Origin of the sequence: Porphyromonas sp. COT-290 OH3588 (assembly GCF_000769075.1) — a bacterium.
GTDB lineage: Bacteria > Bacteroidota > Bacteroidia > Bacteroidales > Porphyromonadaceae > Porphyromonas.
This window is the reverse complement of the sequence record NZ_JRFC01000003.1, coordinates 57,672-115,342: the sequence shown is the minus strand read 5'-3', so window position 1 is coordinate 115,342 and position 57,671 is coordinate 57,672. Positions and strand designations below refer to the sequence as shown.

Genomic DNA, 57,671 nt, shown 5'->3' with positions numbered 1-57,671 from the left:
AAAAACGACATCTAGTGCTCGGGCGTGATCCTCGACGTATAGCCAGTCGCGGACATTCTCGCCACGTCCGTAGACTGGTAGGGGCTTGCCTTGGCGAATGTTGTTGATGAATAGCGGAATAAGCTTCTCGGGGAACTGATACGAGCCATAGTTGTTGGAGCAGTTGGTCACCACAACTGGCAGACCGTACGTATCTCCAAAGGCACGGACGAAGTGGTCGCTACTCGCCTTGCTCGCGGAGTATGGGCTATGCGGGTCGTATCTGGTAGCCTCGGTGAAGAAGCCACCGCCTAGCTCTAGAGAGCCATAGACCTCATCTGTCGAGACGTGGTGGAAACGCTTGCCCTCGTAGCCCGAGGGTAGAGAGGACCAATAGGCCTTGGCTGCTTGTAGCAGTGTGAGCGTACCCATGACGTTCGTTCGTGCAAAGGCTAGCGGATCCTTGATGCTCCTGTCTACATGACTCTCGGCGGCTAGATGAATGATACCATCGATGCAATGCTCCTCTAGGAGATGAGCCACACGCTCTAGGTCGCAGATATCTCCGAACTCGAAGCGATAGTTTGTAGCAGCCTCTACATCTTTGAGATTGGCGAGGTTGCCTGCATAGGTTAGCTTGTCGAGGTTGACGATTAGGTAGTCGGGATATTTATTGACCAGTAGGCGGACAAGGTGCGAGCCAATGAAGCCTGCCCCTCCCGTTACCAATATGTGACGCTTATAATCCATACGGTGTTCTTGTCTTGTGCTCTAGTTTTGTGGCCTAAGGCTATTATTTGCTCTGCCTAGGAGCTTCGGCATCGGCTATCTTGGTCAGGTATTGCCCATACTGGTTTTTGGCCATGGGCTCCGCTAGCTTGAGGAGTTGCTCCCGATCTATCCAGCCTCTGCGGTAGGCAATCTCTTCGAGGCAGGCTACCTTGAGCCCTTGTCGCTTCTCGATAGCCTCGATGAAGGTTGTAGCCTCCATCAGCGAGTCGTGCGTCCCAGTATCGAGCCAAGCAAAGCCACGGCCTAGGGTCTGCACTTGTAGTTCATTGTCTTGGAGAAAGGTTTGATTGACTGATGTAATCTCTAGCTCACCTCGTGCCGAGGGTTTGACGTCCTTGGCTACCTCTAGCACCTTGTTGGGGTAGAAGTATAGCCCCACGACTGCGTAGTTGGATTTCGGTTGCTGGGGTTTTTCCTCAATGGAGAGGCAGCGTCCCTGCTCATCAAACTCCGCCACACCATATCTCTCGGGGTCATTGACCCAGTAACCAAATACCGTAGCCATTTGCTCCTGCTCGGCTTGGCGTACAGACTCCTTGAGCATAGCCGAGAAGCCCGTGCCGTAGAAGATGTTATCTCCCAGCACGAGGCAGACACTGTCGTCGCCAACGAAGTCGCTCCCGATCAAGAAGGCCTGTGCTAGCCCATCTGGCGAAGGCTGCTCCCTATACTCGAAGTGTACGCCTAGAGCTGATCCGTCACCCAGTAACTGTCGGAAACAAGGTAAGTCGTGAGGGGTAGATATGATGAGAATCTCTCTGATGCCTGCGAGCATCAGTACCGAGATGGGGTAGTAAATCATCGGTTTGTCGTAAACAGGTAGTAGCTGCTTACTGATCCCTTTAGTAATAGGGTATAGGCGTGTCCCCGATCCGCCGGCCAATACGATTCCTTTCATTAGAATGTATGTGATATAACAAAGTCTACGAAGCAAAAGTAATAAAAGGGGCTAATACAAAAAAGACGGGTATTCCTCGTACAGAAATACCCGCTTCTCTTCGTAGTTTGGCGCTTTCTCTTGGGCTCGAACCAAGGACCCTCTGATTAACAGTCAGATGCTCTAACCGACTGAGCTAAGAAAGCGTGTTGAATTGCTCAAAACCGCTCGCAAAGGTAAGTGTTTTTTGAAAATACACAAGAGTCTAGTGCCTCACAGCTACCCACCAAGTAAAAAGAATCTGCTAGTATGGTGCATACGCTACATGGGTGGTGCTACGTTAGTAAGTAGACAGGATATTATCTTTTGTGTTAAGAAATGCAAATGGATTAATGGTGATTTGAGAGAGGTCGCCTCGTATAGGTCGATAGATTGCTGGGAAGATTTTCTTGGACTGTAGGACTAAGCTAGAGCGATGTGTCCACCGATTCGCCAAGATTGATGGGACGAAACTCCCGATGAATAGGGCGTATAGGGGCCTTCGTTTTATGAGATCTGGATTAAGGTGTTGTTGTCTAGTGCTTTGTGAGGACTCTCTTGGTTGAGCGATCTCTTTGCCGATGGAGTCTGTCAGCCTAAATCTATCAGCGCCTCGTGTAGCGCCTCCTAGGGGGTAAATATGCAGTTTGCTCTCTGAGTCTAGGAGAGCTTGAGGTTGTCCCATCAACAATCTGAAAAGTGAGTGAAAATATAAATCTCGCCCTACAAGTGAGCCAGTGATGAACCGTCGCAGCGAGCTGTGGCTATGGGACGCTATGCTTGCTTTGGTGCGCAAGTGGTAGATTTTTCGTAACTTTGCACCCTAATTGTAGGTTTGGCTATCTCTGCTCGTGCGTATCGCTTGGGCGGTCACAGAGGGGAGAAGCAGGATAAGAAAAGAACAAAGTATAATGAAGTCTAAACGAGTATTGTATATATCGCAGGAGATTTTTCCATATCTACCCGAGACAGAGATCTCGAAGCTGTCGAGAAATCTGCCGCAGTTCATTCAGGAGCGGAAAAATGAGGTAAGGCTCTTCATGCCTCGATATGGATTGATCAACGAGCGCCGTAATCAGCTCCACGAGGTGATCCGCCTCTCGGGGATCAATATGATCATTAATAACAATGATCACCCTCTGATCATCAAGGTGGCCTCTATCCCCTCTGCACGTATGCAGGTGTACTTCATCGACAATGATGACTTCTTCAAGCGCAAATCTCTCTATGGACCCGACAATAAGGGAGCCAATGACAACGATGAGCGCTCCATATTCTTCGTGCGTGGAGCACTCGAGACAGTCAAGAAGCTGCGTTGGATCCCAGACCTCATTCACTGCCACGGCTGGTTTACTGCCCTCGCTATGATCTACCTCAAGAAGGTCTACCACGATGATCCATGCCTGAAGAAGGCCAAGTTCATCTTCACTATTTACAATGACGAGGAGCAGTGTGTTATGCCTGAGGAGCTGTTTGAGAAGCTGAAGTTCGACAACATCAAAACCCCATCGGTGGCGATGATGGAGGGTAAGACTGACTATAAGGCTCTCATGCGCCTAGCTATTCATCATGCTCATGGTGTCGTACAGGGTAGTGAGCATATTGATCCTGAGCTGATGGCCTATATTGAGAAGACCAATACACCCTTCCTCCCCTATCAAGGCACAGAGGACTATGCTGATGCCTACAATGAATTTTATGACAAGATCGTATGAAGTCGCTCGTAAGCCAACTAGGAGCCCTCTTGCTGGGGTGCCTAGTTTTGGGGGCATGTGACCAAGAGGATAAGCTCTCTCGCATAGGAGAGTCTATCCAGTCGCCCAGAGATAAAGTAGATAGTGAGCTACATAGGCTCCAGTTCGAGGCTAGCAGCGTTAAGGCGGAGTCGGTCTACTCCTCCGGTAGTACCACTAGTCTTCTTGGAGAGATCTCCGACCCTCTGTACGGGGACTTCCATGGAGAGTTTGTCGCCCGCCTGCGTACGGCGCCGAGGTTTAAGTTCGCCCGTGAGCCACTAGGAGGTAAGATTGACTCGGTTAAGTTGATGCTCGGCTACGAACGATCTATCGGGGACGTTAATTCGGAGATGAAGCTCTCGATCTACGAGGTCAAAGGGCTGGGTACTATGGCCTACTCTACCACCCCAGAGGCGCTAGAGCAGTATCGCAAGCCAGAGAACCTAATCGGGGAGAAGCACCTCAACATCAGTAGCAATAGCTTCTGGCGCCACTACTCGGCCCGTGACTCTGTGCTGACCATAGCCCTCCCTATTGATACTAAGGTTGGGCAGCGCATCTATGACCTATCCAAGGAGAAGCCTTATCTATTCGACACTCAAGAGAGCTTCGACAAAGATGTGCTAGGTTCTCTGCTGGTCACCCCAACTACGGGGCGTGGCAATGTGCTGCAGGTGGAGAGCACGGCCTTGGTGATTTACTACACCTACACTCCCGACAAGGCAGAGAGTGAGAAAGCTAAGGGGGATAAAGCGAAAAAACCAGTCGCTACTGAGGCTTTTATTAGTACCAAGCTGACGGGGCATATCAATGCTTTGAGCAATCCGTACTCCGATGTGCTTCTAGTCCCTAGCGATGAATACTTCTATATCAAGCAGCCTGCTGGGGTGATTGGAGCCATAGAGCTCAAAAAAGAGCAGATGGCTCGTTTACTCAAAGGCAAAGCCAAGATCAACATCGGCTCCGATTGGTCTTTGGCCGATGCCCAGATGCAGATTGATGTAAAGAACCCCAAAGATCTTCTGCTCAATCCGCCTTCCTATATGCTGCTCATACCTAAGGATTCGGTAACCTCCTTTTTTGCCAAAGGGTTGACCGAGCGCAGTAGAGCAGCCACGAGCTATCTATCCTCTCGGTATAGCGTTTCTGCACGTTTCTATAACTTCTCCAACATAGCTCGTCTTGTGACAGAGCACCTCAAGCACCATGCACGCTATAGCAGGGAGGCTGGTTGGAGTGTCGATCGAGATTTGGAGTTGCGCCTTGTGCCAGTGGATAGAGAGATAACACGCAATGGGGAATATGTGCAGACCATAGGACTCAATGAGTTCTTGTTCCCTAGCTTTGTGCGCATGGACAAGCGACCAGAGAAGCTCCAACTAGAGGTTGTATCCTCTCAGTTTAGTCAGTAGATCATCATTTGTGTCTAAGGCTATCAACAGAGTTTGCTTATACTCTGTCGATAGCCTTAGTTTCATTGTAGAACTATATTATTGATATCATAGACAAATGCAAAAAGCTAACTTGAAACTAAGATTGACGGTGATGAACTTCTTGCAGTTCGCCGTCTGGGGGAGTTACCTAATTTCTTTGGGAGGATATATGATGGGGACGCTCGGCTACTCGGGCCTGCAGGTAGGAGCCATCTATGGTACTATGGGGGTTGCTTCCTTGTTTATGCCGGGGGTAATCGGGATTATAGCCGATAAGTATGTCAATGCCGAGCGGCTGCTAGCTATCTGCCATCTGCTTAGTGCTGCGTTCCTGATCGGGGTGTCGCAGAACGCAGACTATGCACTGGCCTATCCGCTCTTCTTGCTAGTCAATATCTTCTATATGCCTACGATTGCTCTGACCAATACCATATCCTACAGCTTGATGTCGCGCAATAATATGGATATTGCGGCGACCTTCCCCTCCATTCGTGTTTGGGGGACGGTCGGTTTCATCGCAGCGATGTGGCTCGTGGGGCTCTGTGGCTGGGCTCAGTCTGCCATGCAGCTGTATGTATCTGCTGCGCTAGGGGTTACGTTGGCTGTGTTTGCTCTTACGCTGCCTCCATCTCCGCCAAACAAGCAGGTAGGGCCAGAGAGGAGTTTAGCCTCGGTTCTTGGGCTAGATGCACTAGTGCTCTTCAAGAACTACAATATGTCTGTGTTCTTCATTTTCTCGATGCTTCTAGGGGCAGCGTTGCAGGTTACCAATACATTTGGTACACCGTTTCTAGATAGTTTCAAGCCGGACTATGCCGATAGTATTGCCGTCAAATACCCCACTATCCTGCTTTCGCTCTCTCAGATCTCAGAGACTCTGTTTATTCTCTCTATTCCTTTCTTCCTTCGCCGCTTCGGCATCAAGTCGGTTATGCTTATGAGTATGCTCGCTTGGGTGCTTCGCTTTGGGCTGTTTGGTATTGGCAATCCCGGAGATGGATTTGTTTTCCTTATCCTCTCTATGATTGTTTATGGTATGGCGTTCGATTTTTTCAACGTTTCGGGCTCTATGTTTGTTGATAAGGAGGTAGATCCTAGCATGCGAGGCTCTGCTCAGGGACTATTTATGATGATGACCAATGGCGTAGGGGCTATTCTGGGAGGATTTGGCAGTGGATATATCGTAGATCTATACAAGAATGCCGAAACGCAAGCCGTAGACTGGTCGCCCGTCTGGTTTATCTTCGCAGGTTATGCTCTAGTTATTGCAATTCTTTTTGCAATTCTTTTCCGCTATAGAGGTGACGTTGCTACTAAGCAGTTGTAAGGCGTTCCTTGGGGGTATCCTTTGTTTGTGTCTGTTTTGTGTTGATGATCAGGTTGTATTAGCCCGGAGAAACCTAATTATTGTATAAATATGTTTACATTTTTGCTTCATAAGCAAAAAAAAAGTAACTTTGCACAATAATACATAGTCTAGTATCTTCTTTTGTTGGGGAAATGTAAGACATTAGGGTGTGTGTGAAAGAAGAATATTTGGATAAAATATATTGAAGAAGAAATGTTTAAGAAAAGTGTGTTTGTGCTTGCAGCTCTCGCTGCGACACAGTTTGCAAATGCTCAAGGAGAGTCGTTTGCCAAGATGTCAGCTGACTCAGTGACCATCACTGAGGTGAGAAATGCAGACAAGTTTAAGGTTGAAACCAATCGCTTCTGGTCTAATTGGTTCATCGGAGCTGGCGTTGGTGGTCAGATGCTATTCTCAGACCATAATAAGCAGATGAAGTTTGTAGACCGTGTTACTCCAAACTTCGAGGTTTACGTAGGTAAGTGGTTTACTCCCGGTCTTGGCGTTCGCGTAGGTATCAATGGCTACGAGAGTCAAGGTGTAGCTGGCTGGACGGGTCACAAAGCTGGCTCACAGTCTGCGCTAGACTACTACAGAGGCTTCCTGACCAAGGAGGTTTATGGCAAGGAGCCCGGAGGTGGCTACGATCTATATAAGACGAAGATCGAATACCTCCATGGTCATCTAGACGTGATGCTCAACCTCTCTCAGATGCTTTTCGGGTATAACCAGAATCGCTTCTACTCTTTTATTCCTTATGTAGGGGTGGGGTGGATCAGCACACTCAACAAGGCTTCGAACCCTGCTGAGTATGTTCATGGATACCGTAACGATGGTTACTCCAATGAGGTAACTGCCAATGTAGGTCTTAACAACCGCTTCCGTCTAAGCTCTGCGCTCGACTTGAACCTCGATATCCGTGGTGCTTACATCAACGACCGCTTCGACCAGCAGGTTGGCGGACGCTGGGGCGAAGGTCTGCTAACGGCTACTCTCGGTCTGTCTTACAACCTAGGTAAGAAAGGTTGGGATCGCAGCACGACTACCATCACACGTGTCAATGAAAATGTCCTAGCAGATCTTAGAAATCGTGTAGGTCAGCTACAGCTTACCAACGATGATCTACGCCGTCAGCTGGAGCAAGCACTCAACAGAGAGGTTACTCCTCAGAACGTGTGTGGTATGCCTCTGCTTGTTACCTTCCCTATCGACCGTTGGACAATCAGCAACAGAGATCGTGTGAACCTAGGTTTCCTAGCTGCTGAGCTGAAGGCTAACCCCAATATGACTTATGTCGTTACAGGCTACGCAGACGAAGGTACTGGTAGCAAGAAACGCAATGTGTTCCTTGCGCAGAAGCGTGCAGAAGTTATCTATGACTGCCTAGTGAAGGAGTTTGGAGTATCTGAGAACCAGCTTCGTAAGGACAGCAAGGGTGGTGTAGCTAATATGTACTACAATGACCCACGTTGTAGCCGCGCCGTTCTTCTCAAGATTGCTGAGTAAGTATACTCGCAGGAGTATTCTGACTACACGACAGTCTTACTGAAAATATAAACTGAGACTAATCTACAGGGCAACTTGTAGATTAGTCTCTTTTGCCATTCGATAAGTTTATGCTACCACGTATCCCTATTATCGTTGCCTTCACGCCCAACTATTTATTGCCTGCTGCTGTGACGCTCGCCTCTATCCTAGAGGCATCTCAAGCAGAGGCCAGATATGAGGTTATCTGTTTGATTAGTGAACCCCTTAGTCCCGAGGATATGATGAGGTTAGAGGCTATTGATGGGGGGAGTGGTAGGCTGAGCTTTAGGACCCTAGAGCTTACCGAACAGCTCTCGGGCGTGTATGTAGATCCTAAGTACACTGCTGCGGCAAACTATCGGCTAGTTGTGGCGGATCTTCTCCCCGAGTATGATCGAGCCATTTATTTGGACTGTGATATCATGGTGCGCCAAGACTTGGCCGAACTCTATCAGACCCTAGACCTAGGCGAGAATTATCTAGCTGGTATTGCAGAGGCTTCTACTCCTTGGCAAATATCTAGAATGCCCCAAGGCTGCGAGGCTGGCCAGTATATCAATTCAGGTTTTTTGGTCATGAACTTGGAGTTGTTTCGCCGAGATCGTATTGCCGATAGGCTTGTAGAGGCATTGAGGGTTCCTTACTTGGAGTTCCCTGATCAAGATGCCCTAAATATCGTTTGCAAAGGGAGGATCCACTATCTTGCCCCTCGGTACAATGGCATTCGTACGTTTGTACTGCCTACGTATAAAGAAATCTTCTTGCGCTACTACACAGAGCACGACTGGGCAGAAGTTGCTAGGAGAGGTACGATACACTATACCGGAGAGAAACCGTGGAGGGCCTATACTCTCTTTTTTGAGCTATGGTGGCAGCAGTATTGGAGATTGCCAGAGCAGGTGAAAAGAGGGATAGAAGTTAATCGCCGCCTTGAGCGTATGGCAAGGCTCTTTTCCCTCCCTCTAGTACGTCCGATAGCCAATACGATACTGAACTTTAAAAGAGTTTTGAAGCGATGAAGCATGCTTACCTGATCTTAGCCCACCATGAATTTGAGCTACTACAACTGTTGGTTAGTTCTCTAGATGACGAGCGCAATGATATTTATGTGCATTTCGATCGTAAGGTCACCTCTCCCCCCAAGCTAGAGGTTGAGAACGCAACGCTGACAATTCTAGAGTGTCGCATTGATGTGCGTTGGGGTGACCTCTCTGTCGTCGAGGCAGAGTTTGCTCTTTTTGAGGCAGCAGTATCTTCTAGCCAAACGTATAGCTATTGTCATCTTCTCTCGGGGGTTGATTTGCCACTCAAGAGTCAAGACTACATTCATGCTTTCTTTGATCAGCATGTAGGCAAAGAGTTTGTTGGCTACTATCATGGAGCCGACGGAGAGGCTTCGATAGACCGTAAGGTACGTCGTTGGCACTATTTCCCGAGGTCTTTCAAAGGATCAGGCCTGCTATATCAAATCAAAAGGGTACTGCGCTTCATAGCCCTGAGGTTTCAGATAGCCCTAGGTATTAGGAAGCACCATGATATGGAATTTAAAAAAGGCACTCAGTGGGTAAGTATTACACTCCCTTTTGCGCAATACCTTGTAGAGCGTAGAGAGGAAATCCTGAGCCTATACCGATATAGCTTCTGCGCTGACGAAATCTTTGTACAGACGGCTTTGTGGCATTCTCCCTATCGACAAAATATTTATGATCAGCAGGACGAGGCAAGAGGCTGTATGCGCTATATTGGCTGGGAGGCCAACGTGCTACGAGATTTTAGTCCTAGGGATTTACCACGCCTACAAGCTTCGGACGCCCTTTGGGCTCGCAAGTTCAATGGGCAGAATATGGAGTTTCTTCGGCAAGTGATAGTATTTAATAGGTGCTAGGCTATGGATAATTTACAGGAGATTGAATCAAGGCTTTTTACGGCTATACGTTTCCCTTTGATTGTATTGGTCGTTTTCATACATGTGCTACCATTCTCTGTGGCCCCTATGGACTCAGCACTGTCGTTGGACGAGAATATCTATAGAGGTGTCTCGGAGGCTATATCTCATGCTTGGGGTAATGTTGCTGTGCCTTGCTTCTTCTTGCTCTCTGGGTATTACTTTTTTCAGGGAGTCAAGAGCTGGTCTTCGCAAGTCTATTATGGTCTTCTAGGTAAGAGGTTGAGAACTCTTCTTATCCCATATTTATTATGGAATCTGCTTTTGGTGTTTTTGATGGCTATCAAGGGCTATGGTTCTCAGCTACTGGATCTCTCTTTTGGCATAGCGGAGCTAGAAGCCTTCAAGAGGAATACTATCTCGGACTTTATGCTTATGCCTATAGACTTTCCTCTTTGGTACATGAGAGACTTGATGTATGTTAGTTTACTCAGCCCAGTACTTTACTACCTTATCAAAAGGCTCCCTTTTTTAGGTCTTTGTATATTCATCCTATCTCAGATTATAGTTCCTAATCTTTGGGCTTATCTTATGCCTACGACAGCTTTCTCGTATTTTGGTTTGGGTGCATGGTTTGCACTGAATGAGCAGAGTTTGTTGGCTTTAATCAGAAACTTCCGTTGGATTTTTATTGCCTCGTACTCCATACTTCCTGTCCTCCTTTGGATTGGAGAGCCGGTAGCCCCTATCTTGGGAATAGCCTTCTATCCCATATCTGGAGGGTTAGTTATGTTTGGCACGTTTGGCATTATTGCATTGCTTGACTGGATCTTCTTGTATGCTCCTAGGTTGATGACTTATTGCACGAGAATGTCGTCCGCCGTCTTCTTTATTTATGCATCTCATCTCGTATATTTAGAAAACTGGATTAAGGGGGCGTTCTCGAAAAGTTTATTCTATGACAATGCATATGGTAAGCTTGTTGCTTACTTCTTGATACCGCTTCTGACGATAATTGCATGTTTGTTGGTCTATCGATTGATGAAGTGCTACACCCCTCGTACTTTGAATATTCTTACAGGAAGTAGAAGCTAATAATAAATAGATGTTTAAGATATGGATAGACCATTAGTTTCTATTATAACACCGATGTATAAGGTAGAGCAGGTACTACCCAGTTGTTTGGATTGCATGCTCTCCCAGACATATTCTCCTTTGGAGGTCATTTTCGTCGATGACTGTAGTCCAGACCATTCCTTATCGCTTGTTGAAGAGTACGCACACAGGTTAGAGGAGAGAGGCCATTTGATCAAGCTGATTAAGCACCAAGTTAATCAAGGTGTTGCATCGGCTCGGAATACGGGGCTAGAACAAGCTACGGGAGAGTATATTTACTACTTTGATGCAGACGATTATTTGGAATCCAATGGTATTGAGCTAATGGTTGCCCGAGCCATGAGCTCGGATGCTGCTATCGTAGGGTGTAACTGGCAGCTCAGTTACGAAGGGACGAAGCGAAAGATGTTTCAGCCCAAGGTACTAACCGGAGCAGAGGCTTTTACGAAGATGTGTGAAGGAGTTCTTAAATGGAACCTGTGGCTTTTCCTTGTTAGACGCTCCTTGTACGAGCAGGGGGAGATGTTAAGATTTGCTCCTCAGGAAAATATGGGAGAAGATATGATGATCATGGGGAAGCTATTCTTACGTGCGGAGAGGGTAGAAATGATAGATGAACATCTATATCACTACACCAAAACCAATTCGGGGTCGCTTACAGCTAACTATACGGATGCCCATTGGGCTCAGGTAGATGCTAATCTTAGGTCATTGTCGAGATGTGTAGATGGTTGCGGAACCGAAAGTCAGAAGAAAGAAATTGAGTATTTGAAACTCAATCTCAAGTTGCCCCTGCTCATCTCCCCTCGTAGGGCGGACTACCAACGATGGGCAGACTGGTTCCCGGAAGCCAATACATATATTATGCAGAATAGGACGCTACCGTTGCGTACGCGGCTCGTACAATTGGCCGCCAAGCATAAGCTTTGGGGGCTAGTGTGGCTTTATTATCATTTGATTATGCGATTTCTTTACAGCTTATTGTACAAGTAAAAGTAGATTTTATGCTGAAAGTATTACAGACATTATTGGTCGGTATTATAGTAGATCTTTACTGGTTCCCAGTTGCTCCTACCTTTGCGCCATCTGTCAATTCAAAAATGATAATGGCCATTGTGGGAGTATTGATTTTGTCTTTACAGGTTTTACGCAAACGTAATTATAGTACCCAGAAGTCTTTATTTGGGGCTACCTTCTTTGCTCTAGCTTATTCAGCGTGTAACCTCGTGGCGGTAGAACTTAACGATACTTTTGACTTTAGTTACGCTAGCTATATCACTACGTTTTTTGTTTGGTTATTTGCAGCTTATACTGCTATTGAAGCCATTCGTTGGAGGCATCAAAAGGTAACTATATCGCTACTCACGCTATACTTATCAGTGGTTTGCTCCCTCCAATGTATCATTGCTATTATTATAGATAAGTTCGAGGCTGCTAAGGCTGCTGTTAATTCGATTTTTTACATATCAGAGGAGTTTTTTGAGGAGATTGACAGACTTTATGGTATTGGTGCGGCTCTTGACCCTGCAGGGACGCGCTTTGCAATTGTCCTGATAATGATTGCTTTTGTCCTGAGCCTTGATGAGAAGGTTAAGAAAGAAGCAAGGACCACCCTCGTGTTATTGATATCTTTTATTATCATATCCGCTATTGGCAATATGATTTCTCGTACTACTTCTTCGGGAATGATCCTGGGGTTACTCGTGATGCTGTTCAACACAGGCTTGTATCGAATGACTATTAGTGCAGATAGTTTGCGAATGTTTAAGATCTTTGCCCCTATTATGATTTTGGGCATAGCAGCGACTGCTATTCTATACAATACGGATAGCTATACTCGATCGCTGCTTCGATACGGATTTGAGGGCTTTTTCAATTGGGTAGAAACGGGAGTTTGGACTACTGGATCTACAGAGACCCTCGCCACGATGTGGAGATGGCCGGAGACTACAAAAGGTTGGATTATAGGCATGGGAAGATACGGGTTGTTTGATTTTGGTACCGACATTGGGTATTGCCGTCTTATTCTGTATTCCGGACTTGTGGGCTTCTCTGTTTTTGCACTTTTGTTTGTCTATAATGCCTACGTGTTTATCACGAAATACCGTCGATATAGGTACATGTTCCTGGTATTACTAGCGATGTCCTTTATCATTTGGTACAAAGTTTCAACAGATTTATTCATGATTTATGCTCTTCTCTATTGTTTCGATGATGAAGAAGAGATGGGATATACACCTAAATTTTCACTTTGATGAAGATCGTTTATTGTATTCCTGCGATGGCCAATTCTGGAGGAATGGAGCGTGTGCTCTCTTGTAAGGCTAATTATTTAGTTAGCCTAGGGCATGAGGTGCATATCATAACCTCCGATCAAATGGGTAGATCTGTGTTTTTCCCGCTGGATCCTCGGATCCAGTTGCACGATTTAGGGATAAATCACGAGGTAACTAATGGTTCCCTATGGCGGAAGATCTTACAGTTTCCACTGAAGCGCTGGCGGCATGAGAAGGCCCTCAGAGCTTTATTGTTCAAGTTACGGGCTGATGTGGTCATCTCTATGTTCGGATTGGAATCCTCCTTCCTGCCACGGATTGAAGATGGCAGCCGCAAGATACTAGAGTATCATTTCTCCAAGCTGAAGCGCCTGCAGTACAATCGTAAAGGTCTCTGGCGTAAGCTTGATCTCTGGTATACTAAGCAGGATGAGCAGATTGTCCAGCTCTACGACGATTTCGTCGTCTTGACAGAGGAGGATAGACAGCTTTGGGGCGATCTGCCCAATATCCATGTGATACCTAACCCTCTACCTTTTGAGAGCGACGAAGTATCTATTTGTGAAGCTAAGCGTATTATTGCTGCGGGACGATACAACTACCAGAAGAACTTCGAAGAGTTGATCGAAATATGGGCTCAGATTGCTCCTCAGCATCCAGACTGGCGGCTAGATATCTATGGCGACGGAGAAGAACGTACGAACCTGCAGCGCCAAATAGACCAAGGGACAGTTCCTAACATCTGCCTGCAGCGACCAACCAAAGATATGCCTCAAGTTTATCTACAAAGTTCGCTCTATGTGATGACTTCCCACTACGAAGGTTTGCCGATGGTTCTTTTGGAGGCACAGACGATGGGGCTGCCCATAGTCGCCTATGCCTGCCAATGTGGCCCTCGTGATATTATCACTCATGGCGAGGACGGATATATCATAGAGCCGCATGATAAGGATTCTTTTTGCCAAGCGCTCCTGCGACTTATGAAAGACGAAGAACTGCGTAAGCGTATGGGAGTAAAGGCCAAAGTCGCTTCGAAACGATATACACTAGAGTCTGTGATGGAACAGTGGATCAAGTTGCTTACGAAGTAAGATCAATATGTTATACTACTGCAATGAATAAATCCTTACTGACTTTTGTCCTTCTAGGCTGCACGACAGCCGCACTTGCCGGGAGTGTAGATAAATTGACAGAGCAAGACGGCAAGCTCAATATATCAGGCTACATACAGGCTCAAGCTCAATGGGGTGAGCCTAAGGCCAAGCTTCGTGTGGGAGAGGCTAATAGTGGGAATGACGCCTATAATCGCTGGGGTATTAGGCGTGGCCATCTAAAGATTGAGTACAAACTGGGGCTTACTAAGTCAGTTTTTCAGCTTGATATGACGGAGAAGAAGCTAGGAATAAAGGATGCTTACTTTCAGATCGGTAGCCCTTGGAAGAAGATGAACAAGAGCTCTCTGAAGTTTGGACTCTTTAATCGTCCTTTCGGGCACGAAATCGCTTATTCATCATCCCAACGAGAATCCCCAGAGCGTTCGTTCATTTTCCCTGCTCTCTTCCCCCATGAGAGAGATTTAGGTGCTATGCTGACACTACAGGCTTCTGACCAATTATTTCTGAGTATGTTTAAGCTAGAGGCCGGTTTATTTGCTGGGAATGGGATTAATCCTGAGCGGGATAGTCGGCGTGATTTCATCGGGCACCTCACGGCGAGCGATCGTATCGGCGATTTGCTAGATTGGTCGATAGGTGCCTCCTACTACCATGGCTGTGTCCTGCAAACCACCGAACATGTTTATCGTATGCAAGGGCATGGGTTCGTCCACTACGAGTCTGAGGCTTACAGAGGAGCTTTCGCCATACGCAGGTATTGGGGGCTGGACGGCCGGTTTGCTCTGAGTACACCTCTAGGCAAGACCCAGCTCAGAGCCGAGTATCTATGGGGAGATCAGCCTAGCACGCAGAAGAGCCACAAGAGCCCAGACACGTCCAAGGTCGAACAGGCTAATATGTTTATCCGTCCTATTGCCGGTGGCTATGCTATGCTTGTGCAGGAATTGGGTACTTTACCTCTATCGCTTGTGGCTAAATACGATTGGTTTGATCCCAATACCTCTGTCGCAGATGAGCAGATAGGTAATGGAGAGACGACTAGTGCAGATATCTCTCAGAGGACAGTTGGGGTGGGACTTCTGTGGCACATCAATAATTCGTTGTTGATGCAGGCTTATGCTGACTTCAATTTTAATGAAGTGTCTTCCGCCGTCAAGGGCTACGAAGCCGATCGTCGAGATGATGTGCTGACGCTTCGCTTGCAGTATAAGTTCTAACGTCTAAGGATGACGACCAATATTAAACGGGTATCAGCAATTCAGAAGGAGTGCTGATACCCGTTTAACGTTGAGAGTATAAGGTGCTATCCCTTCGGCACGGCTCTAAGAATCGTGATTGGGTTATGTTCATCTAGGGCAATACGTACTTCGTGGTCGATTGTCCAGCCGACCGCTTTTGTGGCAGATCGGAATAGATCAAGGGTGTCGGACGATACGGAATTGAATACGATGCGTCCTTGTTCCTGCATCTTCTCTGTAAGGCGTTGCATGAAGCCAAGTAGCTCTCCCCCATGCCCGCCGATAAAGACGGCATCTGGTGCCTCCAATGTGCTAATATCAGCTTGCATAAAGTCACCAATGTAGTGCTCAATGCCGGGTGTGCCGAACCGGCGTGCATTATCTCTGATCAGCAGATCTCCGTCGGGCCGGATCTCGAAACTCGTTATTTTGAGATGAGGGAACTGTAGCTTAGCCTCCACCGATACCGATCCCGTACAGAAGCCTACGTCCCATAGCCGCTGGCAGTGGTGCAAGTCTAGCGCACTCAAGCTAAGTAGTCTGATTGGCATTTTGGTAATCATCTTGGCTCGTCCGTTGAGTAGATGAAAGTCCCCCTCCGACAAACCTAATGGAGCACAGTATTCAAGTGGTTCTGTGGCCTCTATAATCAGGCAGTTTGGCTGCTCAAAGGAGAGCTTTGCGGCTTCGTCGAGGCTGAGTGTATAGAGTTCTTGGCGTGCTCCGCCTAGGCGAACCCCTATGTGCATTCGATACTTGGTATATCCAAACTCGAGCATTCTCTGCGCAATGAGCTCGGGCGTATTTTTACGGTCAGTAAGTACGCCTAGCTTACTGGTCCGCTCGATCAGTGCACGATCGAACTCATGCCAGGGCCTCCCCGTGAGCGAGCACACTCGCATATCATGATAGGGAAGCGTTAAGGCGTGGGCTAGTAGCTGGAGCGAATTGAAGTATGGGAAAGTCCGTTTTACTAAGTTGGGGAACTCTCGCATCAGTGTCGTTGTGTAACCAAAGAAGAGCGGATCTCCCGAGGCAAAGACGAAGATTGGTTCGTTTACTGCTCTGTATTGCTCGAAGACTTCCGCTAGTGGCACTGTTACATCAATCCACTTGGCTTGCTCGGGTAGTAAGTGTCCTACCAGCTCTCGGTGACGTTTCCCCCCACTAAATACACGATGTTCCTTGATTGTTTGCATCACTTCGTCGGCAAAGCGGGAGCCAACCTCGTCGCTCATGCCAACCACCGTGAAGCTCAGCCCCTGTCTAGACATCACGCCCGGGTCTTAGTTGCTCGGCATCGTCGAGCGTTAGTATAGAGTTCACCAGTGTAGCCGCAAGATTGCTACCGCCCTTGCGTCCACGAACGACAATCTTAGGGGTATGGCGGAAGCTCATCGCCATGTGTTTGGACTCGCATACATTGACGAATCCCACGGGTGAGGCAATGATTCCACTTGGCTTAGCCTTGCCTTTGCGTATCAGGTCACAGAGCTCTATGAGCGCTGTAGGGGCGTTCCCAAAGGCGAATAGCGCATCGGGGTGCTCCTCCACAGCTAGACGAATACCTGCTTGAGTGCGAGTGATACCATACCTCTGGGCTAACTCTGGCACACGAGGGTCGTGTAAGTAGCACTTAGCCTCTACGCCTAACCTCTCCAGAGCCCCTTTGCGAATACCCGATACTACCATTGTTACATCTGTGATTACGGTCTTGAGTTTACCTGACACAACCGCCTCGTGTAGCCTCCGTACCGCATCTTGGTCTGTATAGAGTATATCCTCCATCTCGAAATCAGCGGTGGTGTGGATCGCATGCAGGAGTGCCCATTTGTGGTCGAGAGGGATATTGGGGCATTTGAGCTCGCCTGCGATCGTGCGGAAACTCTCGATCATGATGCTTTGGCCTAGTTTCACGTTCTCAGTTTCTTCTTCACGGTAATAACCTCTGGGGGTAATGAAGTGATTTTCCCAAGTGTAGCTCTGTGAGTTGCCGATAAGAATTACGGTAAACATGTCGATTTTCTCTGGGTCGAACTCGGTGAGCGTGGTGAGGGTTACTTGTTCCTCGGCTCGTCCTGCCTGACGCACATAACCAATAGGTGTTTCAGGTGAACGGTATTGCCCGAAGATTTCGAGCAGACGGTAGAGTTGCCAGTAGCGACCATGGCTCTTGGGGTTGTAGATAGCTGTGACGAAATCGGCGGAGGCTGCGGCAGTGATGCGCTGTTCGATGCGAGCCCAAGGGGTCATCAGATCTGAGAGGCTGATGATGCAGAGGTCGTGGCCGATAGGGCAGCCGAGCAGAGAAGCGGCCTTCTGGAAGGCGCTAATGCCTGGCAGTACCTCGATTTCGATATGCTCTGCGCCTTTATCACGCTTCATCTCATAGATGAGTGGTGCCATGCCGTAGATGCCTGCATCTCCCGAGCTAATCACACAGACATCTTTCCCCTCTAGAGCGTAGCGGAAGGCTTCCTCGGCACGCTGTCGCTCTTTCTTCATACCGCTATCTATGCAGATCGTTTCGGGGCGAAGATAGGCCTCGATGAATTGGAAATAATACTTGTAGCCTACTACTACATCGGCTGTACGCACAGCCTCGAGTACAGCAGGAGTAATGTCTTCTGCCCCACCGGGGCCGAGGCCTGCTACGACAATCTTATGCTTATCCATTGATTGATGCTTGACTATATATAGGTATAATGGTTATTGAATGCCTTTTGTTGCTGGTTTGGCCATATCTTTCTTAGGGCATGGCTTCAGTGGAGAAGCCCTTGTCTAGATAGATGTCAGACGAATGGCTAGAGCTGAATATTCAATTCATAGCGACGAGCTAGGCTTAGGAGGAATGCGAAATAGAGTACTTGCTCCACGAAAACTAGGCTGTAATAGTAAGGAATGAATGTCCCGAAGTCCCAAAGCCAGAAGCCTGACACGATAACAACGAGCTCAAATAGGAGCATCAATACTTGGGCGTATAGATTGGATTTCTGACGCCCTAAAATGTCGGGAAGAACGTTGAATATCGAGTTGGCGAAGGTAAAGATAAGGCTTGGTAGCATCCACAAAATAACCTCGGCAGAGGCAAGCCAGCGATCCCCAACGAATAATACTACAAGTGGTTCGATACAGAAGGCTAGGCTTATGGCTATGACTAGACCAATGGTTAGGATCAGACCAATAGGCCTGCGAATTAACCCCCATAGCGATGCTCGCATGGATACTGTGCGGCTCATGCGCTCGAAGTAGACTTGCCCGATACTCTCCGACAGTACGAGTAGAGGTCGGCGTGCGAGCATCGTACTCATCGTTAAGATCCCCACTTCGCTGATTGAGTAGGCGAAAGGGATAAGTAGAATGAGTAGACTGGCCAGAGCTGTATTAATCAGCGTCTGAGGAGTGCTATAGCGCAGGAAGTTGATATGTCGCTTCAGGGCGATTAGTCGGGCCTTACGGGGGGGGGCTTCGTGCCAGATGCGTTTCGCAAAGCGGATAATAGGTATTAGTCCCAGTAGCGAAGCCAAGGCGGAGGAGAGTAGAAGCATCGCTGCCGATGGGTCACGCAGGCCAAAGAGCACTTTCAGTAGGTTGTTGCTCACTGTGCGTACCCCCTGTGAGATGGCTAGATGCCCGTAGCGTTTTAGGCGTAGTGTAAGCATGCTGCTTGCACTGAAGATTGCCAAGAGTAGTACGTACAGAGGCATCCACCAAGTGTACCCGCCAAGAGGGATGTAGGCAGCGAATTTGTTAGCGAGGTAGATGAAGATAAATAGGTTTACTGTGCCGACTATCGCTAGCTCAATGGAGCTGCGAAATAGCCCCCAAGCCTCCCTATCGTTTGGGACGACGACGATTGCCTGTTCATAGCGCCCCATGATGCCTATGGCGAATAGCCCACTCCATGCGAGGAAGGAGCCGAGTATCCCCATAGCCTCCTCACTGTACTGGCGTCCGATGAAGACGAGTAAGAGCAGAGCGACAATCTGCCCTAGAGCTCCTGAGGAGAATAACTTGAGGCTATCTCGGAGGATATTCTGTTTGGGTTGTGCTACCAATCTCTAAGTCCTGATATGATTTGTTGTAGGCAAAGTTAAGGACAAAAACGGCAGTGACAACTCTAGTATGATCGACACATTAACTTCGCCTCTCGCAGTCTACTGGGCTATGAGCCGTCCCACTAGCCTGCGTCCCCAATAGGCAGAGAGGAGGGAACGTACCGCCAAGTAGAGGACGAAAGCGAGCCAGAGAGCATCTACTCCTAGTGTAGAGTGTAGTAGCCAATACGTGACGAAGAATGCGATCCATGCGATTAGCACGGCTTGGCTCATAGGCTTGCTCGTCGTAGCCCCAACGAAGATGCCGTCCCAGAGGAAAGCTCCAAATGAGGCAATAGGTACTAGTACTGCCCACAGACGGTGCTCTAGTGCATAGGCTAAGACGTCTGCCTTATCACTAAGTAGATATAGCAGAGGTTCGGCGAAGAAATAGAATACTAGTGACATCAGCGGAGCGATCCCCCAACCGATAGCGAAGAGCGCACGCAGCATTCCCTTTAGATCCCCCCAGCGTTTGGCACCGATATACTTGCCTGTGAGAGCCTCGCCAGCGTAGGCAAAGCCGTCCATGAAATAGGCAAATATGGTGAAGAACTGCATCAGCAGGGTATTCCCTCCTAGGGGTACAGAGCCATAGGAGCTACCTGCGTGTATGAAGTAGAGCGAGATCGACCCGAGCATGATGGTGCGTAGTAGCAAATACTTAGCGATATGCAGATAGGAGGTTAATTCGCCCAGAGAGTAGAAATCCCTCAGTTCTAGATGTAGGAAGTAGTGGCGATAGCGTAGCGCAGCGATACCGACCATTATCGCTACCGCTGTGTACTGAGCGATAACCGTTCCCCAAGCGATGCCCTCGACGCCTAACCCCCAGTATCTGACCAAGGCAAATGAGAAAGCGATGTTGAGGACGTTGCTGATGATCGTCGTGATCATCGGTACAATGGTATTCTGTATCCCCACAAACCAGCCGTTCAGGACGTATAAGAGCAGGGCTGCGGGTGCACCTAGATAAGCGACTTGCAGATAGGCGAGTATCTCGTCATTGAGGCTTGTGGAGCCATCGTTGAGCGCAAGGCCGAGCTGGCAGAGTAGAGGGCTAATGAGCATGATAAGCACGCCTCCCAATAGAGCTATTGAGCTCCCTACGCAGATCTGCCGACAGATCCGCCGCTCGTCCCCCCTACCGTAGGCCTGCGCTGTGAAGCCGGTGGTGGCCATACGCAAGAAGCCCCATAGCCAAAAAGAGAAGGTGGCGACCATGGTGGCTAGAGCTACAGCTCCGATTGACTCAAGTGTGGGCATACGCCCAGCGATGGCCGTATCGGCTAGTGACAGTAGCGGAACGCTGATGTTGGAGATGATATTGGGTATAGCGAGCGATAGGATGCCTGCATACATCGATCGCCTAGTACCACTCGACTTTGTTGCTGACATTAGCTTTTGAGTAGCGTGTTTACAAGCTGATATTTACCAAATCGTTTGGTAACGATGCCCTCATCGATTAGCTCCGATAGGACACGCCCGAGCGACGGACGAGCCACACCCAGTAGCATCGCCATCTCCTCTTGGGTGCCGATCTGCCCGTGTGCACGCAGGTGTCCGATCAGCCGCTCCCTGAGGTTCTGTAGACTCAATAAGCTGATCTTCTGGCTTAGAAAGGCACTCCGATCGGAAATCTCACGCATAAAGGCACGCATTACACTCGGGTAGCGCTTCATTACATCGAGGAAGTACTCTCTATCGAGGAATAAGATCTCGCTCTCTGTCATCGTTTCGACCCCAACGGGGAAGGTGTTCTGGGTGCTGTATATGAAGGCTGGAGCAAGGAGTTGGGGTGCTTCGAGTAGGTCTATCGTAAGGCGCTTCTGATCTTCTCCGATCATTTGCGCACGCACACGCCCCTGCGTGAGGATCATCAGAGCACGTACACGCTCTCCTTGGCGTGCTACGATCTCACCCATGCGATAAGACGATACACGACTTGGCGACTCTTGAATAAGCGATCTAATTTCCTCCAGCTCCAACCCCTTGAATAGGGGCAATTCTTTGAGTTTCGATATATCCATTGTTTTGTCCTGATTGTGGCAATGCTCCGATAGTAGCGACACAACTCTCTCGGCGCCGCTTCCCGATCGTGCAGAGTAGTACTTAACCGGTATTTACTATAGCCTGCTTTGCATACTTACTACCCCTAGAACCTGTCCTAAGCAAAGCATCTCTGCACAGCCATTCATTGGCCCTGCAAAGGTAGAAAAAGGACTAATAGGGAGCAAAAAGCCCAGCTTCATAGCCGATATGATAGATGCGTCGAGAGGAGGCGTAGAGGATTGTGTCCCGACTGGTGTACAGCTCTGAGCCCGATTGCCCAGCGCCCAGAGAATTTGAGCTGAGCACCCAAAGAGAGTCTTGCTCCTCGCCCAGAGAGCATCAAGAGTCCGTATTCGTAGTTTAGGCGTGGCTCTGCCAAGTAGAGCCGAGCTGCCCAATGGTCTGTGTCGAAAAAAGCCAAAGAAGCCCAGAGAGATACAGGTGGTTGGGGGCTGTAGCGTACACGGCTATAGCCCATACGTCCGTAGCTCTGCCCTACACGACTGAGCGATATACCCACTTGCGTCTGCAAGTTCCTATACGCATAGGCCGTATGTAGGGCTAGGCGAAACCGCCCCTTGTGGTTCTGCTCGCTCTTGTGTGCTAGAGCCAGCCTAAGCCCGAGCTGCCCGAGTTGCTTCTCTACTGCGACGCTTAGTATGCGCCCATATCTTGCCTCTCTTGCTCTGCTTGTCTGCAAATCTCGGTACCAGTCTGCCGCTAGCTCGAGCTGAGCATAAGGAAGTAGCTCTCGGGTGCGGTAGTTAAGGCTTAGTCCTGCTTCTCCATTAGGGCGCAGCTTGTGTGTATGGCTCTGACCTTGGTATGTCCAGTAGGTTGGGCTGATGTACCTAGCTCCAGTTTGTATCTCTCCCCAGCGAGCGGAGTGATACTGTAGCATCTGTACCCATGCCCAGCCTTTCCTATCTGCACGGGCGACTTCTCCCCGGAGGCGTAGCCGTGCCGATTGTGTCTGCCAGTGGTAGCTTAGGCTGGCGGTGCGATGTAGGCCTATCCCCTCGAGTGCCTCCATGTGCGTTGCTCCCGTTGCTCTAGCTAGACGATAGCCCCCGAAGGAAGTCGCGACAGTTTGCAGGGCTATGTGCCATCTCCGCTCTACATAGCCTATCCTTGCTCCCCAAGTGAATAGGGAGATTTGTCTTCGTCGCTCCCATTCCTGCTGTGTGCGGTGTAGTCCCTGCTCGCTGAGCCCATGGATCAGCCCCTCGTCATCGATGCGTCCGTCTAATCTCCGCTTGGAGTAGATGAGAGAGAGTTGTAGTCGCTCGGATCCTAGCTCTACGGCGAGGCCTCTGCTCTTGTTGCTCTCGGTTAGAGAGCTTACGGGGCGAATTACCGATCGCCGATTTCCCTGCCAGTATGGTGCCCTAAGGCGGAAGCCCTGACCTATGACTAGCCCCTCACCCCAATGTACCCGATAGTCCCCTAGTATGGCACGGCGTACTAAACCCCACTGACCTAGATATAGATGCCCGGCATAGCTGTCGAAGCCTTGATGCTGCCCGTAGCGCCATGGCTCGTAGGTGTCTTGCTCTGCTCCTGCGAAGGCAGAGAATTGCTGTCCTTGGCGGTAGCTCCAACGTAGTGCTACGGCAGAGCCAGAGCCTAGATAGTCCTTCGGGATTTGTGCATCTAGACGATGTTGGGTGTTCAGTGCTAGTGTAGTATGCCCCTCTCTGGTTTGCACTGCTCGATGTGCCGAGCTGACATCATCGCACCGAAGCAATGGAGCTAGCAGATGCAGCGTGGCCTCGTCCCAGCCATCGAGAGTTTTGAGGTCATAGAGTGAGGCAATTTGCCCGCCCTGATCGGTTCGGTAGCGTATTAGCTGATAGATTTGATAGGGGGAGAGCAGGTAGAGGTCGGCCAGGTCCTCGGCAGAGGCCTGGTTAATGTTCAGAGGCTGCAACAGCAGTGCGTCAATGTGTTCTAGAGCTATAGATAAGGCAACCTCATCGATGAGTCCGTCTTGCAGTCGCCCTTGGAGCAGTTGTTCCAGATAGCTACGGGTACGCTCTTGGCTACTCGTTTGGGCTAATGTAGGGGATATGTAGAGGAGCGTACAGAGGAGCAATAGCTTTAGTCTGTGGCGACTCGTGTGTATCATGGGCGAGCGATCGGGATAATGCGTTGGATCATCTGTTCTCTAATCTGGCCGGAGGTATCGCTTAGCCGTGCCACAAGTATGAGCTGACCTTGGAGCCTAGTGGGGAGGTCGTGCAAATGTCCTAGATTGTGAGCAAGTCGCCTCACCCACTGCTGAGCAGTGGAGCCACTTACTCCCCACAGCTCGGCTCCCGTAGGCGTGTAGAGGTGTAGGCTGAGTAGCCACTTGGGTTGCTCCTCGGCAAGTCGGAGCAGATCTTCTATGTTCTTGTGCTTATCTGCTTGTCTCTTGTCGTCGAGCTCGTTGTCTGCTTCTAGAGAGTTGGGAGCAGCTGGTGTCGCATAGCCAGCCCTAGCACGGGCAGACCGCCAGCGAGGCTCTGTGCTGGAGCCCCCTAGCTCCCGCTCTAGGGCAATACCTCTCTTGCTTTTGAGGCCACGCTCTAGTAGATCTGGCGTGTAGAGTAGCTCATCTACCAGCTCCTCGCCTCGGTAGAGCGCAATCAGACAACCCGTATTGCTTAGTCGTGGTAGTGCGATGCCCTTAACTCTTTCTGGCGGGGCATCGGGGTGTAGTGGCGGCAGAGATCTTCTGGGGCTACACTCAGAGCTGTGTAGGATTTGGCAGGTAACTCGTCGAGATCGCCTAGGCTGACTAGCTTGAGCTGCCCTCTGCTCTTACCTACTCCTAGCCGATAGTTCTCGAGAGAGGTTGACGACTCGTTGGGGTTGTACAGCTCTATATACTCAGGCGCTCCTGCTCTCGGATTGGCCATGACTTCACTAAGCATCAGTGCCTGCTCTGGTGTGCCAGAGGGTGTAGCTTCCTCTCTCGTATCCTCCTCTTGAGAGGGCAATGTGTCGTCAAGGCGTAGGCCTGAGAAGTGCATACCCCTATGACGAGTAGCAGTATAGACACAGATGATGCCTAGGCTATTGCTCTTCGGCGGTGTCATGTGCCACTCGGTCTGCTCGGCATAGAGCTTTCTGCCGGTTTGGTCGCGCAGAAGCCTAAGGGCTAGCACGCCCTCGGGACTGTAGCGGACATCGTATCGAAGCCCTTGAGTAAGCGCTTCGGGGAGCTCGCTGGTGTCTAGTAGTGGCTGTTCGTTGATCAGCTTGAGCCGTTGATCGCCTTGTAGGTGGGAGCGCCAGTGAATGCGAAGGCTTACTAGAGCTACGCTGCGGCGTTCGCCACCGCCTATACTCAGAGCGAGGTAGTCGTACTGTTGGGTTGATGTGTCCTGCTCGTAGCAGCAGAGCAGTATGTAGGCATGGTTGTGGGCTGAGGTTGGCTGATCTAGGCGCACGATGCCCTGCCAGCGCATGCGTTTGCCGAGGGTGATGTTGGTCGTGATGATTTTGCGCCCTCTAGCACGTGGGGCATCGAGTGATAGCCAGCCCTTGGCTATCTCGAAATCTTCGGTGTCGTGTCGCCAAGTCAGGGTAGAGGGTTGGCCATTGTTGGATAGGTCAGCTTGCCAATTCTGGGCGGATAGGGGTATGCCTAGTAATAGGTATAGGCCAATGGCGATGTATAGTATTATAGTATATCGAGTACTCTCTCTCATAAAGTCTTTCTCGGTATATGTGGTTTCGTATCAAATCCTCCAAATGTACACAACTATTTCCGAGAAACAAAATATAGTCTTGATCGATTGTCTGCTTTTTTTGTTAAGATGTGTGAATGGATGATGCTCAAATTTGACCCAATTGAGGGGGCGTTCGTCAAGACCATCGGAGAGCTTGGAGAGAATTGAAGGACTAATCTCAGGCAATTGGTGGGTTAATCCTCCGAGATGTGTCCACTAATCCAAGAGGATTGATGGGAAGAAAAACCAAAAAGAAAGCTGTATGGATACCAAATTTCTTGATCAGATTTCCTATATTGCTTTGATTTAACGGGTTGCACCTTGGCGTTTTTAGGCGCTTATTCCCTCGTGTCTAGGGTCAAGTGCCAAAATTGTCTAGAACGCAATCTAGGGCCTGCTAGAGGGCAAATACGAGGTTTCGCATTTGTCCGATCAGCAAACAAAAAGCACGTCATTGATATACTTAAATGTAAAAGAATGTGTGCTTCTCCGAGGTGTACTTCATGGGTAGAGGACGATAGTGGATTACTGCACTTGGTGCTTAGGCTACCATGCCAGAGTTATCTCTACGGCTGGGAACTAACATACAGACGATAAACTTGTAGATACAAGGTTTTTAGGCTATTTTTGGGGGAATTTTGATCAATTAAGACGTTATCGTGGAGCAAAAAATATCATCTCTCTGGCAGAGCAGACTGCGCACTGCCCTGCCGACCATTGTAATCGTTGCACTCTTTGCACTGATCTCGCTCGTCTACTTCTCCCCTGCGGTTTTTGAGGGACGAGAGCTCTTCCAGCAAGATGTCGCTGGGGCTAGCGGTACGGCCCAAGATGTGCGTGACCACTACGATGCTACTGGCGAGACCTCATACTGGACCAATAGCCTGTTTGGTGGTATGCCTATGTACCAGATCTCGCCGAGCTATCCCTCACTCTCCACGCTCAAGCATGCCCAAGATCTCTATACACTGCAGTGGCCTCTGTCGCTATTGCCGAGCTATAGTTGGCTGCTTTTTGCGATGCTGGTGGGCTTCTTCGTCTTTATGCGTTCGCTCTCTCTGGGGCGTTGGACGGCGATGCTCGGGGCGGTCATGTGGGCTTTCTCTAGCTATTTCATCATACTCATTGATGCTGGGCATATCTGGAAGCTCACTGTGCTGGCTTTCATTCCCCCAACGATTGCGGGGATTGTCTGGACTTACCGTGGTCGCTACTTGCTCGGCGGCGTAGTGACGGCATTCTTCGCCACGCTACAGCTGATGTCCAACCACATTCAGATGAGCTATTACTTCGCCTTCTTGATCGTTTTTATCCTTATCGCCTTCCTCGTCGAGGCACTACGAGAGAAGCAGGTCAAGCGATTCCTCATCGCTACGGCCGTTACAGCAGCCGCAGGTCTTATCTCGATCGGAGCTAATAGCTCCAACCTCTACCATACCTACGAGTACACGCAAGAGACGATGCGTGGCGGCTCGGCGCTTAATGCAAGTGCTAGCGGAGTCGCCAATAAGAGTGTCGGAGGTCTAGACAAGGCCTATATCACCCAGTGGAGCTATGGCAAGGCCGAGACACTGACGCTCCTTATCCCTAATACCTATGGTGGGGCTACGGGTTACATCGGGAGCAACCCCGAGCTCATGCAAGATGTGCCACTACCTCTTAGGCAGTATGTAGGGCAGATGAACCAGTATTGGGGCGATCAGCCCTTCACCTCTGGGCCTGTCTATGTCGGTGCTTTTGTGATGTTCCTCTTCATTCTGGGGCTCTTTATCGTTCGTACTCCTCTTAAGTGGGCACTCGTGGCGGGAACTGCCCTCTCCGTCGCCCTCTCGTGGGGGCACAATATGATGTGGCTGACGGATCTATTTATCGACTACTTCCCCCTGTACAATAAGTTCCGCACGGTGTCTTCGATCCTCGTGGTAGCAGAGTTTACGATCCCCACTCTGGCCGTGCTAGCGCTTGTTGAGTTTATACGTCGCCCGAAGGCCGTACTGGCCGAGCGTGTTGCCCTGATTACTTCGCTTAGCCTAACCGCTGGAATCTGCCTTGTCGTAGCTCTAGCTCCGAGTGCCTTCTTCGGTTTCTTGAGCGCTCAAGAGAATGAGATGTTTCGTGCAGCCCTGCTCGACAACCCAGCTGTGTCGGAGGTCCTCACCCAGCTCAAGTATGTACGTGCGAGCATTGCCTCCGCCGATGCTTGGCGCAGCCTGCTAGTCATAGTGCTCAGCCTTGGTGTCTGCTACATATATAGTATAGGTAAGTTGAGTAAGGCTGCAACGCTTGGGCTAATCATCGGGATTACGTTTGTGGATCTGTGGTTGGTAGACAAGCGTTATCTCAATGACGGCAAGTTCATCGACTTCAAACAAGTGGAGCTACAAGCCCGGCCCGTAACCGATGTAGATAGAGCCATTGCGCAGGATACAGATCCGCACTACCGAGTGCTCAATACGAGTGTCGGTACATTCCAAGACGCTACGACGAGCTATATGCACCGCAGTGTCGGGGGGTATCATGCTGCCAAGCTCAGTCGCTACCAAGACCTCATCGAGCATCAGATCAGCCAAGGCAATCGTGCTGTGCTCAATATGCTAGACGTACGCTACATCATCTCTGCCGATCAGAAGGCAGGGCTCTTCTATACACGCAACCACGAGGCACTTGGTGCGGCTTGGTTCGTAGACTCGCTACGTATCGTCGAGAGTGCTAGTGCAGAGATGTCTACCCTTGATGACTTCGATCCTGCCACGACAGCTATTCTAGAGCAAGAACAGGCTAAGGCCCTCGGGCTGAGCTCTGGGCAAGCAGGGCAGAGCTCCGTGCGTCTACTCAGCTATCAGCCCAATAAGGCGAGCTATGAGGTAAGCACAGACCGTGAGCGTTTGTTGGTTTTCTCCGAGATTTACTATCCGCATGGCTGGTCGCTAACTATCGACGGGGAGCCTGCCGAGATCGTTAGGGCCAACTATGCCCTTAGAGCTGCGAAAGTGCCAGCTGGTGCACATCGCCTAGAGATGACTTTCGACCCCAAGTCGATACACATCACCGAGTGGATCTCGATCACGGCGCAGCTCCTCCTACTCCTAGGAGCTATCCTCGCCATTGGCTTGCCTCTATGGCGTAGAAGTCGGGCTACAACAGAGCAATAATTATCAGTAACATAAACTCAAATTAGAAATGACGAAACAATCGATTCTTCGTTCGCTTGCCCTCGTTGGTGCGGCAGCGTTCGTCCTATCAAGCTGTGGCGCTAAGTTTCGCCCGCTGACGTCCAAGCACGTTACGGCAGAGCCCCAACCACTAGAGGTGCGTGGTGGCGAGGTGCCAGCTAAGGTGCATATTACTTTCCCAGCCAAGAGCTTCCCCAAGAAGGCCACACTCAAGATCACGCCCGTACTGCGCTACAAGGGTGGTGAGAAGTGGGGGCAGACGCACGCCTATCAGGGAGAGAAGGTCTATGGCAACGATGTCGTCGTGTCCTACAAGGAGGGCGGTAACGTAGTGCTACACTTCAGCGTTCCCTACAAGAGCGAGATGGCCAAGAGTGAATTGTATCTGACCTTCCACGGCAAGATCGGTAGCAAGAGTGTCAAGCTCCCCGACCTGAAGATCGGTAGTGGCATCATCGCTACTGAGGCATTAGCTACACTGCGTGGCGTACACCCTGCTATCGCTCCCGATGGCTTCCAGCGTATCATCAAGGAGAGTTACGATGCCAACATCATGTTCCAGATTCAGCAGTCCAACGTGCGTTCAAGTGAGATCAACAAGCAGGACGTAGAGGAGTGGGCATACATCGTGCAGAACGCCAAGGAGGCTCCAGATCAAGAGGTATCTGTAGAGGTACAGGCCTACGCATCGCCCGACGGCGGTGCTAAGCTCAACGAACGCCTTAGTGAGGCACGTGAGCGCAACACGACGGCTTCGCTCAAGCAGCAGTTCCGCAAGCAGAAGCTCTCAGGTGTAGCCATTGACGCTCATTACACAGCTCAAGACTGGGAGGGCTTCAAGACACTTGTCGAGCAGAGCGACCTGCAGGATAAGGAGCTTGTGCTACGTGTGCTCTCTATGTATCCAGACCCAGAGCAGCGTGAGCGTGAGATCCGCAATATCTCGGCTGTCTTCAGTCAGCTTGCCGATGACGTGCTACCTAAGCTACGTCGCTCTCGTCTGCTCGCCAACGTTAAGATCATTGGTAAGAGTGATGCCGAGATCCAAGACTGGGTAGCCAAGGCTCCGGGTCACCTGACCATCGAGGAGCTACTCTATGCTGCTACACTCGCCAAGACTCCCGAGGAGAAGATGAGTATCTATCAAGTCGTCAATAAGATTTTCCCCAAGGACTACAAGGCTTACAACAACATCGGTGCTCTGCTATTTGCTCAGGGTAAGCTCGATCAGGCAGAGCTTTGGTTCAACCAAGCCGCCAAGAGAGCCGATAACTCTGTGACGAAGATGAACCAAGGCCTTATCTCTCTAGCCAAGGGTGAGTCGGACAAGGCTACGACCCTCATCGCTTCTGCTACAGATGTGCCAGAGCTCGGTCAGGCACTCGGCTATCTCTACCTCAAGCAAGGTGAGTATGCCAAGGCAGAGACTGCTTTCGGCGAAACGCTTAGCAACAATGCTGCCGTAGCACAGCTGCTCAACGGCAACTATGCCAAGGCACTCAAGACCCTCTCTGCTGTCGCTACTCCCGATGCTACGACACACCTGATCAAGGCTATCGTAGGTGCACGCTCTGGCGATGTGAAGCTCGCCACCGAAGCTCTGGAGATGGTTGCTAAGCTAGACCCATCTATGCTCTCTGGCGTAGCCGACAACATTGAGTTTGCCAAGTATCTGAGCAACCCCGATATGGCACGTGTGCTAGCACTTGCCCCAAACATGCTCAAGTAAGCGAGAGCAAACTCCACATAGCAATAGAGGGCATGCGTCGAGGCGAGAGCTTCGGCGCATGCCCTCTATTCGTTAGTAACTTGCGGTTTGGTAAGGTGTTTGTATATTTGTTCGAGGCTGATTTGCGTTAGTATAAGGTAGGATCTAGCTAACTCTATTGGCGGCTTAGGCCCAGCGCTAGGCTCGGCTTACAGAAATAAATATGCTACTTAGACAATGAATGCTTATAGACGACTAAATATTCTATTCATCTTGCTGGCGCTTTTGCCCACACTCTGGGGTAAGGCTTGGTCACAGAGCCCTATGCAGACGGGGCAGTGGAGCAAGATTGCCGTGCAGCAGAGTGGGCTTTATGTACTAACCTCGTCGGATATCGCTGCCCTTGGGTTCAAGGAGCTAGACAAAGTGCGTGTGTGGGGCTATGGGGGGGCTCTATTGCCAGAGCAAGTCGTCGGGCTGGCTGGTCGAGATTTGCAAGAGGTACCCACACTGTTCGTAGATGGTAAGCTGTATTTCTATGCCGTGGGTACAGTGTCGTGGCTCTACGATCAGCATAGAACTTTCTTCTATCATCAAATCAATCACTATACTCGCCAAGGCTATTACCTCATTAGTGAAGGTGGCATTCCTATGCGTATGGGGCAGACGGAGGCCACCGAAGTGAGTGAGGCAACTGAAGCCAGTAGGCTTTATACCGATGTCTTGCACCATGAGCAGGAGCTGTATTCGCCCTCCCAGTCGGGGCGTAAGCTCTATGGAGAGAGTATGCTCGCCTCGCAGCGCCTGAGCTTCTCGCACAAGCTGCCGGGAGCCAAGAGCATGCGTATGCGCTTCTCCTACATGGCCTATCCGAATAAATCGGATGCTCGTCTGAGTGCACAGATCGGCGGAGCTCCCTATGCAGAGGAGAATATCACGCTCGAGGAGATGAATCGCCTTGTTTCCTCCAGTGGTTACAAAGTCTATGGAATAGATCGTACCCATATCGAGGCAAAGAGCACTCCACTCTCTGGCGAAGATCTGCGCATCGACTTTACCCTCTCGGCACAGGGGATCTCGTCGCATCTAGACTACTACGAGCTCAATGTCGAGCGAACACTCAGCTATCGTGGTGGGCAGATGAGCTTCAGCAGGGCACTTCACAAAGAAGATAAGGCTGCGACTTCCACATATACGATGGATCAGGTGTCGGGTCTAACACTACTGCGTGTGGACGACTCAGGTTCAGCTAGTCTAGTGCGCCAACAGATTGCTAGCTCCACTTTGAGCCTTGCTCTACCTGCACGATCGGCCAGTGGTGCTCCTAGCCGATACTTATTGCTGCGCTTGGGCGATGCCTATAAGCCCAGTCTAGTGGGGCGGATTGGTAATCAGAATTTGATTGGTACATCCTCCGCACCAGATCTACTTATCATCACGACCGATGCGCTCAGAGCCGAATCCGTCCGTTTGGCGAGCTACTACGAGAGCAAAGGTCAGAAAGTGCTCGTCGTGACGCAGACGGAGATTTTCAATGAGTTCAATGGAGGCACGCCCGATGCTACAGCCTACAGACTCTTTGCCCGTAAGCTGTACGATCTCTACAAGGCGGAGCACGCCAAAGAAGACTGTCCGATGCAGATCTTACTTATCGGGGACGGCGCACAGGACAACCGAAAGCTAACGACCGTCTGGCAGATCCCAGAGATGCAGCACACCGAGTTTCTGCTAACTTATCAGTCGGTGGCATCGCTCGATCTGGAGAGCTATACTTCCGATGACTACTTCGGAGTGCTTGCAGACGAAGAGCTCAAGAAGGATTACTACTCCGATGTTCTTCGCTATCCACTACTACACGAGCTGGAGATGGACGTCGGTGTGGGCCGATTGCCCGTGCGTTCGCCTGCTCAAGCAAGGACGGTTATAGACAAAATCATCGGCTACGACAGAGGAGGTGACTACGGATCGTGGAAGATGCGTGCCGCCTTCGTCGCCGATAATGGTGACGGCAACAGCCATACACGCCAGAGTATCGAGATTAGCGATGGGCTTGAGAGCCAGATGCCCGAGCTACAGCTGCGCAAGATCTACATGGCTGCCTATCCTCGTGTCAATGTAGGTGGACGAACCACCGTACCGGGAGCACATAAAGCTCTGATGGATGCTTTGCAGGAAGGCGTGCTGATCGCCAACTACAACGGACACGGCAATCCGCAGTCTTGGGCAGACGAGCGTGTACTCTCGATGAGTGATATTCAAAACTTCTCCTATCCGCACTTGCCGCTCTGGATCACGGCGACCTGCGACTTCGCCAATTTCGACGCCTTCTCGACCTCGGCTGGCGAAGAGATCCTACTACACCCTACGAGCGGTGGGGTAGCCCTGCTCTCTACTACTAGAGTCGTGTGGGATATCCCCAACCAAATGCTCAATACTGCCATTCTCAAGGAGCTATTCACCCCTGATGCTCAGGGCAAACCTCGGCCCTTGGGTTTGGTTATTCGCGACGCCAAAAATAGTCTTCGTCTACGTTCCACTCCGGAGAATAGGCTCAACTTCGTACTTCTGGGCTCTCCGCTGACCTACATTGCCGTGCCTCCAGCACATCTAAAGGTCAATCGCCTCGCCTCGCAAGACCTCGAGGAGGATAAGCTCGTTGATCTACACGCTCTAGAGCGGGTGCGTATCGAGGGATATGTGCAGACACCTAGTGGAGATGTCGATGGCGACTTCTCGGGCAAGCTAGAAGTCTGGGTGTACGATGGCGAAGAAGAGCTCGAAACGATAGACAACTTCAATCGCCGCAATACCGAAACAAGTCCTACTCGCTACCGTGACTACCGAAACATCATCTACACTGGAGGGACGAAGATAGAGGACGGACGCTATACATTGGAGTTTAGTGTCCCCAAAGATGTCGCTTACTCTGGGCGTAAGGGGCGTATCAGCCTATATGCTCGTGACGATAAGCGAGGAGTGGAGAGCGTAGGCCTGTCACGAAGCTTCGTCATCAAGACCGGTAGAGCTCAGCAGACACTCGACGATACCGATAGCCCAGAGCTCCTCTCGATCCGTCTGTCGGGGCAAGATGTGCTGGGTTCTAAGACACCACTGGTGGCATCGTCTGCTTTGCTTGAGGTGGCTCTGCGTGATGGCAGCGCAATCAATCTCTCGACCTCTGGGCTAGGGCATCGCCCAATGCTCACGATAGATGGTAAGGCAGACCAGAGCTACGATCTCTCTCGTTACTATACGGCTTCGCTTCAGCAGGAAGGGCTTGGCGAGGTTAAGTTTGTACTTGAGGGATTATCGGCTGGAGATCATACGGCGCAGCTGGAGGTCTGGGACGTGTACAACAATGCTACACGAGTACAATTCGCCTTTAGGGTTGAGCCTGCTCTGGCTCCTCGCATCGAGGCGCTCGAGCTAATTGCCAAGAGTGAGGGAGGGCAGACGCCTAGTCTACGGCTCAGACACAGCTTGGCAGGCATGAATCTGCAGGCTCGTATCGGCATCTATGATATGCTTGGGCAGATGATCTGGAGCTACGACAAGATACAGCTCGTAGCCTCGTCCACCAACGGTGCAGACTATCGCATCGATCTCTCTGCGCTCGATGCAGGTCGCCTAACTTCTCTCCCCAGCGGTGCCTACCTGATTAGGCTGTGGATTGGCTCTGATGGTGGGGCTGAGGCTTCGGCCAGTACCAAATGGCTACTTAGGCACTAGGCCTAGATGCTCGCTCTATTCGGACAATAATGGCTTATCGCCATAGGCGTTAGTATGTTTATGTAACATCGGGCGAGCAGAGTCGCAGCAGTAGCCTCGGGTAATGGGTGTGTGATATAGATTTGTTTTACAGATTATTATTGGGTCTGGCTTGTACTACAGAGTTAGTGCAAGCCAGATTTCTTATATATAATGGCCTCAAATTAGCCCATTGAGAGGCTAATTTTGTGAAATAAATCAAAATATAGAATGGTAAAAATATACAAGTTTATCTTTTCTGTCGCACTGATGCTCCAGAGTCTAGGTGTATACGCTAGCGAGCCGCTCCCTACAGATACCGTAGAGCTACATGATGTGCTCATTGAGGCATCGAAAGCAGGGTTTAAGTTCAAGCGTCTGCCTGCCTCGGTGAGTGTGCTCACCAGTGAGGAGATCCTGCGTACTGGGCTACAGTCTGTCCCTAGCTTGAGCCTCGTGATGCCCAACCTCTTCATGGGCGACTATGGTAGCAAGCTGACTTCGCCGGTCTATGTGCGAGGCATTGGCTCTCGTATCAATGCTCCATCGGTGGGGCTGTATGTAGACCATGTCCCCTACTACGAGAAAGCTGTGATGAACTTTGACCTCTACGATATCAACCGCATTGAGCTGCTTCGTGGGCCTCAAGGCACCGAGTACGGCCGCAATACTATGGGGGGGATCATCAATATCCGCACCAAGTCGCCAGTCGATTACCAAGGTCTAGACCTGCGCCTACAAACTGCGACCTACGGAGATCATAGTGCCTCGGTCGGTTATTATGCTCGTCCCCTAGAGACCTTTGCCTACTCCCTCAGTGGGCATGCTGTGCATCGAGATGGCTTCTTCCGCAATGAGCATCTAGGCAAGCCGATCGACCGCATGAAGTCCTACGGCCTGCGCAACCGGCTCAACTATCTCCCCAACCACAAGATCTCCCTAGAGAATATCTTTAGCCTAGAGCACAGTGACCAAGGTGGCTATCCCTACACTCAGTACGATGCCAAGACCCAAAAACTATCCCCTATAGCCCACAGCGATGAGAGCGGCTATGAGCGTATGATGCTCTCGGACGCCCTCGTCCTCAAATATCGTGACGCAGGCAAAGAGTTAATCTCCACGACTTCGTACCAATTCTTTAGGGATAGGCAGTATATTGACCAAGACTTTAGCCCCATTCGTGCCGTCTATGTAGAGCAGAGGCAGAAGCAGCACCTCGTGGCTCAAGACATCAGCTTGCGCCTTAATCCCTCGGAGCGGTTCTCCCTGTTGATGGGGCTCAATGGATTCTACCAGTACTTTGATATGGACGTCAAGGTAGACCGCATCGCTCAGAAGGTTGCCGACATCAAGCACAATAAGCACAGTATAGCCGGTGGAGCCCTATATCTGCAAGCCTCGGCGAGAGATCTCTGGCTCTCTGGCTTGAGCCTAACAGCAGGCCTAAGGCTCGATGCCGAGCGTGATGCGCTTGACTTCCGTCACCAAGCTGAGGTTGCCGGTAAACCAATAATCAAGGCAGACGAGCGCTTCGGCCCTCTATCCTCGGTGGAGCTACTCCCTAAGCTCGCCCTAAGCTACCAGATCGGCAACCATACTGCCTACGCCACTGCAGCTAGAGGCTACAAGACTGGGGGCTTCAATACGAGCTTCGAGACAATGGAGGACATCACATTCGATCCCGAACAGAGCTGGAATTATGAAGTCGGGCTCAAGTCGTCTTGGCTCGGCAAGCGTATCTTTAGCGAGCTCTCACTCTTTTTCATCGACTGGAGCAACCAACAGATTTATCGCTCTGTGAGCGTTGGCGGAGCTATGCTCGTGAATGCTGGTCATAGCCGTAGCCGAGGCCTAGAGCTAAGCCTGCGGACAGCTCCATTCTACGGCTTCGAGCTGATCGGAGCCTATGGTCTGACTGATGCTAAGTTCATAGAGAATAGGCGTGATGCCAAGACTGACCACAAGGACAAGCGCCTGCCCTATGCCCCGGAGAATACCGTTTCGCTAGAGCTACGCAAGGCTATAGACATCGCCCAAACTAGCTGGGTGCGAGCGCTACATATCTCTGCTCAGTACAAGGGCGCAGGCAAGATCTACTACGATGAGGCGAATACTCTTGTGCAGAACTACTACAGCCTGCTCTCGGCTCGCCTCTCGCTTGAGCTTCCGTTCGCTCGCCTAGATCTCTGGGGGGAGAACCTTACCAACACGCACTATCTGGCGCACTACTTTGCGTTGCAGATGAGCAAAACTCGTCAGAGCTTCGCTCAAGCTGGTCGCCCCTTGCAGCTTGGTGCTACGCTCCACTTCTCTCTTTAGGCTTCTACCTGTACACATGATAGATCTATCCTAGATATGAAGCCCAGAGATCCCTTCAAGCTCCCGACGCTCTTCTGTCTGTACATCGCCCAGTCTATACCGATGGCCTTTTTCTCCACGGTATTACCTGTCATTATGAGGCAGGAGCAGTACTCACTCTCGCAGATTGGGCTACTGCAGCTCATTAAGCTGCCGTGGATTGTCAAGCTCCTGTGGGCGCCCGTGGTCGATCATCATGCTCGTGACTATACAAGCCTTAGGCGCTGGATTATACTCTCGGAGCTATTCTACGCCTGCATCATTCTTGGTATTGGGCTGCTTGAGCTCAAGACGAACTTTGGCCTCATACTCCTGTTGGTAATCCTCTCTTTCGCTGCCTCTGCCACTCAGGATATTGCGGTGGATAAGTATGCAATACTCTCGCTCAGAGGTTCTGAGCGTGGGCTAGGTAATAGCATGCAGGCTGGGGGGAGCTTCGTCGGTAGCCTCTTCGGTACGGGGGTATTGCTGGTAGCTTATCATCATCTAGGCTGGCAGTGGGTGCTTAGTTTGCTGGCTATGTTTATCGTATTAGCTGTTCTCCCACTGTGGCTGCGCAGGCGACGAGATCGGCTATATGAGTCTGCGCCACGCAGCCGCCGCAGCATTAATTTGCGAGATATCCCCAGTTTCTTCACATCTCTATCTAGCAAGCGACATATCTTGCTCCTGTTGCTCTACTACTCGGGCATCATCGGTGTTATGGCGATGGTTAAGCCCTTTATGGTTGATTTAGGTTACTCGACAGAGCGTATCGCCGTGATGCTCGGTGTCTTCGGCTCTGCTGTGGCAGCGCTATGTGCTATGGCTGGCGGTCTGCTCCTAAGACGAATGGGGCACCTGACGGCTTTAGCATCTTTCTTGTGTCTTAGTCTAACGGCAGCCCTATTCTATTGGTATATATCTCTTGGTATCCCCTCCGAGATACAGATGTATGTGGCGATTGCTTGGGTATGGGGTGCCTATGGCCTATCGTCTGTGGGGATCTATACTCTGGCGATGGATCGGGTACGTCCAGAGCTTGAGGGAACGGACTTCACAATCCAGATTATGATTACCCATCTCAGTGGGCTGATCGTGGCTGCTCTGAGTGGACGTATGGCTGATGCTTTCGGCTACACGGCGCTCTTCGGGGTTGAGGCTGTGCTCTCTCTCTTGGCTCTTCTGGTGCTCTGGTCCCAGAGTCGTAGCCTAGAGGTTAGCCAAGAGAGCCAGATCATCTAACTCTAGGCTACGAGCCGTCAATCTACTTGTTTAGCCTTAGCTCTTTAGAACTTCTGTGCAGTGGCGTATTGTCGTTTGCGATATTTAACACTTTGGAGTGTGTTTAGACACACTGCCTATGTTCTCCCCGTCCGAGAGGACTAAAAGTGTCAAATCCTATATTTGCCGCCTACGAGGCTCTGTATGGCGTCCTACCTCGTTTAGGCTCCTTGCCCCCACCGAATGAAAATACCTGCCTTAAATCGTCTTGTTTTTAGCATGCTGGTATTCAGGTGTATAGAGAGTATTTTGCAGCGCTTGTATGGGCTTGAACCGCATTTTGAGGTGTTTCTTCCCATCAATCTTTTCGGCTCAGTAGACACACCTCGGCGGATTAGCCCACCAATAGGGCAAGGGCTTCCCTTCGATTTCCTTTAGTCGCCCAGAGCTCCTTTATAAACTTGGGCTTTATTCTCTTAAATCCGTTAGTAAATCTTTAACACTCCTTAACTAAAAAGTAGACGAATGAGCATACACTGTACACCGCCTTGATGCCCTTAGACGAGAGGCATGGATAGGTGGCTTCTGCTTCTCCCTCTTCCGTCTTGCTGCGCTGCACATTAAGGCTATTGCCAAGTCCTAGGTTAGTCGTATAGACCTCTAGCTAGGATAACATATTCTATCTGCTAGTTTTGTGATAGATAGATAAAATGCTTACCTTTGCCGTCGGCTTTGTGTTCCTTGCCTTGGCGTCTATTGATGTGGGGGCTGGAGCTTAAAAGGGAATCGAGTGCGAATCTCGGACAGTCCCGCTGCTGTGTACGATCGTCAAGCCTTTGGTCGAGTCGATACCACTGGTAGTTCTGTGCTACTGGGAAGGTAGACCGAGGCGAGATTGTGAGTCAGAAGACCTGCAAAGCTATTAAAGGCTTCGAGGAAAGCTGCAGTACGCCCCTGAGGGCGACTGAAATTAATCCCCGCGGGATCCCCATCACCCATGATCAACGATGGGCGTGGCTCGCCAAGCTACGTTAAAATTTAGTGAAAGGAAGCCTTAGGCTTGATTCGCTTGTGGGAAACCAAGAGGGGATCAGCTCTAAGGCTTTTTTCGTCCCTCCCCTAGATGTTTGGTGTGATATGCATTGGCCTCTCTGTTCCGTTACTTAGTCATCGGGAGGATAGGTGAGTAATCTCTAAATAGATCTTTGGCATACCTGCCCAAGTAGCCTATTTGCACACTAAGTTTAGGGGGTGCGAGGCCTGCTAGTCTGTGCAATTTTTAAGTATCTTTGTTCGTTTAATATAGTACGGGAAATCAGGAATACGGATTAGGGTTGGAGCGCAGAAAGCTGATACAAGTGCTGTGTGTGGGGTTAGGCTGTCTGACCTTGGGGCTTAGTCACGCCTCTGCACAGAGCAAGAGCAAGGGAGATAGCGTCAAGGTTATTTCTCCTCGTGTTATTCTGCCCTCCAGTGCCGAAGATATAAGCCGAGAGGCGTCCGTCTTCTCACCTCGGCGTCCGTCGAACCTGACCACACGATTTGAGTACGATCCCAGAACTAACCTTTATCTACTGACGACTTACCTAGGCGAGCAACGCCTAGGCACTCCTATCCCCTATACTCCAGCCGAATTTATGGCCTATATGGCTAAGCGTAGCGATGCCCATTACTTTGGCCTGCTCAATCGCCCCGAGGAAGACAAGCAAAAGAAAAAAGGCTTTAACCCGCTAGATATGGAGTTTGGGATAGGGCCAGCGGAGCGCATCTTCGGCCCCGGCGGAGTGAAGCTACGCCTGCAAGGTTCGGCAGAGCTATCGGCTGGCATCAAAAGCAACGCCACCGACAACCCCTCAGTAAGTGAGCGTGCTCGGCGCAATACCTTCTTCGACTTCGACGAGAAGATCCAAGCAGGTGTGCAGGCCTCTGTAGGCAATAAGCTCAACTTCAACCTCAACTACAATACAGCCAGCACGTTCGACTTCGACTCCAAGAAGCTCAAACTGGCTTTCGAGGGCGAGGAGGACGACATCGTCAAGCTCATCGAGGCGGGTAATGTATCGATGCAGCCCAAGAACTCGCTCATCAACGGTGGAGGAGCTCTCTTCGGAGTGCATAGTAAGATGCAGTTTGGTAAGCTAACTCTCGATATGCTAGTCAGCCAGCAGCGTACACAGCGCAAGCGCATCGCCACCAAGGGAGGAGCGCAGACGACGAGCTTCGAGCTATCGGCTGCCAACTACGATGAGAATAGGCACTTCTTCCTCGGGGACTTCTTCCGCCAGCAGTACAACGAAGCGCTGCGCTCGCTTCCATACGTGCGCTCTGCCGTCAAGATCAATCGCGTAGAGGTCTGGGTGACGAACAAACGTGGGCGGTACGACGATGCTCGCAACGTAGTGGCTTTCGCCGACCTTGGCGATGCTCGGCGTGTGCACAACCCCTCGATTACTATTACCAACTCGGGGAGCCTATACCCACGCAACTCTGCCAATGACCTCTACAGCACTCTAAGTGCCGACCCCGAGCTACGACGCATCGATCAGGTAACCCGAGTGCTATCGGGCAAGCTGACCGCAGGGTCGGACTACGACAAGCTCGAGTCTGCTCGCAGGCTCGGCGAGAGCGAATACGACCTAAACGCAAGCCTTGGCTACATTACACTCTCCTCTAAGCTCCAGAGTGATGAGGTGCTAGCCGTGGCCTACGAATATACCTACAATGGTCAACTCTATCGTGTGGGCGAGTTTTCGTCCGACAGACCTGACCAATCTACCGACAATCTCTTCGTCAAGCTCATCAAGGGGAGCAATATGAGCCCCAATGCGCCCTACTGGGAGAATATGATGCGCAATGTCTATAGCTTAGGAGCAGGGGTGTACAACCTGCAATCCGAGGGCTTCCGTCTAGACGTCCTCTATCGTAGCGACGGCACGGGTAGCTATGTCCCCTACCTGCCCTCTGGGAGCCTCAAGGGGCAGAGGCTACTAGAGGTGTTGGGCTTGGACAAAATCAATCAGCGTGAGCAGCAGCACAGCGATGGCCGCTTCGACTATGTGGAGGGGCTGACCGTCAATGCCAATAGAGGTCTGATCTACTTCCCCTCGGTCGAGCCATTTGGCCAGACTCTAGCCGAGCAGAATGCAGGGGACGAGTTCGTCTATCGAGAGCTATATACCCAGACTAAGGTCAAGGCTCAGCAGGTGGCAGAGAAGAATAAGTACATTTTGAGGGGCGAATACAAGGCATCGGGTAGTGGAGAGATTGCGCTCGGAGCTATGAATGTAACCCCTGGGACGGTTCGTGTAACGGCAGGAGGCGTTACTCTACAGGAGAATGTAGACTATACGGTAGACTATCTCTCGGGTGTAGTGAAGATCATCAACACGCAGATCCAGAGCGCACGTACTCCCGTGGAGGTTAGCCTAGAGGATAGTGGAGGCTTCGGCACGCAGCGCAAGACAATGTTGGGGCTAGACCTTGGCTATCAGCTCACGCCTCAGTTGCAGCTAGGAGCCACGGCGATGTATCTCTCGGAGCTCCCTCTGACCACCAAGACCAATCTGGGCGATGAGTCGATGCAAAACTTCCTTTGGGGGACGAACCTCAGCTGGCGCACCAAGAGCCAGTGGCTGACCAATATGCTCGACAAGCTCCCTCTGCTAGACCTGACGACTGCTTCGCAGATTAGTCTAGACGCAGAGTTCGCTCATCTAATCCCGGGCCACTACGAGAGCCGTTATGCGCAGGGCAATAGCTATCTCGACGACTTCGAGAGCTCACGCAGCGAGATTGACTTGATGAATCCGTACGCTTGGTCGCTGGCCTCTGTCCCCTTCGATGCTTCTCGTCAGCTGACCTCACCGAGCGACTATCTAGCTACGGGCTACGATCGAGCCTTGCTGTCGTGGTACAACATTGACCCCATCTTCACACGAGAGCGCAGTAGCCTCACGCCGTCTTACATTCGCAACAATCCTGAGCTGGTAAGTAACCACTTCGTGCGTGAGGTAGAGATGCGTGAGCTATTCCCCTACCGAGATCTCAATGTCAATCAGGTGAGCTTCTTGCAGACACTCAATCTGAGCTTCTACCCCCAAGAGCGAGGCCCGTACAATCTAGGTCTGGAACGTATGCTTCCCTCGGGACTACTAGACAAACCAGAGGAGAGCTGGGGTGGTATCATGCGCAAGATTGACCAAAGCGACTTCGAGGCCTCCAATGTCGAGTATCTTGAGTTTTGGCTGATGGATCCATTCGTCCACAGCACAGGTGCTAAGGGAGGAGATTTGTACTTCAACCTCGGGGATATATCCGAGGATATACTCAAGGACGAGAAGAAGTTCTTCGAGAATGGTATTCCCCTTACTGATGACCCTACGGCCATGGAAACGACCGTTTGGGGGCGTGTGCCTCGCAGGCAGAGCGTAGGGTATTCGTTCGACAATGCTCCCGGGGCAAGAGCTAAGCAGGACGTCGGCTTCAATGGCCTCACTACTGCCGAGGAACAGCAGCACGAGAGCTATAGGAACTACCTTGATCAGCTCAAGCGTATCGCTTCGGGCGAGACCCTCGGTCGGTGGGCTGGCGATCCGTTTAGCCCAATCAATGACCCGGGGGGCGACAACTTCCACCACTATCGTGGGGACGACTTCGATGCTGCACGCCTCTCTATCCTCGATCGCTACAAGTACTACAACGGCGTAGAGGGCAACTCCGCCGAGGCCACAGGCTCTAGCGACTACAGTGTGGCGAGCCGTGTGGCTCCTGATGTCGAGGACATCAACCAAGACAATAACCTCAACGAGCTAGATCGCTACTACGAGTACAAAATATCGCTGCGCCCAGAGGACTTGCGTGTGGGCCAGAACTATATCGTGGCTAGCCGAGAGGCAGATGTTCGTCTGCGCAATGGGCAGAACTCTAAGGTTACTTGGTATCAGTTCAAAGTACCCCTATCGCAGTACACCTCGGCTATTGGGGGGATCTCGGACCTGCGCTCGATGCGCTTTATGCGCATCTACCTCAAGGGCTTTGCCCAACAGACCAATCTGCGCTTCGGAGCGTTGCATCTGGTGCGTGGTGACTGGCGTCTGTACGATCAGCCTCTACACGGCAAGGTCGCACCTATTACGAAGGCGCAGATCTCGGTTAGTGCTGTCAATATCGAGGCAGACGGCGACCGAACGCCCATCAACTACGTGTTGCCCCCGGGTGTGCCTCGCTCGCTCGATGCCCAACAAACGCAGAGCACTCAGCTCAATGAGCAGTCACTCAGCCTCAAGCTCCGCCAGATCGCACCCGACGATGCACGTGCGATCTACCGCAATACCTCCTACGATCTACGACGCTATCGCCGCCTACAGCTCTTCGTCCACGCCGAGCAGCTCGTCGAGGACAATACCAATACCCAAGACGGAGATATATCAGTCTTTGTACGTCTTGGCTCGGACTACCGCAACAACTACTACGAGTACTCCGTTCCGCTCAAGCTGACTCAGTCGGGTAGATACAATGGTTACTCGGACGTAGACCAGAGGCGTGTCTGGCCCGATGCCAACTTTGTTAATATCGACCTAGATGGCCTGATCGTTCACAAACGCAAGCGCAACGAAGCTGTCGCACGTGGGCTGGCAGGCTTCTCACTCTTTGAGCTATTCAGCCAGCCCGATCCCGACGCCACGAATAATAGTATCAGCATACTCGGCAATCCGTCCCTCTCCAACGTGCGTACCATCATGATTGGTCTACGCAATAATAGCGGAGAGGTGCGTAGCGTCGAAGTATGGGTCAATGAGTTGCGTGTGGGCGACTACCACGAAGAGGGCGGTTGGGCGGCCAACGCCAACCTAGCGGTTCAGCTATCCGATTTGGGAGCATTCAACCTGCGTGGGCAGATGTCTACCGCAGGCTTTGGGGCGATCGACCAATCTCTGAGCGAACGTCAGATCGAGGATCGCCGTAGCATCAACCTCTCTACGAACCTAGAGCTTGGCAAGTTCTTCCCAGAGAAGGCCAAGGTTTCTATCCCCGTCTACTACAACATCACCGACGAGCAGAACACGCCTCAGTACAATCCGATGGACGAGGACGTCAAGCTCAAGGACGCTTTAGAATCAGTCGCCACGAGTGCACAGAGGGATTCGATCATGAACTACGCCATCGACCGCCGTATTACCCGATCGCTCAGCCTAAGTAACATCAACGTCGGCATCCGAAGCAAGGAGCCAATGCCCTACGACCCTGCTAACCTCTCGGCCAACTTTTCGCACAACTTCACCGAAGTGCAGAATCCGCAGACGGAATATCTGCATCAAATCAACTGGCAAGCCGGCCTTAACTACGACTTTAGCCCACAGTGGCGTTCGATTCGTCCCTTCGCTTCGCTCAAGGGCAACGGCGCTCTGGCTCGCTACCTCAAGCAGTACGGCCTAAATCTGTGGCCTAGCAGGCTGAACCTGCAGACCTCGATGATCCGCTCTTACGAGGAGGAGCAACTGCGCAACCACATCGATGCCGCAGGCGATACCAAGCTACCCGTGAGCTTCTCACAGCAGTTCGTCTGGTATCGTAAGCTCAATCTGAATTGGAATCTCACCCCCAACCTCATTTTTACCCTCGCCACGGGAACGGACGCCCGTATCGAAGAGCCACACGTGCAGGTCAATCGAGAGCTGAACCCCGATGCTTATGCGCAGTGGAAGTATGCGGTAGATAAAAGCATCAAGGAGCTGGGAACGCCGATGCGCTACGCCCAAACTACTTCGCTGACCTACACTCTACCAACCTCTGCGATTGAGCCGCTCAACTGGATCAATGCTCAGGGCAATTACTCGGGGGCGTACAACTGGACACTCGGGGCGGAGCTACCCAAGGAGCAACTGCGTCTGCCGAATGTCATTACGAATCAGATGAATCTCGAGCTTTCTGGACAACTTCGCTTGAAGAACCTCTATGCCAAGAGTAAGTATCTCAAGGGGCTAGAGCTGAAGTTCAACAGCAACAGTTCCTCCTCTCAACGCAAGAAAGAGAAGCCTAAGCCCAAGAGCTTCGTCAAAACGCTCAACCTACTGCCCGACTCTACTCTCGTGGTAGCGCACGGACTTGGTACGAAGCGCATGAGGATCGTTGCCAAAGACAGCACTGGGCTAGTGCGTCCGATCAAGACAGAGCTGGTGGACGATAAGACCATTAAGGTATTCGGTACGGATAGCTCTACGCTGACTCTGACCCTAACGCCTGAGCCGCCCAAGGAAATGAATCCGACACTACGTGCTATCATCGATCGCTCAGTCTACACTCTGCTGATGGTTAAGGACGTGAGCCTATCATATCGCCATACGGGCTCTACGCATCTGCCGGGCTTCTTGCCCAGCATTGGCGCTGCTCTGGGGCAAAACACGAGCGGTGTGATGTCGCCCGGTGTGGGCTTTGCGCTTGGCTTCACGGACGAAGACTACATAGATAGGGCTGCCGAGAGAGGTTGGCTCTCACACGACCAGCAAAACGTACAGCCCGCCGTGGTTTCTCGCTCGGCAGTGCTAGACATCAAGGCCACGATACAGCCCATTCGTGACCTGAATATCAGTCTATCGGCCAATCACACCCGAACGGATCGCACCGAGTTACAATATATGTACGAGGGACGCCCACGCCTCTTCGGTGGCGACTTCGTGATGACTACCATAGGGCTCAAGGGAATCTTCTCTTCGCCTGAGGCAAACTCTGGCTATCGCTCTGCTCAGTTCGATCGCTTTTTGGCCTCACGTGATGCCGTGGTCAGTCGCCTCAAAGAGGAGGCCTACGGCGATAGCTACCCAAACCAAGGCTTTCTCGCTCAAGGTGGTTGGGCAGGTCAGACCATCAACGAAGAGAATATACAGGTAGACCGTAATGCCTCGGCAGTACTGATTCCTGCTTTCCGCTCGGCCTATACCCAGTCGAGTGGGGCTGGTGGCATAGATCTAAACCCACTGCCCGATCTACTATCTATGCTCCCTAACTGGAATGTTACCTACAATGGGCTGAATAAGATCGAGGCGCTCAAGAAGCTCTTCAGCAACGTTACACTCCGCCACGCCTATCGAGGCACCTACCGAGTAGACAACTACACCTCTTTCCCGAGCTGGGTTGGCGATCGGGCTTCAACGTTTGGCTACGTGCCAGACCAAGCGAGTGCAAGCGGTAAGCCCCGCCTAAGTTTGCCCTACGACATCGCTTCAATCACGATCCAAGAGAGCTTCTTCCCCCTGCTAGGCATAGACATCACGCTGGAGAACGGGCTGACGCTGACGACGCAGTGGAGGCGCAACCGCTCTGTAACGCTCAACCTATCGGCTTTCCGCCTGATTGAGACCAGCTCCAACGAGCTCAACCTCGGCGCCAGCTACAAGATAGCCGACATCAAAGCCCTCTTCTCTCCTGCCAAAGCCAAGCGCAAACGCCGTGGTAGTAGCACCAAGGGCAATACCTCCACCTCAGCCAAGGGGCTGAACCTGCGTGCCGACTACAGCTACCGACACAACCTAAGCCTAATCCGCAAAATACAAGACGACTATACACAAGCCAACTCTGGCAATGTGGATAGCCGTCTGAGCCTAAGTGCCGAGTACGACCTAAGCCGTATGCTCGCCCTAAAGGCTTACTTCGAATGGACGAGCAACCGTCCTCTAGTTAGCGCCTCCGCCTTCCCCGTGCGTAATACCTCCTTTGGGGTTAGTCTGCGCTTCAACCTCACTCAATAGCTCCTTACCACCTCTAGAAGTCGAGCCGCTTATAGCGTCGCCTTACTTCGGTCATTGAGATGCGCTCTTGGTAGTGCCACCACTCTTTGTCATAGGGTCGCAAGCCCACCTCACTCATAATGGAGTAGAGTAGCCGCCTATTAGCTCGAACTACTGCCGACATACGCCCAGCCTTGACTAAGGAGTCCTCGCTACCAACGTGCGCCTCTGTACCGAAGTAATCGAATGGCGAACCCATATCGAGCGGTTTCCCCTTATCATCTACGATTGTCAGATCTACCGCTACGCCATAGTTGTGCCGACCGCCTCGCTTGGCTGGGGCAACGTAGATACTTAGAGGCGTTCCCTCCACCAGTGCATACATGGCAGCTTGCACGCTCATCGGTCGTGCAGCATCGTAGATCAGCAGGTGATAGCCTTGGCGTCGTTTGGTTAGTAGGCGCTGTGCTTGAGCAATTCGTTCGGCAAACCCTCGTTCTAGATAAGCACGCTCTAGTGAGCCGTACATATCTCGCCCGACGAAGTTGTCCGATGTGCTGTACTTGAGCTCTACCCCGATACTTGGCTCTAGGCTCTGCACATCGACTAGCCCGGAGCGACGCATTAGGCTATCGTAGTTGGTTTGTGCCAGCAAAGGAGAGGCAATGAATAGCCCTCCTAGCAGAAGTGTATATAGTAATCCTTTCATTGTCCCAGACTTAATACCTCTAGGGGGCTATGCCGAATGTGATATTCGACACAGCCCCCTAGACTTTATGGTAGGTCAAGATAGCTAGTCTACCGTATGATACTGTACGAAGGCCTCAATAGCCTCGTACGAAGCCAGACCGAGGCTTGCGTAGAGCTGAGCCAGACCACGGTTGCGGTCTTCCGATCTCTGCCAGAATAGGCGCTCGTCGTCGCCAAGGAATGGCGCAGACTCCATTTGGCTCTGATGCTTGAGGATACTATTGCGCTTGAAGCGTAGCTCCTCTGGGCTCATTGGCACAGCCATCTCGATGTGCTCGATCTCCCACTCTGCCCAAGCACCACGGTACATCCATACACGGCAGTCCTCGGCGTACCACTTCTCGTGCTTGAATAGGTCGATAGCCCCTAGGATTGCATCTAGACACACCTTGTGTGTGCCGTGTGGGTCGGCAAGGTCGCCAGCAACGAAGATCTCGTGAGGCTTGATGCTCTCGATGAAGTTCTTGACGATCGTGATGTCTGCCTCGCTGAGGTCATTCTTCTTAACCAAACCAGTTTCGTAGAATGGTAGGTCGAGGAAGTGGATATGGTCGTCATCTAGACCTACGAAGCGGCTACCTGTGCGAGCCTCCTCACGGCGGATATTACCCTTCATGAAGCGTACGTCCAGACGCTCAGGCTCACCCTCCTTCTTGTGGTTCATCAAGAAGTCACGGATCTCCTCTGCCTTCTGTAGTACGGGGTCATCTTCGCGGCCGTAGTGCTTGCACACATTGCGCAGGAAGCTCACATAGCGGATTACCTCCTCGTCGCCCACGGCAATGTTGCCAGAGGTCTGATAGGCTACATGTACGTCGTGTCCCTGCTCCACGAGGCGACGATATGTTCCTCCCATGGAGATCACATCATCGTCGGGGTGTGGGCTGAAGACGATCACACGCTTGGGGTATGGGTTGGCTCGCTCTGGGCGATTGGTATCGTCGGCATTGGGCTTACCTCCGGGCCAGCCCGTGATGGTGTGCTGAATGTCGTTGAAAACTTTGATGTTTACGTTGTACGCCGATCCATACTTGGCTACCAGCTCGCCTAGACCGTGGTCGGTGTAGTGCTTGTTGGTGAGCTTGAGGATAGGTAGACCTGTGATCTCGCAGAGCCATACGATAGCACGGCGAATGAGCTTCTTGTTCCACACGCAGCTCGTTACCAGCCAAGGGTGGTTGATGCGTGTCAGGAGGGAGGCCGAGCCAAGGTCTAGGTACACACGAGCGTTGTGGTGCTGCTGTAGGATAGAGGCAGGTACAAGGTCGTTTTGTGGCTGCTCGATAGCTTGGGCAATCTGCTTGGCTTTGCTATCGCCCCAAGCCACTAGAGCGATGCGACGAGCCTTGAGGATAGAGGCGAGCCCTAGGCTAATGGCACTCTGTGGTACCTCGTCTAGGTGGTTGAACATACTCTTGGCAGCCTCTTTGCGAGCAACTGGATCTAGCACCACGAGGCGTGTGTAGGTGTTGGCGTTGGTGCCGGGGGCGTTGAAGCCGATGCTTGAGGTCGTGCTGATGCCAAGAATGATCATATCCAACCCGCCAAGCTCGTCAATGCGTGCTTCGAAGCCAGCACACTCGGCGCTAATCTGCTCTACTGGTAGAGCTACATTGGGCGCTAGGATATGCTCGGCCTTGATGTTTACGTGGTTGAGAAACTCCTCACGCACCTTAGCCAAACAGCCCTGAGCCGCATTAGCACCAAGTGGGTAGTACTCATAGCCGAGCACTGCTACTACGTTGTCGAAGCTAAGGCCTTCGTTTTTGTGCAGGTCAATTAGCTTCTGATAAACAATCACAGGAGATTCGCCTCCCGATAGTCCGAGTATGTATTGTTTACCCTCAGCAGCCTTGGCACGAATACCTTCTGCCACCTCACGCGCTAGTAGGGTAGCGGCTTCCTTATCGTTTTCTCCGATGAAAGTTGGGATCTTCTCGTAACGTGTTAGGACGGCCTCTTCTAGAGCATTGGCCGGGCGATAATACTGCTCGGGGATCTCTGTAAGTTTGATAAGCGAACTAAGATTTGTTCTCATTGCATTTTATCTATTTAGTTGAGCTACCACAAAGGTACAGATATTTCATCAAATAACTTACTAATAAAAAAGAGTTTGTTAGAATTTATATCTGTAAAAACAATCACCCTCATGACTAAACAGTTTCGAGGGTAGAGGCCGGTGGACAATCCCTCATGCGACACAGCCCGAGGCGTTGCTACAAGATTATTATCAATCGCCTTTTCGGTTTGCTAGTTCTGCCTTGTAGCAACGCTGCACGCAGCATTGAAAACCCGAAGATTCGAGAAATCTACTTTTCGAGTTTTTGGTTAAAGTGTGTAAACAAATTACGCTGAAATTTAGGCGGACGGTAGGGAGGTTTTGGGAGATCAAGGCGACGATATAGGGAAATTAAAGGGAAGACTTTTTCGGATTAGTGGGCTAATTCTCGCCAATGTGCCCACTAATCCGAGAAGATTGATGGGTAGAAATCCTCAAAAGGGCGACACGAAGGCATAAAATCAACTATAAACATATTTTATTTGTTTGTATATTAGGCGTTTGCAAATATGTCGTTCTAGGTGGTTATTTCCATTGGACTGGAGAGGAGTGCCAAAACGAAGTCGGACACAATCTAGAGCCTCCTAGGGGCCAAATACGCGGTCTGCCGTTTTTCTCCCTAGTCTAAAGCGTTTCTCTCATCAACATTCTGAAATTTGAGCTAAAATATAAATCTCGCCCGAGGAGGTTGGTGTTTGTTTTTTCGTAACTTTAGCCAGAATTCAATTCACTAAAAAATGTCTTAATTATTAACCAAGAGAATTGTTATGAAGTTACCTTATGCCGAGCCGTACAGGATCAAGATGGTAGAGCCTATACGGGTATCAACACGAGAAGATCGCGAGCAGTGGATTCGTGATGCCAAGTACAACCTTTTCAAGCTCAGAAGCGACCAAGTATTCATTGACCTGCTGACCGACTCGGGTACTGGAGCCATGAGCGACAGACAATGGTCGGCGATGATGCTAGGGGACGAGAGCTACGCAGGAGCATCGAGTTACTTCAACATGAAGAGTGCTATCAAGGATATCCTAGGCTTCGACTACTTCCTGCCCACACATCAGGGGCGTGCCGCCGAGAATGTGCTCTTCTCTACTATTGTCAAGAAGGGCGATATCCTCCCCGGCAACTCTCACTTCGACACGACCAAAGGACATATAGAGTTCCGACAAGCATACGCACCAGACTGCACGATTGATGCTGCAGCCGACACACAGATCGAGCTACCATTCAAGGGCGAGATGGATCTGAATAAGCTCGAGAAGATCCTCAAGGAAACACCCAAGGAGCAGATCCCATGCGTGGTGCTCACTGTGACCAACAATACCGCAGGGGGGCAGCCCGTATCTATGAAAAATATCCGTGAGACCTCGGAGCTGTGCCGCAAATATGGCATTATGTTGCTACTCGACTCGGCACGCTTCGCCGAGAATGCCTATTTCATCAAGACTAGGGAGGCAGGCTACGCCGACAAGAGCATTAAGGAGATCGTGCGAGAGATGTTTTCGTATGCCGACGTCATGACGATGTCGAGCAAGAAGGACGCTATCGTCAATATGGGGGGCTTCGTTGCTTTCAAGAGCGAGGAGCTGTGGCGTCGCTGTCAGATGTTCTGCATCATGAACGAGGGCTACATCACATACGGTGGTATGAGCGGACGAGATATGAATGCTCTGGCACAAGGTCTGGACGAGGGTACCGAGTTCGATACGCTCGATGCACGTATTCGTCAGGTTGCTTATCTTGGAGCTAAGCTCGACGAGTATGGCATTCCCTACCAGCGTCCAGCAGGTGGCCATGCCATCTTTGTAGACGCCAAGCAGGTGCTTACCCATGTGCCCAAGGAGCAGTTCATCGCTCAGACCCTAGGCGTTGAGCTATATCTGGAGGCTGGTATCCGTGGTGTGGAGATTGGTTCCATTCTGGCTGATCGAGATCCCGATACACGAGAGAATCGCTATCCAAGACTCGAGCTACTTCGCCTTGCGATCCCTCGCCGCACCTATACGAACAACCATATGGACGTCGTAGCTGCGGCCTTCGCCAATGTCAAGGAGCGAGCCGATCACATCACCAAGGGCTTCCATATCATACACGAGCTACCAGTGATGCGTCACTTCACCGTAGAGCTGGAGCGTGTAAAGTAATTTCGCACAGCCACATTGGACTAAATAGAGAAGCCGTGCCACGGATCCACTTGAGTGGGCTCTGTGGCACGGTAATTTATTCGCTAGGTGGTCAAGAGGCAGGCTTCAGTGAGCATATTCTCCTGCACTCCCGTTATTCTTTACTACCTTTGGCAAACATTTTAGCGGTATTTCTCTTCATGACGACGGAACACAGACACAAGGCAGAGCTCAGCCTCAGAGAGGCTCAAATGCAAGTAGATGGCTGGATCAAGACCTACGGCGTACGCTACTTCGGCGAGCTAACTAATATGGCGATACTTACCGAAGAGGTCGGCGAGCTGGCTCGAGTGATGGCACGCAAATACGGCGATCAGAGCTTCAAGGCAGGCGAGAGCCATGATCTAGGCGACGAGATGGCCGATGTGCTGTGGGTGTTGCTCTGTCTGGCCAACCAGACGGGTGTAGACCTAACTGAGGCTTTCGCACGCAATCTGGAGAAGAAAACGAGCCGAGACAAGACTAGACATATCAATAATCCTAAACTAAATGGAACAGACAATAAGTAAGTACGAAGAGGCTTTCGCCTCGTTTGCCCCAGCCCTCATGGGCGAGGCGCTACAGAGTGCCATAGCCAAGATCCTCGATGCCGAGTTTGAAGCCAATAATACGGTAGAGGTTAAGAAATTTCTTCACGGCACGATCGACCTCACGACCCTGATGGGCGCAGATACGGAGACCAAGGTTGCCAAATTCACAGAGCAGGTCAATGACTATGATGGGCTAGACGACAGTATCCCCAACGTAGCAGCCATCTGCGTGTACCCCAACTTCGTGAGCACAGTGCGTGAAACCCTTACTGCACCAAACGTACGTGTAGCTTGTGTTAGTGGTGCATTCCCAGCCTCGCAGAGCTTCATCGAGGTTAAAATTGCCGAGACCGCTCTCGCCGTGGCTGCTGGAGCAGATGAAATAGACATCGTGCTCAACCTCGGCAAGTTCCTAGAGGGCGACTACGAAGAGGCAAGCAGCGAAATCGAAGAGCAGAAAGCGGCTTGTAGAGATGCGCACCTCAAAGTAATCCTTGAAACGGGTGCACTCGCCGAGCCAGAGGCCATTCGTCGTGCCTCTATCCTCTCGCTCTATGCAGGGGCAGACTTCCTCAAGACCTCTACTGGTAAGGAATATCCCGGTGCTAGCCTAGAGGCTGCCTACATCATGTGTACGGTGCTCAAGGAGTACCACACGAAGTATGGCCACAAGCGAGGCATCAAGTTCAGCGGTGGCATCAAGACTGCCGAAGATGCGGTGAAGTACTACACGCTCGTCAAGCATATCCTCGGCGAGGAATGGCTCACGCCAGAGCTGCTACGCATCGGAGCAAGTAGCCTAGTGGCGAATCTGCACAAGGAAATTCTATAAGGCGAGTGGACCTCGTCCTACAAATTAGCCCCGCTGGAGAACATCTCTTAGGAGATCGCTCCAGCGGGGCTAACTGTTTCTAGGCTGTCGGCAGCCTATTTCTTCTTGTAGGTAATCGTACGCTTGGTGACGAGCGTGCCAGTGAGTTCGCCCTTGCCGTCATAGCTCTTGACCGTTTTGCGTGTCCAGTTACTCTCTCGGTCTAGCTCGTACTCCATCATTTGTTTGCTCTCGACCGAGCCGTTTAGCAAGGTTTCTGAGCTCGTCACGAGGCCCTCTCTATTGTACTTAAACTTCGTAACCTTCTTGACGCTACTCTTGTTGGCGTAGGTGGTCTGCTCGGTCTGTACAATATTTCCTAGATCGTCGTATTGGTAGTCGTTTCTCTGCGAAGGTTGTCCGTCAAGATATGTGTATATCCAAGCAATGCGTCCCTTCTTGTCTTGGGCGCAGTAGGGCTGATCCTTGGGGCTCTCGACGCCATCTCGTACGATACGTATGCTTACCTCTCGCTTGGCGTAGTCGTACATATAGCGCACTTCTTGCTCTACCTTCTCCCCCTGAATGCGTCGCTCAAGTACCATATTGCCCGCCTTGTCGTAGAAGTAATTGACTGTATATGGCCTAGAGGGCTTGTGCTCTACATAGACTGCAGAGATCACAGGACGCCCCAGCTTGGGGTGTGTGATGTATGTGTAGCGCTTAGCGTCTGAACCATGCTCGCTGTGTGTGATTGCTTCTACTAAGTAGGGAGGTTGGAAGATGCGTTCAACCCTGCTGAACATGACGCCCTCGATCTCGCTAGTCATCTGAGTGACGGAGCCAACGAGCTCGAAGTCGTGCACCAGATATTCGCCAAGAAGCGGGATTCGCCCCTTGAAGAAGGGTTCTTTCAGTTCGTCAATCTTGGGTGGCTTAGGTACGTCCTTCGACTTTTTGTCACACGAAGCTAGCACCAAGAGTGCAGCGATAAGCAAACAAATTCGTTTCATAAGTCTAGTATTTGATGAATGTTTATACCCTCAGGTTCTACTCTGACAGGGCTATACGCCCGTCTTGGGGAAGAGGTCGTCCCACCATGTAGGGTTGTCTTGTAGGTACTTGGCGAAGAATGCCATGATCGCCGAAGACCATTCGTACCGCTTCTGCGGATCCAAGATGTGATGATCCTCCCCATATACACCAACGAATTCGACAGGCCTTCCTAGTATGCGCAACGCATTAAACATTTGCCAGCTCTCTCCTGCGGGGACATTAGTATCCGACAGACCGTGAATGAGCAATAGTGGGGTGTGGATTTTGTCCGCCAGATAGAGTGGACTCTGCTCGGTGTATAGCTTAGGGTTATTCCACGGATAGCTATCCTTGCTGGCAATCGTGCTGTACCCCACGCCCCAGAAGCCTTCGCCCCAGTAGGACGCAATGGCAGAGATCCCTGCATGGCTGACTGCTGCTGCGAAAATATCCGTCTGAGTCTGTAGGTACTGCGTCATAAAGCCACCATAGCTCGCCCCCATACAGCCGATTTTCTTGTCATTGACGAAGGCGTGTGCCTTGCAGAAGTCTTTGACCGCTCCGATGATTTCGTCAGCCGTACGCTTACCCCATGCGTTGATGTGGCGTGCAGCGAACTCCTGTCCGTAGCCAGTCGCCCCACTGGGGTTGAGGCTATAGACAACGTAGCCAAGCGAGGCGTACATGGATAGAGAATAAGCCCCCTCGAAGCCGCGATGTACCGGTGAGGTGCCGCCATAGTAGTAGACCAGCATCGGGTACTTCTTGCTGGGGTCAAAGCCATGAGGTAGATAATATCGTCCCTCGATGCGTGTGCCGTCTGGTGCAGTCCAATCCCAATCCTTGACCGTGCCCGCCTCTAGATGCTGCATCTTCTCGGCTGCGAAGTCGTAGACCAGTTGCTCCCGACCCCGCTTGGTATCTATGGCATAGAACCGATCGGAGCTAAGTGCGCTCTGCCCGACATAGACCAGCTCCTGACCTCGGCGAGAAACAGCAAAAAACTTGACAACCTCCTCCCTCTGGCTGAGTCTGTTGGTGCGTCCCGTCGCCAGATCAATCTGATAGATCGCCCGCTCGTCGCCTACCTCTGCTAGGCAATACGCCTCGAAGCGATCTCGTGGTACCTGCACAGAGGCGATCGTGCGATCCAGAGATTTGGTAAGTGCTCGGGCGGACTTATTGGCTCTATCGTAGAGGAATAGCTGTTCGTCAAAGACATTCACTGCACTGCCTTTGGGCACAACCGCACCGATATAGTCGAAGCTAGCAGCGGACCCTTTGACGACCAAATGCTGATTGTCCGAGGTGTAGCGTACGCTAGATATGTCTATCGAATTGGTAAATAGGGTATCGACCGCCATTGTACCTAGATTGAGCTCGTAGAAGTCCGACTTCCTAAACGGACTTTTGGCGGGCGTAGGGGTATGCACGGAGAATATGAGCTTGCTATCGTCCGAAGCCATATCTTGTAGCATTGTCCCTCGAGAGCCGAAAGTAAGGCGTCGATAAGTTTCTGTCTTTAGATCAAAAACGGCCAAGAAGCTCCTGTCCCTAAAACCCTTGATCCGCTCATCTGCCGAAGCGAAGCGGTCGAGGGTCTTTTTGTACTCTGGTCCTTTGTCTTCGGGGAAGAAGACGAGAGCTGTTTCATTGGGCGACACGATGTAGCGCCCCTCTGGGATCTGCCGGCAGATGAGCTCACGCATCATCGTCGTAGGGTCGAGATAGTATAGGCTACGTCCATAAGCCGAGGCTTCGTCGAAGTAGAGCCTATCTTGTTTCGGTAACCACTGCGCTCGAGCCGCCACGCCCGATAGCTCCCCGAGGCGCTTAGTGCCTCTGTATAGGTACGCACGGTGATGGCTTGGCTTACCTGCCACCGGCTCGGTCAGGTAGAGGATACTGTATTGACCCGAGGGGGAGATACGTACCCCCGAGAGGGTTGAGCCATAGATCATATAGCTGAGATCGGGGTATCTCGTAGGCTCGGTTAGCAGGCGAATATCTGCGTCTGCTCTATCGGGTGTAAAGCCTGCCCTTAGGCTAATGGTCTTGGAGGCCTTTTCCTCATTGAGCGGCTGTACTTTGAGCAGAAGCGTATGCATCTCGGGCGCAAGGGTAATGGGTAGCCGAGTAGATGCTGTACTATCGGCCAAGGCTTTCCCCTGACCAGAACCTATCTTCTTGCCATTGTGGTAGAGCTCCCACGGCGCATCGCACTCGATGCTGACTTTTCCCTTGGCATAGCTGCCAGAGAGCAAGTAGAAGCCATAGAGATGAGCTTGTAGCTCCTGCTTCGAGGCAAAAGGGGTGGTGGTCGTCGTGAAGACGCCTTGGTCATCGGCCTCAATTGTTCGATAGATATTGCTCTCGGGGCTAAGACTGATGAGGCTAGAGGCTGATGTACCTAAGTCGAATGGCCGTGCGTGTACATCGAGGCTATCCGATAGGATTGGCGCACCGATGGAGATTGGCCCTCGGTAACGTAGCTGTGTGGCAGGGAGCTTGGGGCGCTCTACCTCCTGCGTGGCCTTAGTCGATTGATGACTGGGAATGCTGTCTGTCTGTGCTACTGACCCGAAAGTCGCCAGTAGCGTAAAAGCAGCGAATAGCGATAGCGTATAACGTGTATGCATAGAGTTGATGATGATTGTTCGTTATCCTCACAAATTTAGCCAAATAAACGTGAGCTCTCGCTCTTGATAGTTTTTGTTACGTGTCACAGAGCCTCAGCCCGCTAGTGGCTCAGATTTGGCGATTTCTTGCAGACGTTTGTCGCTTTTTTAGTTAAGGACTGTTAAAGGTTTATTGAAGAGTTTGTTGGAATGGGGAGGTCGTTTGTTAAGGGCGTTTGGTCAGTTGAGAGTAATTGATGGGAAGATTTATTCGGATTGGTGGGCTAATCTGTTGAGGCATGTCCATCAATCGGCAAGGATTGATGGGGCGAAAATCTCAAAACTGTGCTACGAACGTATGGAGTTGCTTTGGATTTGATTTTATATGTTTGTTTAGTAGTGGTTTATGCCGTAAGTCTTTTGGGTGGTTGTTTTTGCTCGGCTAGGGGCTAAGTACTAAAACAAGTTCGGACGCCGTGTAGAGCCTCCTAGAGGCCAAATACGCAGTCTGCCACTTTTGGGGTTACTATCCGTAGCCTATTGGGCTTATGCTCCAATACTTCTCCAAACATATAAATTCTACTGCTTGATTTGTATATATTTGTTAATTCATAGGCATCACATACTTTAGCCCCAAAGAGTAGATGCAGTACTGTACCATGAAAAGCCGTCAATCAGGGAGAGGGGCATACCCCTGCTACTAAGATCTGGGAAATTTAGGATTGAGGCGTTTTTATTAACTTTGTAGCTTAAAATCAATTCAAAAACTCTATGTCGATTATCACTAAACTCAATACAGCGATTGCTCGTGCCGTAGAGGCTCTTTATGAGCAAACCCCAGCCGAGGCTCAGATTCAGTTACAGAAGTGTAAGAAAGAGTTTGAGGGGCATCTCACGCTCGTGGCTTTCCCTCTGCTCAAGATCAGCCGTAAGTCCCCTGAAGTTACGGCTCAGGAGATTGGCGACTATCTGCTGGCGCACGAGCCTACTGTTGCTGCGGTGCAGGTCATCAAAGGTTTTCTCAACTTGACGATTGCCTCATCGGCTTGGCTGGAGCTCTTCGATGAGATTGCCTCGACACCCAACTATGGGCATCGTGTGGCAAGCGATGAAGATCCGCTAGTGATGATCGAGTACTCATCTCCCAATACCAATAAGCCCCTGCACCTAGGTCATGTGCGCAACAACCTGCTGGGCTATAGCCTTGCAGAGATTCTCAAGGCCAATGGTCAAAGGGTGGTCAAGACCAATATCGTCAATGATAGAGGCATTCACATCTGCAAGTCGATGCTTGCATGGATCAAGTGGGGTGAGGGAGCTACGCCCGAGAGCCGTGGCGTCAAGGGCGATCATCTCATAGGCGACTTCTATGTGCTTTTCGACAAGCATTACAAAGCCGAGGTCAGCGGACTCATGGCCATGGGTAAGACTAAGGAGGAGGCCGAGGCCGCCTCTACTCTAATGGCTGAGGCTCGTGACCTGCTGCGCAAGTGGGAGGAGGGCGATGAGGCAACTGTAGCCCTATGGAAGCGTATGAACCA

At 51.0% G+C, this 57,671-nt stretch carries 34 protein-coding genes, 1 tRNA gene and 1 riboswitch (2 of these 36 cut by a window edge); of the genes, 21 read left to right on the top strand and 14 right to left on the bottom strand.

Annotated features, from left to right (window positions below; genetic code table 11):
• From rfbB to HQ48_RS00530, 3 genes are all read right to left on the bottom strand, one after another.
• Positions 1-729, bottom strand: the 5' portion of a protein-coding gene (gene rfbB, locus HQ48_RS00540; protein WP_044231208.1) for a dTDP-glucose 4,6-dehydratase. The gene continues 342 nt to the left of window position 1, outside the view; 729 of the gene's 1,071 nt are visible here — the first part of the coding sequence; its start codon is at positions 727-729; the stop codon falls past the left edge of the window.
• Between the two features lie 43 nt (positions 730-772).
• A complete protein-coding gene (gene rfbA / locus HQ48_RS00535; protein WP_044187616.1) occupies positions 773-1,669 on the bottom strand; it encodes a glucose-1-phosphate thymidylyltransferase RfbA in 897 nt (298 codons plus the stop codon).
• Positions 1,670-1,777: 108 nt separating this feature from the next.
• Positions 1,778-1,854, bottom strand: a tRNA-Asn gene (locus tag HQ48_RS00530).
• A gap of 744 nt (positions 1,855-2,598) precedes the next feature.
• Here HQ48_RS00530 and HQ48_RS00525 point away from each other — a divergent pair.
• The 11 genes from HQ48_RS00525 (at position 2,599) to HQ48_RS00475 (ending at position 15,340) form a co-directional block, all read left to right on the top strand.
• The gene (locus tag HQ48_RS00525; RefSeq protein WP_044187619.1) at positions 2,599-3,402 is read left to right on the top strand and encodes a glycogen/starch synthase; all 804 of its coding nucleotides are present in this window, start codon (positions 2,599-2,601) and stop codon (positions 3,400-3,402) included.
• Positions 3,399-4,835 carry a DUF4270 family protein gene (locus HQ48_RS00520; RefSeq protein ID WP_044231207.1) on the top strand — a complete coding sequence of 479 codons (1,437 nt, stop codon included), beginning with the start codon at positions 3,399-3,401 and terminating at the stop codon, positions 4,833-4,835. Before HQ48_RS00525 ends, HQ48_RS00520 begins: the two co-directional genes overlap by 4 nt.
• 97 nt (positions 4,836-4,932) lie before the next feature.
• On the top strand, positions 4,933-6,183 hold the full coding sequence (locus HQ48_RS00515; RefSeq protein WP_044231206.1) for a nucleoside permease: 1,251 nt from the start codon (positions 4,933-4,935) through the stop codon (positions 6,181-6,183).
• Positions 6,184-6,417: 234 nt separating this feature from the next.
• Complete coding sequence (locus HQ48_RS00510; protein WP_044231205.1) at positions 6,418-7,710, top strand: OmpA family protein; 1,293 nt, start codon at positions 6,418-6,420, stop codon at positions 7,708-7,710.
• A 110-nt stretch (positions 7,711-7,820) separates the two neighbouring features.
• Complete coding sequence (locus tag HQ48_RS00505) at positions 7,821-8,750, top strand: glycosyltransferase family 8 protein (protein WP_044231274.1); 930 nt, start codon at positions 7,821-7,823, stop codon at positions 8,748-8,750.
• Positions 8,747-9,616 (top strand): beta-1,6-N-acetylglucosaminyltransferase, encoded by an 870-nt coding sequence (locus HQ48_RS00500; protein WP_044231204.1) that lies wholly within the window; start codon positions 8,747-8,749, stop codon positions 9,614-9,616. Before HQ48_RS00505 ends, HQ48_RS00500 begins: the two co-directional genes overlap by 4 nt.
• A gap of 3 nt (positions 9,617-9,619) precedes the next feature.
• Positions 9,620-10,711, top strand: coding sequence for an acyltransferase (locus HQ48_RS00495; RefSeq protein ID WP_044231203.1), 1,092 nt, complete (start codon positions 9,620-9,622; stop codon positions 10,709-10,711).
• A 21-nt stretch (positions 10,712-10,732) separates the two neighbouring features.
• The gene (locus HQ48_RS00490; RefSeq protein WP_044231201.1) at positions 10,733-11,725 is read left to right on the top strand and encodes a glycosyltransferase family 2 protein; all 993 of its coding nucleotides are present in this window, start codon (positions 10,733-10,735) and stop codon (positions 11,723-11,725) included.
• Positions 11,671-12,987 (top strand): hypothetical protein, encoded by a 1,317-nt coding sequence (locus HQ48_RS00485; protein ID WP_160225874.1) that lies wholly within the window; start codon positions 11,671-11,673, stop codon positions 12,985-12,987. The genes HQ48_RS00490 and HQ48_RS00485 overlap by 55 nt, the downstream gene beginning before the upstream one ends.
• On the top strand, positions 12,987-14,099 hold the full coding sequence (locus HQ48_RS00480; protein ID WP_044231199.1) for a glycosyltransferase family 4 protein: 1,113 nt from the start codon (positions 12,987-12,989) through the stop codon (positions 14,097-14,099). Before HQ48_RS00485 ends, HQ48_RS00480 begins: the two co-directional genes overlap by 1 nt.
• A gap of 23 nt (positions 14,100-14,122) precedes the next feature.
• Entirely contained in the window at positions 14,123-15,340 is a 1,218-nt protein-coding gene (locus tag HQ48_RS00475; protein ID WP_052408891.1) for a hypothetical protein, read from the top strand.
• A gap of 86 nt (positions 15,341-15,426) precedes the next feature.
• Here the strand turns inward: HQ48_RS00475 and HQ48_RS00470 are convergent, their stop codons facing one another.
• The 7 genes from HQ48_RS00470 to HQ48_RS00440 form a co-directional block, all read right to left on the bottom strand.
• On the bottom strand, positions 15,427-16,635 hold the full coding sequence (locus HQ48_RS00470) for a bifunctional cobalt-precorrin-7 (C(5))-methyltransferase/cobalt-precorrin-6B (C(15))-methyltransferase (protein ID WP_044231198.1): 1,209 nt from the start codon (positions 16,633-16,635) through the stop codon (positions 15,427-15,429).
• The gene (cobJ, locus tag HQ48_RS00465) at positions 16,628-18,037 is read right to left on the bottom strand and encodes a precorrin-3B C(17)-methyltransferase (protein WP_044231197.1); all 1,410 of its coding nucleotides are present in this window, start codon (positions 18,035-18,037) and stop codon (positions 16,628-16,630) included. Before cobJ ends, HQ48_RS00470 begins: the two co-directional genes overlap by 8 nt.
• A gap of 128 nt (positions 18,038-18,165) precedes the next feature.
• Entirely contained in the window at positions 18,166-19,419 is a 1,254-nt protein-coding gene (locus tag HQ48_RS00460) for a lipopolysaccharide biosynthesis protein (protein ID WP_044231196.1), read from the bottom strand.
• 99 nt (positions 19,420-19,518) lie between these two features.
• A complete protein-coding gene (locus tag HQ48_RS00455; protein ID WP_235300171.1) occupies positions 19,519-20,856 on the bottom strand; it encodes an MATE family efflux transporter in 1,338 nt (445 codons plus the stop codon).
• Entirely contained in the window at positions 20,856-21,488 is a 633-nt protein-coding gene (locus tag HQ48_RS00450; RefSeq protein WP_044231193.1) for a Crp/Fnr family transcriptional regulator, read from the bottom strand. Before HQ48_RS00450 ends, HQ48_RS00455 begins: the two co-directional genes overlap by 1 nt.
• A 218-nt stretch (positions 21,489-21,706) precedes the next feature.
• Positions 21,707-23,638: a helix-hairpin-helix domain-containing protein gene (locus tag HQ48_RS00445; RefSeq protein ID WP_044231192.1), complete on the bottom strand. Its 1,932-nt coding sequence runs from the start codon at positions 23,636-23,638 to the stop codon at positions 21,707-21,709.
• 520 nt (positions 23,639-24,158) lie between these two features.
• Positions 24,159-25,208 carry a lamin tail domain-containing protein gene (locus HQ48_RS00440; protein ID WP_044231191.1) on the bottom strand — a complete coding sequence of 350 codons (1,050 nt, stop codon included), beginning with the start codon at positions 25,206-25,208 and terminating at the stop codon, positions 24,159-24,161.
• 680 nt (positions 25,209-25,888) lie between these two features.
• Here HQ48_RS00440 and HQ48_RS00435 point away from each other — a divergent pair.
• The 6 genes from HQ48_RS00435 (at position 25,889) to sprA (ending at position 46,162) form a co-directional block, all read left to right on the top strand.
• A complete protein-coding gene (locus HQ48_RS00435; RefSeq protein WP_044231190.1) occupies positions 25,889-28,381 on the top strand; it encodes a YfhO family protein in 2,493 nt (830 codons plus the stop codon).
• Between the two features lie 28 nt (positions 28,382-28,409).
• Positions 28,410-30,131, top strand: coding sequence for a lipopolysaccharide assembly protein LapB (locus tag HQ48_RS00430; protein ID WP_044231189.1), 1,722 nt, complete (start codon positions 28,410-28,412; stop codon positions 30,129-30,131).
• 216 nt (positions 30,132-30,347) lie between these two features.
• Complete coding sequence (gene porU, locus HQ48_RS00425; protein WP_044231188.1) at positions 30,348-33,839, top strand: type IX secretion system sortase PorU; 3,492 nt, start codon at positions 30,348-30,350, stop codon at positions 33,837-33,839.
• A gap of 249 nt (positions 33,840-34,088) precedes the next feature.
• Entirely contained in the window at positions 34,089-36,176 is a 2,088-nt protein-coding gene (locus HQ48_RS00420) for a TonB-dependent receptor (protein WP_052408890.1), read from the top strand.
• Between the two features lie 36 nt (positions 36,177-36,212).
• On the top strand, positions 36,213-37,439 hold the full coding sequence (locus HQ48_RS00415) for an MFS transporter (protein WP_044231187.1): 1,227 nt from the start codon (positions 36,213-36,215) through the stop codon (positions 37,437-37,439).
• Positions 37,440-38,148: 709 nt separating this feature from the next.
• Positions 38,149-38,352, top strand: a riboswitch (cobalamin riboswitch).
• A gap of 400 nt (positions 38,353-38,752) precedes the next feature.
• Positions 38,753-46,162, top strand: coding sequence for a cell surface protein SprA (gene sprA / locus HQ48_RS00410; protein WP_044231186.1), 7,410 nt, complete (start codon positions 38,753-38,755; stop codon positions 46,160-46,162).
• A 13-nt stretch (positions 46,163-46,175) separates the two neighbouring features.
• On the opposite strand, the gene HQ48_RS00405 is transcribed toward sprA, so the two are convergent.
• Positions 46,176-46,850 carry a M15 family metallopeptidase gene (locus tag HQ48_RS00405; protein WP_044231185.1) on the bottom strand — a complete coding sequence of 225 codons (675 nt, stop codon included), beginning with the start codon at positions 46,848-46,850 and terminating at the stop codon, positions 46,176-46,178.
• Positions 46,851-46,934: 84 nt separating this feature from the next.
• A complete protein-coding gene (locus HQ48_RS00400; protein ID WP_044231184.1) occupies positions 46,935-48,929 on the bottom strand; it encodes a glucosamine-6-phosphate deaminase in 1,995 nt (664 codons plus the stop codon).
• A gap of 788 nt (positions 48,930-49,717) precedes the next feature.
• Between HQ48_RS00400 and HQ48_RS00395 the strand changes: the two genes are divergently transcribed.
• The 3 genes from HQ48_RS00395 (at position 49,718) to deoC (ending at position 52,498) form a co-directional block, all read left to right on the top strand.
• A complete protein-coding gene (locus HQ48_RS00395; RefSeq protein ID WP_044231183.1) occupies positions 49,718-51,097 on the top strand; it encodes a tryptophanase in 1,380 nt (459 codons plus the stop codon).
• Positions 51,098-51,276: 179 nt separating this feature from the next.
• A complete protein-coding gene (locus HQ48_RS00390; protein WP_044190123.1) occupies positions 51,277-51,645 on the top strand; it encodes a nucleotide pyrophosphohydrolase in 369 nt (122 codons plus the stop codon).
• Positions 51,626-52,498, top strand: a complete 873-nt coding sequence (gene deoC, locus HQ48_RS00385) for a deoxyribose-phosphate aldolase (RefSeq protein ID WP_044231182.1) — start codon at positions 51,626-51,628, stop codon at positions 52,496-52,498. The genes HQ48_RS00390 and deoC overlap by 20 nt, the downstream gene beginning before the upstream one ends.
• 95 nt (positions 52,499-52,593) lie before the next feature.
• Here deoC and HQ48_RS00380 read toward each other — a convergent pair whose 3' ends face one another.
• Complete coding sequence (locus tag HQ48_RS00380; RefSeq protein WP_152568274.1) at positions 52,594-53,490, bottom strand: hypothetical protein; 897 nt, start codon at positions 53,488-53,490, stop codon at positions 52,594-52,596.
• A 51-nt stretch (positions 53,491-53,541) separates the two neighbouring features.
• Complete coding sequence (locus HQ48_RS00375; protein WP_052408889.1) at positions 53,542-56,151, bottom strand: S9 family peptidase; 2,610 nt, start codon at positions 56,149-56,151, stop codon at positions 53,542-53,544.
• Between the two features lie 750 nt (positions 56,152-56,901).
• On the opposite strand from HQ48_RS00375, the gene argS reads away from it, so the two are divergent.
• Positions 56,902-57,671 carry the 5' end (the start) of an arginine--tRNA ligase gene (gene argS / locus HQ48_RS00370; RefSeq protein ID WP_044231180.1) on the top strand. It continues 1,027 nt past the right edge of the window, so 770 of the gene's 1,797 nt are visible here — the first part of the coding sequence; the start codon lies at positions 56,902-56,904; the stop codon falls past the right edge of the window.

Bases quoted from the DNA above. Each gene is read 5' to 3' on its own strand.
- rfbA (WP_044187616.1), bottom strand. From the start codon at position 1,669: ATGAAAGGAATCGTATTGGCCGGCGGATCGGGGACACGCCTATACCCT.
- HQ48_RS00525 (WP_044187619.1), top strand. From the start codon at position 2,599: ATGAAGTCTAAACGAGTATTGTATATATCGCAGGAGATTTTTCCATAT.
- HQ48_RS00520 (WP_044231207.1), top strand. From the start codon at position 3,399: ATGAAGTCGCTCGTAAGCCAACTAGGAGCCCTCTTGCTGGGGTGCCTA.
- HQ48_RS00515 (WP_044231206.1), top strand. From the start codon at position 4,933: ATGCAAAAAGCTAACTTGAAACTAAGATTGACGGTGATGAACTTCTTG.
- HQ48_RS00510 (WP_044231205.1), top strand. From the start codon at position 6,418: ATGTTTAAGAAAAGTGTGTTTGTGCTTGCAGCTCTCGCTGCGACACAG.
- HQ48_RS00505 (WP_044231274.1), top strand. From the start codon at position 7,821: ATGCTACCACGTATCCCTATTATCGTTGCCTTCACGCCCAACTATTTA.
- HQ48_RS00500 (WP_044231204.1), top strand. From the start codon at position 8,747: ATGAAGCATGCTTACCTGATCTTAGCCCACCATGAATTTGAGCTACTA.
- HQ48_RS00495 (WP_044231203.1), top strand. From the start codon at position 9,620: ATGGATAATTTACAGGAGATTGAATCAAGGCTTTTTACGGCTATACGT.
- HQ48_RS00490 (WP_044231201.1), top strand. From the start codon at position 10,733: ATGGATAGACCATTAGTTTCTATTATAACACCGATGTATAAGGTAGAG.
- HQ48_RS00480 (WP_044231199.1), top strand. From the start codon at position 12,987: ATGAAGATCGTTTATTGTATTCCTGCGATGGCCAATTCTGGAGGAATG.
- HQ48_RS00475 (WP_052408891.1), top strand. From the start codon at position 14,123: ATGAATAAATCCTTACTGACTTTTGTCCTTCTAGGCTGCACGACAGCC.
- HQ48_RS00470 (WP_044231198.1), bottom strand. From the start codon at position 16,635: ATGTCTAGACAGGGGCTGAGCTTCACGGTGGTTGGCATGAGCGACGAG.
- cobJ (WP_044231197.1), bottom strand. From the start codon at position 18,037: ATGGATAAGCATAAGATTGTCGTAGCAGGCCTCGGCCCCGGTGGGGCA.
- HQ48_RS00455 (WP_235300171.1), bottom strand. From the start codon at position 20,856: ATGTCAGCAACAAAGTCGAGTGGTACTAGGCGATCGATGTATGCAGGC.
- HQ48_RS00450 (WP_044231193.1), bottom strand. From the start codon at position 21,488: ATGGATATATCGAAACTCAAAGAATTGCCCCTATTCAAGGGGTTGGAG.
- HQ48_RS00445 (WP_044231192.1), bottom strand. From the start codon at position 23,638: ATGATACACACGAGTCGCCACAGACTAAAGCTATTGCTCCTCTGTACG.
- HQ48_RS00440 (WP_044231191.1), bottom strand. From the start codon at position 25,208: ATGAGAGAGAGTACTCGATATACTATAATACTATACATCGCCATTGGC.
- HQ48_RS00430 (WP_044231189.1), top strand. From the start codon at position 28,410: ATGACGAAACAATCGATTCTTCGTTCGCTTGCCCTCGTTGGTGCGGCA.
- porU (WP_044231188.1), top strand. From the start codon at position 30,348: ATGAATGCTTATAGACGACTAAATATTCTATTCATCTTGCTGGCGCTT.
- HQ48_RS00420 (WP_052408890.1), top strand. From the start codon at position 34,089: ATGGTAAAAATATACAAGTTTATCTTTTCTGTCGCACTGATGCTCCAG.
- HQ48_RS00415 (WP_044231187.1), top strand. From the start codon at position 36,213: ATGAAGCCCAGAGATCCCTTCAAGCTCCCGACGCTCTTCTGTCTGTAC.
- HQ48_RS00405 (WP_044231185.1), bottom strand. From the start codon at position 46,850: ATGAAAGGATTACTATATACACTTCTGCTAGGAGGGCTATTCATTGCC.
- HQ48_RS00400 (WP_044231184.1), bottom strand. From the start codon at position 48,929: ATGAGAACAAATCTTAGTTCGCTTATCAAACTTACAGAGATCCCCGAG.
- HQ48_RS00395 (WP_044231183.1), top strand. From the start codon at position 49,718: ATGAAGTTACCTTATGCCGAGCCGTACAGGATCAAGATGGTAGAGCCT.
- HQ48_RS00390 (WP_044190123.1), top strand. From the start codon at position 51,277: ATGACGACGGAACACAGACACAAGGCAGAGCTCAGCCTCAGAGAGGCT.
- deoC (WP_044231182.1), top strand. From the start codon at position 51,626: ATGGAACAGACAATAAGTAAGTACGAAGAGGCTTTCGCCTCGTTTGCC.
- HQ48_RS00380 (WP_152568274.1), bottom strand. From the start codon at position 53,490: ATGAAACGAATTTGTTTGCTTATCGCTGCACTCTTGGTGCTAGCTTCG.
- HQ48_RS00375 (WP_052408889.1), bottom strand. From the start codon at position 56,151: ATGCATACACGTTATACGCTATCGCTATTCGCTGCTTTTACGCTACTG.